Consider the following 57,671-nt stretch of genomic DNA (forward strand, 5'->3'; position numbering starts at 1 on the left):
TATTGTTCCTACATCATTACAACAGGGCTTTGATCTGGGCGTAAAGTTTTTAGAGATTCCAAAAATACCTCAAAAGGCAATACTTTCTGTTATTTGGAAAAAAGACAATAGAAACCCTGCATTACAACAAATCTTGAAGTTTTTATAATAAAAGGCCACATGTAATATACATCTGACCTTTCTATAGTTTATATATATTTATTCGTTTGGCATAGAATAAAAGAACCGTTCTTCGGTAATTTTACCATCATTTACTTGATAGACACAAACTTCTTCTATTTGCATACGGCCTTGCTCTTTAAAGGTGCAATCCATTTTCATAGCACAGCTAAAATGATTTTCTGCAACTACGGGTTCAGATATTTCTCCGCCATGATACTCTTCGACAGAAGCATGCCAATCTTCACTTTTTTTAATCACAGCATCAATGCCCGAAGTCACTTCATTAGGCATTCCTGGCATTTCCTTACTTACTATATTCTGAGCGTATAATTCTTTAAGAGCTTGCATATTTTCTCCCTGGCGACAGAGTTCTACTAGACGTTTGGCCACTTCTTGTGTGTTCATGTTTTTTGATGTATTGGTTTATAAATGAATTGTGATACGGTAAATTACAAAAAAACGAGATTAGTAATTTTAAAAAAATGTTATAATTTTTTACCTAACCAACGGCTTTTTTATATACTGTAAGACAACGTTCTCGTGCCATTTTATGTTCTATCATAGGTTGTGGATACGTAAGCTCATTAATATCATTTACCCAAGTACGGATATAGGAAAGTTGCTTGTCGAATTTGGTGATTTGTGTAGTTGGATTAAAGATTCTAAAATAAGGGGCTGCATCAACACCAGAACCTGCCGCCCATTGCCAGTTGCCTACATTAGCAGACATATCGTAGTCTAGTAGTTTTTCTGCAAAATAGGCCTCACCCCACCGCCAGTCGATTAATAAATGCTTGCATAGAAAACTAGCAACCACCATGCGTACACGATTATGCATATATCCTGTTTGATTAAGCTGGCGCATCCCCGCATCTACCAGTGGATATCCCGTTTGGCCATTCATCCACTTTTCGAATTCTTGTTCGTTATTTCTCCATTCGATGCTATCATATTTGGGTTTAAAAGAAGAGCCCTTTGTATATGGGTAATGCCATAGGATTTGCATAAAAAACTCTCTCCAGATAAGCTCTGACCAAAATACCTGATTATCTTCTGCAATAGCTTTTTTGATAACCGATCGAATTCCTACTGTCCCAAAACGTAGATGAGGGCCTATTTTTGAAGTGCCATTTTCTTTTGACGGGAAATTTCGGGTCGCCTCATAGTTTTGAATAAGATGAGGTGAGATATCATAATCCGGAACTTTGATAGATGAGGTTACAAACCCCATTTCTTGTAATGTTACATTAGTGAGATCAGTATCCTTAACCAAATTGTTAAGATATAACTTTGTAGAGTGAATTTTTAATAAGGTGGGGTCAAATATTTCTTTCCACTTGTTTTTATAGGGGGTGTATACCACATATGGATTGCCATCTTTTTTTACAATTTCATCTTTTTCAAATATCACCTGATCTTTAAAAGTATGTAATTGAATGCTATGCTTTTGTAAAAGGTTATTGATTAGAGTATCTCTCTCTTTTGCATAGGGTTCGTAATCATGATTGGTGTATACCTGTTGTATTTCGTATTGAGAAATTAGGGTTTCAAAAACTGTTTTAGGAGTGCTGTAATAGAGGGATAAAGAACTTTTATATTGATGTTGAAGTGTTAACCTCATTTTTTGCAGTGTTTCAAAAATAAAGGTTACCCGGGCATCATTTTTTGGTAGATGACCCAAAATATGTGTATCAAAAATAAAAATGGGTAGGACCGGATATTTTCCTTTTAGTGCTTTAAGAAACCCTGTATTGTCATCTAATCTAAGATCTCTTCTAAACCAGAATACAGTGACTTTCTCTTTCATAAACTAGTGTACATTAAGAGTAGACATACCACCATCTACGCCTATAACCTGACCTGTAATCCAGCTACTATCATCACTTAACAAAAAACGTGCAATATTTGCGACATCTTCTGCTTGTCCTATACGTTTCATAGGATGACGATTATCCATAAGTTCTTTCTTTTTTTCATTACTTAATAATCCTTTAGCAAGAGGAGTATTTGTTAATGATGGTGCGATAACATTAACTCTAAATTTTGGAGCATATTCTGCAGCTAATGCTTTTGCAAATCCTTCTATTGCGCCTTTTGCAGCTGCAATGCTGGTATGAAAAGGCATTCCGACCTTTACGGCTACAGTACTAAAAAACACTAAACTTGCTTGTTCAGAATTTTTTAATTTCGGAAGTAGGGCGTGTATGATTTTGACCAAAAACATAAAATTGATCTGCATGTCTTCTTCAAATACTTTTGGAGTTAACATTTTGAAAGGCTTGAGATTAATGCTACCCGGGCAATATACAAAACCATCGATTCTTTCGGGAAGAACAGAAGTGTCGATTTCATCCTTTGATGCATCATAAGGTATATGAGTTACTTCTAAATTCCCCAGATTTTCTGAAGTTCTTGAGGCAATAAAAACGTTATACTCATTATATAGTTTTAGAGCAATTTCAAAACCAATTCCATGACTTCCACCTATAAGTAGAATATTTTTTCTCATTATTTAAGTTTTACACAAATATAATCTCATTATTTGCTTTGGTTTCTAATGTTCCGAATAATTCGATTAATTTCTTTTTGCGATATTCAAACACTTCTTTTAACCTTGGTTTTACCACAATAGGGTGGATTAATTGACCTAGTATCCCAAAGGGTATTTTGTAATCGATAATATCTTCCATTTCAATACCACCAGGAATTTCTTTGATAAAGTGTTTATGGTGCCATAATGAGTAGGGGCCAAATCGTTGTTCGTCTACAAAATATTTCTTATTCTTTACGTGTGTTATTTCTGTAATCCATTTTTTTTTGATTCCTGCGATTGGAGTAACACTATATTGTATGATCTGACCAGGGTACATTTTACGATCAGCACCTGATAAAACCTGAAATTTCATATATTCTGGCGTTATGATTTTTAGGTTTTTCGGATCCGAAAGAAATTCCCAGGCTTTTTCTATAGATATAGGAAGGTGTTGTTTCGTTTTTAATGTATAGATTTTCATAGCTTACAAAAGTATACTAGCAAAAATATAATTTTTTGTTTAACGAATGGTGTTTTTTGTTAAACGAAATAGTGATTAATGCTGTCAGAAAAAACTTTTTGCCCAAGCTTTTGCTTCTTCGAGAGTACTAAAAAATGCAAAGGATTTGCCAAATAATGGCTGTTCTATAATAGCTTTATCTCTTTCTTTATCATTACTAGATACAATTGCTAACCCTTTCATATTGTCTAATAAACCTTGTTTATATATATCTGGAGAGACTTTGTGCTCGTACTTACGATGGCTAATCATTATAAAATTCTTTGTTTCATAATGCTTTTTAAGTGTACCTCTTAGTATTGAAGCTTTATTAAGTGAAAATTCTACATTTTCATTAATAGTAAGTATAGCATATTGATCGTATAGGTCTATTTTACAAAATTCATTAGAAAAATGCTCCATTGGGGGATATGGGTATTGTTTATTAATTGTAAATATATGTTAAAAAGAATAACTTTTATAAAGTATAACACCAAAAAAATGGTTTATGGGGATAAAGTAATTGGTGATAAAATTTAAACGTTCTTAGATCTAATTTTGGTATTGATCCAGAATAAATAAATTAATTGCACTAAACCTAGTATCCAATATAATTGATATCTTATTTTGTAGATATCAAAAAACTTAACTTCGGAATCAGAAAATTTGACTATCATAAAAGTGATTGCAGGTATCGTAATCCCAAAAAAGACTATTACAAAGAAGATTGTTGCAAACCCAGTATTTTGTTTAATATTAAATTCTGTCGAGAATTTATATTTTCTATAATTTATATAAAATAGTAAAAGAAGAATTATAATATCTATGTATATCCAAAGCATGTTGGTGAGCTAATATTTCGTGTTAAATATAACAATTTTAAACAAAATATATTCTAACAGTCTGTACAACAGTTGTCTGGCTTTACTAGTTTACAGGTTAACACAGCCAATAGGGCACCTAGAATAGGAGCAATAAAATAAAGCCACTGGTGTTCCCAATGACCAGATAATAAAGCGGGCCCCAATGACCTGGCGGGGTTCATTGACGCATTAGTCATCGGGCCAGCAAACATAGCTTCGAGTAGTACAACTCCTCCAACTGCTATTCCGGCCATAGTACCCGTTTCTTTAGAGCCTGTAGAAACATTAATGATAACAACCATAAGAAAATAAGTGAGTAATGTCTCTAGAATGAATGCTCTTAGATCATCGAAAGCTGGTAGAGTACCACCAAGAAATTCACTTTCAGGAAATAAAAAGAGTAGAATACTACTAGCCACTATGGCACCAATACATTGAGCGATAATATACTTAGGTACTTCTTCCCATTCAAATTTTTTGGCGTATGCAAATGCAATAGTAACTGCAGGATTAAAATGTGCTCCGGATATTTCTCCAAAAGCATAAATCATTGCCATTACAATAAGCCCCCAGGTAATGGCAACACCAACATGAGTGACATCTCCGCCAGTAACTTCATTAATAGTCATAGCACCAGTACCACAAAATACCATACTAAAGGTTCCTATACTTTCGGATATATATTTTCTCATTACTTTTTTATAATGACCGCAAATATACTATTAGTTATTTTAAGTTTTTGTTAACTTTTAATGTATGTTGTAATCCTTATTTTCGTCATTAAGTAATTTAAACCAAACTAAACTAACTACAATGAAAAAGATCATCTTATTTCTTTCTATGGCTTTATTCTCTTTAGGAATTGAAGCTCAGGTAAAAGCACCACAACCAAGTCCTTCTTCTAAAATAGAGCAGGTTATTGGGTTGACAGATGTTTCTGTTGAATATTCTCGCCCTAGTATGCGAGGAAGAGCTATTTTCGGAAATTTAGTGCCTTATGATAAGCTATGGAGAACAGGAGCAAATAAAAATACTCAAATTACATTTAGTGATGATGTAAAAGTTGCAGGTAAAGAGTTAAAAAAAGGAACGTATGCAATTTATACAAAACCAGGTAAAGAAAATTGGGAAATAATTTTTTATAGTGATGCAAACAATTGGGGGACTCCACAAAAATGGGATGACACTAAAGTAGCAGCTACTGCAACTGTAAAAGCAAATACGATCCCTATGAATGTAGAAACATTTACAATCATGTTTAGTGATTTTAAAATGGATTCTGCAGTTATGAATTTTATTTGGGCAAACACAGAAGCTGCAGTTACAATAACAACCGCTGCAAAAGCACAAACTATTGCTAGTATCGAAAAAACTATGGCGGGACCAACCGATAGAGATCACTATCTGGCAGCTACTTTTTATAAAGATTCTGGAGATTTTGCAAAAGCAAAAGAGCACATTGATAAAGCGATATCGCTACGTAAAGAGCCTGCTTTTTGGTACCATAGACAACAATCTTTGATTTATTCTCTGGCCGGAGATAAAGATGGGGCAATAAAAGCAGCAAAAACTTCGTTAGAGTTAGCAGAGAAGGCAGGAAATGCCGACTATGTTAAAATGAATAAAGATTCCCTTGCAGAGTGGGGAGCCAAATAAACACTCTTTTTCACACACAAATCATAAAAGCGTTCCATTAGGAACGCTTTTTTGTTTACAAATAAGAATGCACTTTATTGCATTTTTATATAGTGTTATTTGTATTCATCAATTTTAAATTTCTTTTGTTTTTGTAAAGTTTCACCGTTCACTTGCTCAATAGAAATTATCCTTTTACATAATTTTAATTTGTTCGTTAGCTTTTCTATTTCAAGTTCTAATCTGATTTTTTTCTTTTTGTCAATTAAATCTTGATATGTGTATTTGGTAATTAGTTTATAATCCTCTTTTGACATATAAATGATAAAAGTAGAATCATTATCTGCTTTAAGGTAGATAAATGGACTTTTCACCAATCCGTGTTTTTCTAATAGTTCAATATGAGCTGTACTAGTTGAGTCTTCCTTTCTTAATCGGTCTATCCCTAGGCTATCTCTTAATTTAATATAGTTTTGATATAAACTGTCTGGTTGCCCATAAAAACTTCCAAGCTTTAGCCAAGTGTAATATAAATCTCCTTCTAAATTCGATTTTTTATTCGTATTAGTTTTGCATCCCAATAGAATTAGGAAACAGCTTGAAATTACTATTAATTTTTTCATTCGTTAATGTATAATTATCAATTTCAATTCATTTCTACACCAGTTTTTGATTTTTCCGTTTTTGTCAATTAATAAATAATACGTAACATTTTTTCTTTTATAGTTTTCCGATATAATTACATAAAAATGCTCAAAGCCAACTTTCTTATGATTAGGATGAAAATTTTTTAAATTAGGTAGCTATTACTTTTCGTTACTTAAACCACTATTACTTATATATTATTGTGCTTTTGTATATTTTTATTCTTGTGGAATTGGTAATTTATGTTGTCTTAAAAAAGATAATTTGTCCCAATATCCTCTTTGAAATTTAATTTTCCCATTTTCAATTTGAAAAAATCCGCAACCACGTAATCCTAAGGGATCTTTCCATTCTAATATTCCCCAGTCATTGTCTTCGAAAATATTTTCAATTATGCAATTCATACTCGCTTGATTGAATTCAGTCTTAAACATTTCTCGAATTGCAATTTTCCCAATAACTGGTTGATTGGTCACTTGATGATTAACTGCGTCATCATGATAAAATTCTGAAATCTTTTCAGCATTTCCATCATTAAACGTTTCTACCCATTTTTCTACTAATTCTTTAGGACTCATTTTACCGATTAGTTTGTTAGTATGAAGCACAACGGTCTTGTATATGAAAAATACGTCTTTTACAGAGACGGATTTTTCAGTTATTAGGTTTTGTTATTAAATAGGGGAGAACTCAAATATAGCGAAACCTGGCGTATTTTTTATATACGTTGTTGGCATTTCGTTTTTCAGGTCACATCATCTATTAGAATTTTATCATACGGTCTATTAAAGATGTATTTAATAGTAAAATCTTAATTTTTAGGAAAAACTCCATTGCCAAATTGACCAATACCAAACCTAAGGTTTTGCGTGTCTTTTGTATCCTGTTTATCTAATACTAAACCTAAAATAACTTTGTCAATTGGGTTTTGTCTATAACCAATAAGGCGTACCATAAACTTCGAGGTGTTTGATTCTTTTTGAAGTACGGCGAAACTTGATTTATCTGTTGATACACCTAAAGATTCAATGAATGAGAATATATCATCTAGGTTATTTAAACTGTTGACGTCAATACTAAATTCATTCGCTTTATTAATAATCCATGAATCTTTTTTCAATGCCTTTAAAATGGATGTTTCAGTGAAAACATCTTGAATTTCAACTTTTTCTTTAGTGACAAGATTAATTGTATTTATTTCTGACTGCATAGAGTTCCCGCAAGCTATCGAGCCGTATTCACTTTTCTCATAACTATAATAGTGCCCTAGCAAAGATAGTGGGTGATATAAAAATGTATAAGAAACGGGACACTCAGGAGTTTCCTCATTTTCAATAAGTTCTAATAATTGTTTGGTTCCGTTGTAAAGTTCCTGTTTTTTGTAATATGCTTTGTTATCGAAAATAGTTAACTCTGAATCACTATAAAGCTCTTCTCCTGTCGCTGCTTTATTATTAAATAAAACTAGGATTTCTTCAACGATAAGTCCTGCTTCTTTCAATAAATAGTGAGAGGAGGGGATAGGCTTGTCTCCCATAATTTGTTCAAATTGTTCTATAGGTAGTTGGTTGGTGGGTTTAAACTTTAATTGAAACTGAGTGTATTCAGGGTTGTTATATTTAAATACAGTGCCTGCTAGATCTCTGTCTATTTCAAAACCTCTAATTTGAAATTGTGTCCACAACATCTTTTCAACTTCTTCAATGGTACTTCCAATTCGCACACCTTCTTTTGTTTTAAAAGTAGAATTTCCCCCAGCTATTCTTACGTAAGAAATTTGATAGGGTTTTTCGGTCCAGTGAATATAAATATCATTTCCATCACCCAACCTTATATGCGTTACTTCCTGATTAAAAGGCGGATTTGTATGCTCAATAATTTGATTCTCTCGAAATAAGTTGCTTATATCGGTTGGTACTGTGTTGTGTTTTAATATTCCTACGTTTTTACCAGGATTGATAAGGCGGTCTTCTGAAACATCAATCTTTTTTAAAAAATTAGGATTTTCTTCTGGGCAATATTTTTCGCATTCGTAACAAGGCTGTATTAATTTTTCGTATTTGTTGAGATGTAATTCATTGGTGTATAGTTCGTAACTATCCTCATAGAGAAACTCAATGTTGAATTTTGTCCTGTCCTTTAGATATTCTACAATGACTAAATCGGTTTCTGGGTTTTCTTTTTCTTCGGTTTTTAAGGTAATTACTAAGGCTCCTGCATTGTTTATTTTAGCACTAATTATGGGGTAGGTGGTAATATCGTGCGACCCCTCAGAATTGAACACCCATTGCTCAGCATTCTTTTTAATACTATAACCAAATATTTCTCTATCACAGGGTTCGAAAATAAAATATGCTCCGTTTTCAAATTCGGTAACATTCGTCCATTTTTTAGGAATATCTGAAATATCAATATCGGTGATTATCTCTGTCTCAGTGCTTTTGCCAGACTCTTTTTCTATTGATTTATTTTCTGAAGTCTCTTTGCAGGCAACTAGTAAACTTAGTATGATTAATGATAAACATATTCTACGTATCATATGCAGTGATTTAATTCCTTAGTGATATTAATATATCGTTTTAATAATAAATAATCTTTTTTTATAGTATCGAAGTCAAGCGAAGATTGAGAAAAACACGGTTTAAAATAACTCTCATAATTTGTATAGTCACCTATGGCTATGTAGGGTTTTGAATTTACAATAGACAGATATACACTAGCACGCGTCTCTTGATAAAGTGCTACCAATTTAGCTCTCGTTTCTGGGTTTAATATTCGATGGGCTTCAGCTTCATCATTTCCATAAACAACAAATATCTTGTTAAAAATAACGTCCTCTACCTTTACCAAATCAGGTCGAAAAAGGTTATTTTCTTTAATCCACTCTCCTAATTTGCCCATAAAATTAGATGCGGAAACCGGAAGAACGTAGAGATCATGTTTACAAGGAAGTTTAAAATCAGCTTCATAGAAAATTCCTTTGAATAGTGTTTTTGTTTTTGGCCCGCCACCAGCACTGTCACTGGATGAAGCATGAACATTTGCAAAGCGAAATGCAGTTTGATTTAAATTGCCTTGAATTAAACCTTTACTTTGATAAAAACCTGGTTTTGTAGAGAGGATTCTACTCGCATTAAAAATATCTCTAGAAACGCCTTTAGTAGGAATATATGTTAAACTATTGTCAACCTTATGCATTAAAGTCCGAACAATTTTTTCTACATATTGTTCTTTAAAATTAGTTGCGTCTATATCTATTCGAAAAAAATAATGTATTCCAAATGCTGTAATTAGACATACTAGACAAAGAATTATTTGACTGTACTGAAAGAAAATCAAGTATATGGCTCCGATAATTAGAAGTAGCAATAGGAGTCTTACATTACGATTAAACTTGAAAGATTTTTTTCTCACACTTTCAAGAGACTTGTACTTGGGCTTTAATTGGTAGTCAAAAAAATCATTGAAATCTTTTTCTGTCATTACATAGTTTTTTTTGCAATAAAGTTCTTCTTAAATGAATGCCAACGTTTAGCTATGAATAGTACGGTGCAGAAAATCCGCGGATTTTCGTATCGATACAAGCCATAAGCTTTTGTTTTGTTTTTTATTTTGTCGTTTTAAAAAAGTCAAATTAAAAGATTTGGCGATGAATGTAAATATACACAAGCTTTAGAATTAAACACCAAAACACGTATTATTTATAGGTGTTGTTAGAGTTAGTTTTAATTAGGCTCAAAAATTAATGATATCTAATGTCAATTGAACCAATGAAAAAAGGAGTAATAAACCACCAGTGATTAGTTGCGAATTTGGCCACCATTTTTTGAGCTTTAAATTGTCATATTTTTTCGTGAATATCCACAATACTGTCATAAAAGGTAAAATCAATCCAATTGAAAATGCTATTAAAATTGGAATAATGCTTATTAAGTCATTATTTTCTGCATTTGTAATCATTAGGGTTCCTAATATAGGACCTGTGCTAGATATTGCTGATAAAGCAAGTTGAGTACTAAATATCAGTAAACCTAAAAAGCGAAAGAATTGCATCCAAGTCCCAAAATTTAGAAGTTGATATTTTTTGGTAAAAGAGCTTAAAAACCAAATTAAAAACAATATTCGAGAAGAATGAATTAAAATCCCATAACTCGAATCAAAACTTATTTCATTTAATAATCTGGAGGATATCAACTGTGTTAAAATATAAACAAATACAAGTGACGTTATAATTGTGTATAAAAGGATATTTATTTTGTGCTGTCTATTAGAGTTTTTTAGTTTTTCAAATATTAATGGAGTGATTATTAAATAAGGAAAAACTGCAGGGGTTAGTACTGCAATAACACCACTGATGAAAGCTATAAAGTATATATTCATTATTAATTTGAATTGATCAATTTTTTAATTAACCCTAACGGTTGGTGTAAGGATAGTTGTGTGGTTAAGCAACTAACTTAACAAAAATGAAATGAACTAGAGGAAAATCCTGCGAATTTTCCAAGTAGGCTAGAACCAAGCAATTATTTTTACACGTTGTTGTGTTTTAGTGCTTTTCATTATTAATCAATTCTTTTAATTCAGTCCACTTTTTATCCATAAAATGAAAATTCGGTAGTTTTAATTTCGATTCGATTTCGTTTGACTCGTATAAAATCCGATTCTTTTTTATTCCGATAATTTTATTTAATTCAATCCGTTTATTTCCATTTTCCAGATAGATATAGTTTTCGTCAAATTCTATTTCTGTCGGTTTGTTAAAAATTCGTTTTATCAGAATTAGCGCATAAATAACGAATAAAGAACAGAAAATAATTGCTCCGATTTTTTGTGTCCAAATGCTGTAAATCAGAAATCCAATTCCGCCAATAAGAATAATTCGGGCGATTATATATTGAGCATAATGCAAATTAGTATCAATTCGTTTTTTTGTCATTTTTTGTTTTAGCGCATTGTTTTCAGCATTAAACACAACAACAGAATATAGGACATATGTCCTATATTCTACGTATTTTTATTTACAAATCTAGAGGATTTATAATTAACTTAAAATTACCTATATCAATCTTGATATGATAAAAAGTATACCTCTATGCTTTTGTTTTTGAACAATAGAACTAAGCAAGAAATTCAATTTAATCGTAATGCAAACCTATTTTTTCTCTAACTGTATCTAACAGGTTGATTAACTGAAGACTTTTTTCGAAACTCATAATTGTACTTTCTATACGGTTTTGTAGCAACATTTCCTGTACATGAATGGCTTCATAGTTATAACCGTTGGTAGTCACCTTAAATTCTATATGTTCTGATTTTCCTTCTTTTTGGATGGTGATAGAAGATGGTTCGTGAAAACGACTATTGATAATGATAGATCCTTTTTCGAACTCTAGGATAGCGGTTGTATCGGTTTCTTTAGTAACAGCACTAAATAGCGAGGCTGTAACTCCATTTTTATACTGAAGCTGGATACTACAATCTTCATCAACTCCTGTTTTTCCTATAGTAGCCTGGGCATTTACTTCTTCGGGATATCCCAAAATGCTTAATGCAGCAAATAATGGATATATTCCTACATCGAGGAGACTTCCTCCTCCAAGTTTTTTGTTAAACACTCTTCCGTCGGGATCAAAAGGGGTTGTGAAACCAAAATCTGCTTTCAGCGTTTTTACTTTACCAAGCGCATTAGATGCAACAATATCTAAAACATAGGTGTAATGCGGAAGAAAATACGTCCATAGTGCTTCCATCAAAAATACCTTGTTCTTTTTTGCTAGCGCGATCATTTCTTCGACCTGGGTAGTATCTATAGCAAACGGTTTTTCGCATAGAACTGCCTTCTTATGGGTAAGGCACATCAACGTATTTTCATAGTGAAATACATGTGGCGTTGCAATATATATCACATCAATATCGGGATCCAGACTTAAGGTTTCATAGTTATCATAACAGGTCGAGGCGTGATGCTCCTTCCCAAACTCCTGAGCCTTTTTTAGATTCCTGCTTGCAACGGCATGAAGCCTTGCATTAGGAACCGATTTTAGGTCATTAGCAAACAGATGCGCTATTTTACCACAACCAATGATCCCCCATTTTATGATTTTTTCAACACTCATTAGGTTGTTATTTTGGGTTTAGATCCGATTAACGGTTGTATAAATATCGCGATAGTCATTACCAAAGCACATCCAAATAAATTAAGCCATAGATATGGCATCCAGTCATAATACCAGCCAAGAATAACAATTACCTGAGTAATAAGTGCTGCTACAAAGGTAGCGTTGCTATGTACAAATTTTATAAAGAAAGCTAATAAGAATATGCCTAGCACATTTCCATAAAAAATTGAACCAATAATATTTACCAATTGAATAAGATTGTCGAATAAATTGGCAAAACAGGCTACTATGATGGCCAATACACCCCATCCCAGAGTGAAAAATTTGGAAGCAGATACATAATGTTGATCACTTTTTTCTTCGGCTACATTTCGTTTGTATAAATCAATTGCAGTAGTTGATGCCAAAGCATTTAATTCTGAAGCTGTAGACGACATGGCAGCAGATAAGATAACAGCAAGGAGCAGACCGATAAGCCCTCTGGGTAGATTGTTTAAAATAAAATGAATAAATACATAATCTTTATCATTTGTCTCTACTGTTGTATCTGCTTTTTTAATTAATACTTTAGCAGCTTCACGGGTTTCTTTTTCTTTTTTGTTTAGCTCCTCAATTAAACTTTTATTACCTGATTCTTGATCTACCAGATAGCCTTTAATTACAGCATCTTTTGAGCTATGAATTTCTGCAAGTTTGTTTTCTAATGCTGTGTATTGTTCTGCATATTCTGTGTTAAGTATAGCTTCTTTTCCTTTTGGATTGAAATTTAAGGGAGACGCATTAAATTGGTAAAAAACAAATACCATCACCCCAACTAAGAGAATAAAAAACTGCATAGGTACTTTGAGCAATCCATTAAACAAAAGTCCTAGCTGACTTTCTTTTATAGATTTACCGGTTAAATACCGTTGTACCTGGCTTTGATCAGTACCAAAGTAGGAGAGGGCCAAAAATGTTCCTCCAATGATTCCACTCCAGAACGTATAACGATTATCGAGATCAAAGGAGAAGTCAAGGATTTCCATTTTTCCGCTGGCACCTGCAATATCTAGTGCTTTAGAAAAAGTAATTCCCTCTGGGAGGTAACTTATGATAATAAAAAAGGCAACCAACATACCAATAAAAATAATACCCATCTGTTGTTTCTGAGTAATATTAACTGCTTTTGTTCCTCCAGAAACAGTGTATATAATTACTAGTATACCTATGATGATATTTAAAGTAATTAGATCCCAACCTAGTACAGATGATAATATTATAGCTGGCGCAAAAATAGTAATCCCGGCAGCTAATCCTCTTTGAACCAAAAATAGAATAGCTGTTAAGCTTCTGGTTTTGAGATCGAATCGGCTTTCGAGATATTCATATGCTGTGTAGACATTTAGCTTATGATACATTGGTATAAAAACCATACAAATGACAACCATGGCAATAGGAACCCCAAAGTAGAATTGTACAAACCCCATACCGTCATGAAAAGCCTGGCCTGGAGCAGAAAGAAAAGTAATAGCACTTGCTTGTGTTGCCATCACCGATAGACCAATGGTCCACCAATGTGCATCATTACCTCCTCGAATATAATCTTTTACATTTTTACTGCCTTTGGTTTTCCAGGCACCATATAGTACTATAAATAGTAAGGTTCCTAGTAGTACGATCCAATCTATGGTTTGCATAAGTTGATTGATTAAATTAGTTTATTGATTGATGGTTGAGGTTGTTTTCTGTACAGAAGAATTATGAATAAGAAGTAGTGATAAAATAAAACAGTAGTATATAAACTGCATTAGCGATTAATACTGCACTATATAATTTTTTCCACTCTCTTTTTTCGTCTTTCTTTTCCATAATAAAAAATTGCTAGATTAGATATATTTGGTATTTATTTTCCTAAGGAAAGCATATTCGCAAAAAGTCGATATGCACCTGATACTCCCGCCGGAAACTCTCTAAAAAAACTAAGTCCGGTATACACATAATGTCCTTTACCATATTTGGCAATTAATAAGGGGCCTTTTTTTTCAGATTCTCCTTTATCATTGGCCGCCAAAATAGGGGTGTACTCTTTTGACCATTCATTAGGGAAATATAACCCTCTTTCCTGCACCCATCCTTTAAAATCATTAGCAGTAATTTTATTGGGTGAATTTAATACCTGATGCTCTGGAGCCAAAAAGGTAATTTTTGCATTTTCATCGGTTACCCGATCTCTGGATAATTTAAGGGGATATGGGCCTAAGTTATCAGTCACTTTTAATCTATGACTGGTATTGTATTGAATAATAAGGTTTCCTCCGTTTTTTACATACTCTAATAAGTATTGTTGTTTAAATTTTAACTGTTCTACAGTGTTATAAGCTCTAATCCCTACTACAATAGCATCAAAAGGTCGTAAGCTTTCTGTAGAAATAGATTCTGGATCAATTGTGGTTACTTTATACCCAATTTGCTGTAAACTTTCTGGCACTACATCTCCGGCACCTTCTATATACCCTATGTTTTCTCCTTTCTTTTTAATATCCAAACGCACAACTTTGGTCTCAGACGGTAATACTACAGTTTGGTAAGGGATATGGTCATAGTCAATAGTAATAACTTCTTTTGAGTATAGATTTCCATCGATTTCTATTTTTGGTGAAATATAACCTTCACTTTGAGTCTGAGGTGATGTAAGGGTAAAAATGATTGTTTTTTCTTCTCCTTTTTGAGAGAGATTAAAATTAATAGCAGCGGGAGTTACCTGCCAACCTTCTGGATGTACTAGTGCAACTTTTCCATTTAAGTTTGCTTTTCCGGCTTTTATAGTAACAGGAATTTGTTTTGAAGCACCATTAGCGTAGATAATTACTTTATCCTTAATACTTGCAGAAATAGTAGGAATGATCTCGAATGGTTTATATACTTCTCCTTTAACCGGGTCGTTTGTCTTGTAGACAACATCTTTAGAAAAAGGGATAGCAACTCCATCGATTACTACGGTAAACAAAGCTTTGATTTTATGATCTGTTTCTGGTCTTCCGATTAGTTTTTGATCACTAACATTATACATCCCGAGTGTACCTTTATTGTTAAGCCAATAAGGATTGGTAAAATCAAAATTAGATGGGATACTACCTTTAAATTCGAAATTATTTCGAATATTATTTTTTAGAACTTTTTCAGAAACATCATTAATATTAACAGCAGCAATTTTGATAGATTGCAGAGTTATGGTATTTGTACTTCTATTGATTGCTTCTACTTTTAGTGTAATTTCACTGCCTTTAGTAGTATTTGCTTCGGTTGCAACAGCTTCCAGATAAAGACCAGAAGCAGCAGTAATAATTTCCTGAATCTCTTTAGTTTTAACAGCTTTCCAATGTTTGTTTTCTAATTGTTGAATTAGTTGGTATGCTTTTACTAATCGAGGAATACTAGCAGATGGGTTCTTGAAATCAAAATCTTTTTCTACCTGATATAGGATATCACCAATAGCTTTACCTCCTTTAACACGATTCCATGAAGTGTCAATTCCTTCAAAAACATTCATTTTATCTTTTGGTAGATCCCCTTTGATGAGTTCTATATATTCACTTTGTTGTCCACGACTACCTGTACTACCAAATCCCTGAGATTTGTGCTGACTACGACTTAATGATGCTATTTCTGTGTTAGAAAGCCCTAGAGAGGGGTAATATGTTCCTGTATCAAACGCTAATAAATTGGTTTTATCTGCTTTTGCGAAATTTTCCCGACTACCATAAAACCACCAAGAAGTATTAAAGAATAGTCTTTTGGGTTGCCAGATTTCTGTATAGTTAAGCTGATCTGGGTATACTGTTTTATCTCCGGTTATATCAAAAGCTTCTACGCTTAACATTGCCGAAGAAGTATGATGACCATGAGTACTACCGGGAGTTCTATGATTAAAACGATTGATGATTACATCTGGTTTAAAATTTCGTATTGCCCAAACCACATCGCCCAGTACTTCTTTTTTATCCCAGATAGAAAGTGTTTCGTCGGGATGTTTGGAATATCCAAAGTCATTAGCACGTGTAAACAGTTGTTCTCCTCCATCAGTCCTACGAGCGGCTAATAATTCTTGAGTTCTGATTACGCCTAATAATTCTCTAATCTCGGGACCTATCAAATTTTGCCCACCATCTCCTCGGGTAAGGGATAAATATGCTGTTCTAGCTTTTACCTGATTAGACATATAGGATATAAGTCGGGTATTTTCATCATCAGGATGAGCTGCAACATACAATACAGATCCTAAAAAATTAAGTTTTTTTATAGCTTGATGAATTTCTGCTGCATTGGGTTTATTAGGTTGTTGTCCTTGTATAACATATGGAAATAGTATACCAAAACAGGCTATAAAAAATAATTTTCGCATAATTTCTGGGTGCAATTTTTAATTGAGTTTCTCCAAATATAAAAAGATAAAATTCTCAGAATTGTGGTTTAAGGATACTTTAACAGGAAGTCCTTATCAATTATCTTTTGAGTAGACAACTTTATACAACTACACTTCTTTTGGTGCTTTGGATCTATAAATTAGCCCTAATAACGATCCCAAAAGCACAGTTATGGCAATGGTAGGGGTGGGGCCAAAGATTAGTATACCAACTATTAACCCTAAAAGACCTCCTAAGGCACTGCCCAGAAATCTTCCGCTATTTCTTTTTTGTTGTATAACATAGATCATCGCTATAGAAAGTGTCATTCGCAATGCAGCTCCTACAATAGTTATATCTACAATACTTCTCCAAAACAGAGCTACTATAAAAGCAGCAATAACTGTAATAACAGTAGCATATCGTAAAGATTTTACTTTTTGTTCTTTTTTAGTAGTAGAAACAATATGAGAAGCCACGGCAAAAACAGAGGTGTCTGCAGTACTCATTAAACCTGCAAAAAAAAGGACTAGTAAAAGAGGTAGCCATGATTGTGCTATAAAATTCTGCATAGCATAAACAAATACGGTATCGGGATCTAAATCAGGATTTTGAATATAGGTATACAATCCAATTAAAAGCAATAGAAAAACAATACATAAAACAGGGATAATGGCAAGACTCAATCCTCTCTTTAATGATTTTTCATCTTTAGCGGCATAACAAAGCTGGTATCGATCTGCTAATCCAAAAACAGATAACCCCCCATATAAAACTAAACCTATAACGCTACCAATAGTCACATTTTTGTCTGTACTACTACTAAGGATCATACCAAAATCCTTACTATCAAACATGCCATAAATTAATATGCAGAGAAATACTATTATTATTACTGCCTGAAAAATATCAGTAACAATTACAGCTTTAAAACCAGAAAATAAAACATATACCATAACTACAATTGCTGTAATCAATAGTGCAGTTTCATAAGGAAGAATTTCGAAGAATGCAATGATCTTTGCACCACCTGCCAGGGATAATAATATCCAGAAAAACTGAACCACTATAGTTATAAAATTGGTAACAGTAGCTGTGTTTTTATTACTTGTCACAAAAGCAGGTAGATCTCCCTGTGTATAGAACTTACCCTGTTTAGATAACCTTTTTATTTTTGGCGCGGCCCAAAATGCAAATAAAAAATAACCAATTACAGACCCTAAAGACATGGCAAAAAGTCCCCAACCAAATTTATAGGCATAACCTGTATATGTAATTAAAGTACTGACCCCAATTGCACCTGCGAATTTAGAGAATAGAATGGCGTAAGCACTTTTGTTCCTTCCTCCTATAAGAAAATCTTCACTTGATGATGATCTGGATATATAGATCGACAAACCAATGATTAAGATGATGTAAGCACTTAGGTAAAGATAGATTTCCATACGGAGTTTATTTTTTTCTTTCTACAAATTCTAATTGATCAATACTTACATTAGTGGTAAAAACTCCGTAATTAACAATAGCTTTACCTTTTTCTATGGTGTCTATAGTACCTATAGATTTTCCATCAATCATTCGTACTCGATCACCAATTTTTAACGTTACTTTTGGTTTTGCTGCCTCGATCTTTTCTTCTTTCTTTTTTTCTTCCTTTTTCTTTTTACGAATTACCTGTACTTTTTCTATAACTTCTTTTACGACTTTTTTCTCTTTGTCTTTTTCTACTTTTCGTTGCTTAGGGCTTTGTTTTTTTCGTTTGGAGTTTTCTACCTCAACGATTTTTATGAATTCGTTAATTAGCTCTCTTTTTTTCTTATTGTTAAAGTATTTTTCGCTAAGATCATCAATTTTTTGACCCAGATAGATCATTCTTTGATTACTGTCATATAACTCCTGATAGCTTTCGAGCTTACGCTGAATACGCTGATTTGTCTTTTCTAAGCGTTCTTTTTCTTCTTCTGCTTTTTGTTCTTTGGTTTTGAGTCCAGCAGTAGTTTTTTGTAGTTTTGATCTTTCTTTTTGAAGATTAGCAATACTTTTATCAAAACGAATTTTACCGCGTTCTACTTTTTTCTTTGCTTTATTGATAAGGCTATACGGGATCCCATTTTTTTGAGCGACTTCAAAAGTAAAAGAACTTCCTGCTTCACCTAAGTGTAATTTAAATAGAGGTTCTAGTGTTTTTGAATCGAATAGCATATTGGCATTACTCATATTTGGTAACTCATTAGCCAACATTTTTAAATTAGCATAATGTGTTGTGATAATCCCAAAAGATGCTCTTTCATAGAATACCTCTAGAAAGGCTTCAGCTAGAGCTCCACCAAGTTCGGGATCACTACCTGTTCCAAACTCATCAATTAGAAATAGTGTTTTGTTATTACATTTCCGTAAGAAATAATTCATGTTTTTCAAACGATAACTGTATGTACTTAGATGGTTTTCTATAGATTGATTATCACCTATATCGGTAAGAATAACATCGAATAGACACATTCTACTGTACTCGTGTACAGGAATAAGCATTCCGCTTTGCAACATTATCTGTAGTAGTCCAATAGTTTTTAAGGTAATACTTTTTCCACCGGCATTAGGGCCTGATATAACAATAATTTGATTCTTCTCGTTTAATGTTATGGTCTGTGGGAAGGTTTTCTCTCCTTTTATTTTATTGGTGTGATATAATAATGGGTGATATGCATCTTTAAGTGTTAACTCTCTGTCTGTAGTGATTTTTGGTAACACAGCATTAAGTTGACCTGCGTATTTTGATTTTGCAGAAACAACATCGACATCACTTAAGTATTCTTGATAGTGCTCAAATAATTCGGTAAACGGACGTAATTTGTTAGTGAGTTCTTTTAGTATTTTTACGACTTCTTCTCGTTCTTCGTATTGAAGGTTACTGAGTTCACGACTAAATTGTAAAGTAGCTTCGGGTTCTATATAAACAATACTTCCGGTTTTAGAATTGCCCATAATAGCACCTTTTACTTTACGTCGGTACATGGCTGTTACTGCCAGAACTCTTCGGTTATCTACAACACTTTCTTTAATTTCATCCAGATAACCCAAGCTGTTATATCGAGATAAATCTTTTCCGAAACTTCCATTTAGTTTTCCCTGTACACTATGAATATCTTTTCGAAGACGTTGTAGCACAGGAGAAGCATTATCTTTAACCTCTCCGAATTTATCAATTACCATTTCGATTAGATGAATAACCTCTTTGGTAAATGTTACTCTAGAAGATGTTTGATGTAATGTAGGGTATAGCTCTGCGTTTTTTCTAAAAAAGTATAGTAAATCATTAGTAGTTGTACTAATAGAAATCAATCGTTTTAGATTTGAAGCTTCTAAAAATGTGTTTTCAATATTCAATAATTGAATTTCTTTATTAATACTATCGAATCCATGATTGGGTATACGAGCATCATTGAATAGTGAAGATTTATATTCGAATACTTCTTGTAAGGCAATATGAAGTTGCTCTTCGGTATCGAAGGGAGCAACTTGTAATGCTTTCAACTTACCAAAATCTGTATTGCACTGTTCTGCAATATGTTTCTGCACAGTATCAAATTCTAGATCGTCTAGTGTTTTTTTAGAAATACGAATCATACTTTTTTTTACCCTATTTTTGGGTTATATTCGGTCAGTTTTAGAACAGGGCAAAAGTACACAATTGCTATAATTTTTTGACATCTATATGAATGTAAATATTGAACCTTCTTGGAATCAGCAACTTAAAGAGGAATTTGACAAGCCATATTTTGCTTCATTAGTAGATTTTGTGAAAACAGAATATAAAAATAACACATGTTATCCAAGCGGAAATGAGATATTTTCTGCTTTTGATCATTGTAGTTTTGATGATGTTAAAGTAGTTGTGATTGGTCAGGATCCCTATCATGGAGTAGGGCAAGCCAATGGTTTGTGTTTTTCTGTTACTAATGGTATTGATATGCCTCCATCATTGATAAATATTTTTAAGGAAATTGAAACAGACTTAAAGTTACCTTTTCCTTCAAATGGAAATTTAGAGCGTTGGGCAAAACAAGGTGTTTTATTATTGAATGCTACGCTTACTGTTAGAGCGCATCAAGCTGGATCTCATCAAAATAAAGGATGGGAACAATTTACAGATGCAGTTATCCAAACGATATCAGATACAAAAAAGAATGTTATTTTTTTGTTGTGGGGTGGTTATGCTAAGAAAAAAGGAGCTAAGATAGATAGATCAAAACATCATGTTTTAACTAGTGGGCATCCTTCTCCACTAAGTGCTAACAGAGGGTATTGGTTTGGGAATAAGCATTTTAGTAAAACCAATTCATACTTGCTTGAAACGAATCAAACCGAAATAAATTGGTAAATATGCTTATGCCGCGTTAGGTATCTCAGAAGATTTCGACTTATCTGAAGACTGATCGGATACCGAGTTAATCTGAACTTTTTGTGTTTTTGATTTCTTTTTGTCTGTATCAACAGATTGCATGCTTAATTTAAGCAGAACAAAATTGAAGACAATAAGACTTGCGAGAATTATTAGAAAAGTTACCATAATAGATTTGTTAGTTAATCATTAGATGCAATGCACTTAAAAAGGTTGCGTATGCGCTAATAATTAGTTCATTTTATTGGGGGTAGGCTCGGCAAATGTACAAATTTTTTTATTTGTATAGACGCTTGCTATAGAGATATTTAAGAATTAAGTATTTGCTAAGAGTTTCCTCTGTGCGTTTTATATATTATATTTTTAACCTTAATTTTTTTAATATCCTTTATTAAGTAACGCTTTAGATTAGGATATCCCTACCCTATATTTTTACTTTTTTTAATTTATTATAGGTATATGCAGATCTTAGATGTCATAAATTAGTTTTTTGGGAGCTATTTTTTTGTTAATGATTTGTAGGTTAAATAAATAATCTTGAACCTCTATAAGTGTTTCTTTTTTAATAAGAGACTGGCTCCATTCTGTGTGTTGTAACCATTTCTGTATATCTTCTAATTGTTGATCATACCTATAAGCAAGAGTTCTATCTATACTAGGGATATGTTTAAAATCTGTAGTGGTAGTGTTTATAATATCTAGAATAGCTTTTATTTCTTCTTTTTTGGTATTGAGTATATCTTCTCTTACGGCTATAACAAAACATGGCCAGGGGGTGGGACAGTCTACAACTCGTCTAAAAACCCCATTGTCGACCAATGGTTTTGTAGTAAAATGTTCCCACATAAAATAATCAGCTTTCCCATTAGTTAATGCTTCAACTGCTCCATCCAGGTTTTTTACAACTTCAAATTGTAGGTGGGAGGTGTCCCAATTTTGGTTTTGGGCATTTACATAAGCCATTAAATGTGAACCAGATCCATATCTACTAATAGCAGCTTTTGTATTTTGAAGCTCAGAAAGATTGGTATAGTTAGAATGAACACTTACATGAATCCCCCATATAAGAGGTGTTTGAATATATGTTTGTACAATTTTACTAGGATTACCTGCAATAATATCTTTTACGATTCCTTCTGTAAGGATTATTGCCATGTCGATATCCTGATTTCTTAACGCTTCGCACATTGCTCCTGTACCACCAGGATATTCTGTCCATTCTAATTGTATATTGTTTTTTAGATAGCTTCCGTCTTCAATAGTTAAATGCCAGGGTAGATTGAAGTGCTCAGGAACACCACCTATTTTTATAGTATGCATGCTATCTGAAATTAATAAATGTGTATTTCATCGATTATTTATGTTTTTTAACGATAAAAATAAATGATTTTTGTATATTTGAATCATTATTACTTTAAAGAATTTTATATTTAAAAAGTTTTAACCCCAAATAAAAACAATATTGCTATGAAAAAGAATTTTTTAAAAAATAAAAATACATATGTAAAGGTTGCGAAGTTAAAAAATAATTCTCTAGAGAATGGTATCGTAGTCTTTATTGCAGTATTGTTGCTTACTAATTTATTAATTAGTCTTAAAATATTATTTGGTTAATATGTTTAGAAATAACTAATTATTAACCAAATAATAAAAAAAGAATGAGGACCTACACTCATTCTTTTTTATTTTATACACACTATTATTTATGGGTGATAACTTGCTATTTTGTCTAAAGTATATTTGATAAGCTTCTCTACGGTTTCTTTTGGGTTTTGACTAAACTCCCCGGTAGCACGATTAGCCACAATGGCATTCATGGATACAGCTTTGTGTCCTAGTAATTTTGCCAATCCGTATATACCAGCAGTTTCCATTTCCAAATTGGTTATTTTTTTATCCCCATATACAAAAGAGGCTATTTTTGTATTAAGTTCTTGATCTTGTAATGGTAACCTTAATACTCTTCCCTGTGGGCCATAAAAACCTACATTGGTCACTGTATGTCCTTTTTGAACAGTATTACTTAACATATGTTCTCCTAATTTTTTATCATATGCTACTGTATATGGCTTTGATTTATTTTGATCCAGATCTATATGTTTTGCCAAAGCCTCCGAAATTTCGGGTAATTGTACATGGAGACTTTTATAGAAATGTAAAAGGCTATCAAAACCAGTAGCAATTTCTGAAACCACAAAACTATCTATAGGAATATCTGGTTGTATGGATCCAGAAGTTCCTATGCGAATAATATGTAATGTGGTATGCTCTATTTTGTTTTTACGAGTGATAAGATCAATATTAACTAAGGCATCTAGTTCATTACAGACAATGTCTATATTATCGGTACCGATACCTGTAGAAATTACTGTAATTCTATGGCCTTTATAAATTCCTGTTTGTGTATGAAATTCTCGTTTACGAATTTTGCACTCGATAGTGTCAAAATATTGTGTTACCTGGTCAACCCGATCAGGATCCCCAACAGTTATTATCGTCTGGGCAAGATGTTCTGGTTTAAGGTTTAGATGGTAAATACTTCCATCTTTGTTAAGAATAAGTTCAGATTCGGCTATAGCCATATTACAATTTTAACAGTGTGTGTGTTTCATTATTATACAAGTAATCGTATTTTTTGACACCTCCATAATACCAATCGAGTATTTGTGTATTATAAAAGTTTTTTTTGTGTTGTAACGCTAGCTTTCCTCTTTCTGATAATACAAGTCTATCTTTTGTTTGATCCAAAAACTGAAAAAGCCTTGCAAGCACACGTTTCATTTGCATATCGCCATATCCATAATACCCTTGATACTCCAAAGCGTATCCCATAAGTTGTTTAATATTCTTGATATGATAATTATCTATCATTTCAAGAATATTATGTTCTAGGATATTAAGTCCGGTTAGCATGTTAGGAAAACGCTGCAAATGTGCTCTTAGGCATATAGACATATATTCGAAAGAAGAATCTCTTTTAATCTGTCCTGCCATTTTCTGAGGTTTTGATTCGCAGTATAATGTCCAGATATGAGAAGCAAATTCAAGGTCATCTACGGTTAATAAAACTTTCTTTTTATAATGTTCTTTTAGTTGTTTTTCAGATAATTCGCAAAGTCCAAATAGCTTTTTCTCGTGCTCAATTCTACCACTACAAACCAAATAAACAGGAATGTCTTTAATTCCTTTACGAAGTAATAAACTAATTGCGGCAATCATATTAATATGGCAGAATAAGTCATATTCAAACCATAGTATGATTTCGGTATAGTTCGTAAGGTTATCTACTTTTTTGAGTTGCGAAACAAATTTTTCTTCATAATCAGAAGAACCTATTCTATAGTATTTTTTCAGAAAAGCTTCTCGTATTTTGATAGCATCTTCTGTTTCTACTTCAATTTTGGTAGGCCCCTCGCAAAGCATTTCACGCCAGGTCATAAATTCTCCGGTAGCAAGATCTAACTCTTTCATTCTACGAGTTAGACTATCTCCGTTAGTAATATGTAATGTGTTTTTCCCCAAAATAGTTATTGATTTATTATCCTCCGACACGTTTTACTTTAAACCCTTTTTCTTTAAGAATATCCATAATTTGATCTCTATAATCACCTTGTATAATTATAGCATCATTTTTAAAACTACCACCAACACTTAAACGAGTTTTTAATTCTTTAGCGAGTTTTTTAAAATCTTCATCAGCACCAGTATATCCCTCGAGTATAGTGATGGGTTTTCCTTTTCGCTTTTCATATTTGCAAAGTATTGGATCATCCTGCATCCATATTTGACCTTGATCATCTTGTACGTTTTTTTCTTCCTCTTTTGGTTGATGATCAGGAAATAATTTTTTTAATTGATCTTGTAAATCCATACGGAGTTTATTTTTTTATTAATCCAATTTCTACAAGTCTTTGATGTAAGAATTCTCCAGCGGTAGTATCCTCATAGTGCTTAGGATTATCCTCTGTAATACACTCTTCTAAGCAATTTAGCTTCATATCACTTCTTGGGTGCATAAAGAAAGGAATAGAATATCTTGGTTTTCCCCATTGATCTTTAGGAGGATTTATTACTCGATGTATTGTAGATCGAAGTTTATTATTAGTATGTCGTTCTAGCATATCTCCAACATTAATAACCAGTTCATCCTCTTCTGGGAGCGCATCAATCCATTGTCCGTCTCTATGTTGCACTTGTAGTCCTCCTGTAGAAGCTCCCATTAACAATGTAATAAGGTTAATGTCTCCATGTGCTCCTGCTCTAACTGCACCTTTAGGTTCTTCTTTAATAGGAGGGTAGTGAATAGGGCGTAGGATACTATTACCATTACTTGCCCAATGATCAAAATAATGTTCATCAAGACCAATATGTATAGCTAATGCTCTAAGAACATATATTCCTGTCTTTTCTAACATTTTATAAGCTTCCATTCCTGTAGTGTTAAAGCCTTTCAATTCTTCAACAACAACATTATCTGGATATTCTTCAATTAAGTTGGCATCTGCATCTGGTTCTTGCCCAAAATGCCAAAACTCTTTAAGGTCTCCTTCTTTTTTACCCTTGGCATGTTCTTTACCAAAAGAAGTGTAGCCTCTTTGCCCACCTAATCCTTCGATTTCATACTTTTCTTTAGTAGTTGTAGGTAATGCGAAAAAATCTTTAATTTCCTTATATAAATCTTCTACAAGTTTGTCACTCAAAAAATGATTTTTCAATGCTACAAAGCCTATTTCTTCATAGGCTTTTCCTATTTCGTTGACAAATTTTTGTTTTCGTGAAGGGTCATTTGATAAAAAATCTGCCAAATCTACGCTTGGTATATTATTCATTAGTCTATTCATTTGTGTATTGAAGAACTAAAATAGGTGTATTTGACCGAAAACTCCTAATAGGACTTCAAATTTATTTATAGCTGCAAAATATCGGTCAAATTTGTTAATTATGGACTTCTAATCCTTAATTCATGGTAAATTTAACTAATTCATAGAATTGTTTAGGGTAAATTAACAACTACTTAATAATATTGTAATTGGGATGCGAGTTGTGAAGTAAAAATAAGTATTTTTACCTAACAAATTTTCTGCTATGGAGCACATTTCAAAGGAAAAAATAGAACTACATTTTGACCGAAAAGAATACAAAGATGATCAGCTGATCTCATTATACCTCAAAATGCTTAAACCCAGGCTTATTGAAGAGAAAATGCTTGTGTTATTACGACAAGGAAAAATATCTAAATGGTTTAGTGGTATTGGGCAAGAAGCAATATCTGTAGGGATAACAGCTGCTTTAGAAAACGAAGAATACATATTGCCAATGCATCGCAATTTGGGAGTATTTACAGCGCGAGACATTCCTTTATACCGATTGTTTAGTCAATGGCAAGGAAAAGCAAATGGGTTTACCAAAGGGCGTGATCGTTCTTTTCATTTCGGAACACAAGATTATAATATTGTAGGTATGATTTCTCACCTGGGACCACAAATGGGTATAGCGTGTGGTATCGCTATGGGGAATCTTTTAAAAAAGAACAATAAAGTTACTGCGGTTTTTACGGGAGAAGGAGGAACTAGTGAAGGAGATTTTCATGAAGCGCTTAATGTAGCTTCGGTATGGAGCTTACCAGTACTATTCTGTATAGAAAATAATGGTTACGGGTTATCTACTCCAACCAGCGAACAATATAATTGTAAACACCTTGCAGATCGAGGCTTAGGATATGGTATGGAGTCTCATATTATTGATGGAAATAATATATTAGAAGTATATGATAAGGTAAGCAAATTAGCCAAAAGTATTAGGATCAATCCTCGACCGGTTTTATTAGAGTTTAAAACGTTTAGAATGCGAGGGCATGAAGAAGCAAGTGGAACAAAGTATGTGCCTAAGGAATTAATGGAGCAGTGGAGTGTTAAAGATCCCATAAAAAACTATAAGAATTATCTGATAGATCAGGGGATAATTTCTGATGAAGATGATCGTGAAAAAAAATCCACTATAAAAAAGGAAATAGAATCCAATTGGGAGCGAGCAAATACTGAAGAAGCGATTGATGTTAATTTGGATAAAGAGTTAAATGATGTGTATACATCTTTTGATTATAAAGAAATAAAACCCGGTACCGATACAAAAGAACAAAGGTTGATCGATGCTATTTCTGATGGTCTAAAAGAAAGTATGCATCGGTATGATAAGCTTGTGATTATGGGGCAGGATATCGCAGAATATGGAGGAGTTTTTAAAATTACAGAAGGCTTTTTAGATGCATTCGGAAAAGAACGAGTACGAAATACTCCAATTTGTGAATCAGGAATTGTTTCTGCAGGGTATGGTCTGTCTATTAATGACTATAAGGCTGTTGTCGAAATGCAATTTGCAGATTTTGTGTCTTCAGGGTTTAACCCGATCGTTAATCTATTAGCAAAATCAAATTATCGATGGAGCCAATCGGCAGATGTTGTGATTAGAATGCCTTGTGGTGCAGGTGTTGCGGCAGGGCCGTTTCATAGTCAGACTAATGAAGCTTGGTTTACCAAAACACCAGGACTTAAAGTTGTCTATCCTGCATTTCCGTATGATGCAAAAGGTTTGCTAGCTACAGCAATAGAGGACCCTAATCCAGTATTGTTTTTTGAACATAAAGCACTATATAGAAGTATCCGCCAAGAGGTTCCCGAAGGGTATTATAATTTACCATTAGGTAAAGCTTCTGTGTTAAAGGAAGGAAAAGATATTACTGTCATAAGTTATGGAGCGGGTGTGCATTGGGCATTGGATGTGTTAGAAAAACATGCACACATCAATGCAGATCTTATTGATCTAAGAACATTGCAACCTTTGGATACAGATGCTATATATCAATCAGTGAAAAAAACCGGTAAAGTAATTATTTTGCAAGAAGACTCACTTTTTGGAGGTATAGCCTCGGATATTTCGGCATTAATTATGGAAAATTGCTTTACATCTCTTGATGCACCAGTAAAACGAGTAGCAAGTTTACAAACTCCGATTCCATTTGATACTAATCTTGAAACCCAATATTTAAGTAAAAACAGATTTGAAGAAGAATTGTTATTGCTATTAGAATTCTAGTTTTAATACAAGTTGTATTTATCCATAAATACTATACATAACCTTACGTTTATTTTTTTTTAACACATTGTAAAATTTTAGTTGCTAAAATTTTACAATGTGTTTTGTTTTTAATCACCTGTTTTTTAGGTAGTTAAAAACGAATATTCTGTTAATTAAGGACTTTTTAGGTTAACAAAATATTATAAATTTTAAATAGGGGTAAAATCCCCTTTAACATATGTTGTATGTTCTATAAGTAAATCTTAATTTCGCGCTGACTAAGCAAAAGCATGGTCTTTTAGACTAAAAAACAGGGGGTTAAAATATAATTCATGAACGCGAAACAACTAGAACATCTTCGTTCTTCAACAATATTAGTGACTGGTGCAGCAGGATTTATAGGGTCTAATCTTTGCGAAGCACTTTTAGAAATAGGAAGTACTGTAATAGGATTAGACAATTTTGCAACGGGGCACCAAAAAAATATCGATCCACTTTTAAAGAATTCTAACTTTACTTTTATTGAAGCAGATATTAGAAATCTTGACGATTGCCATAAAGCATGTAATGGGGTTGATTTTGTATTGCACCAGGCCGCATTAGGTTCTGTGCCAAGATCAATCAATGATCCTATTACGACTAACGATGTTAATGTAGGAGGATTTCTTAATATGCTGGTAGCCTCAAGAGATGCAGGGGTAAAACGTTTTATCTATGCTGCAAGCTCTTCGACATATGGTGATTCTGAAGCTTTGCCAAAAGTAGAAGAAAAAATAGGGAAACCATTATCACCCTATGCTATAACTAAATATGTTAACGAACTGTATGCTGATAATTTTAAAAGAACATATGATTTAGATACTGTAGGGTTACGATACTTTAATGTATTTGGTCGTAAACAAGATCCTAATGGGGCATATGCTGCAGTTATTCCAAAATTTGTAATGCAGTTTATGAAATATGAATCCCCGATAATTAATGGAGATGGCTTATTCTCAAGAGATTTCACTTATATTGATAATGTAATCCAAATGAACTTACTGGCGATAGTTTCTGATAATGAAGAAGCTATAAATAATGTTTATAATACAGCTTACGGAGAAAGAACAACGCTAAACGAATTAACGGTTTTGTTAAAAGAATATTTATCTACATATGACGCCGCTATTGCAGATGTAGATATTGTGTATGGGCCAGAACGTAAAGGTGATATACCACATTCTTTAGCATCTGTAGATAAAGCAAAAACACTTTTGGGGTATGCTCCAAAATTTGATATCAAATCAGGATTAAAAGAAGCCGTAAAATGGTATTGGAAGCATTTAAAATAGACTCCAAATTTCTAGTAAATAAAGAATAACTATGCAAAATATTAAGATTGCCATCATTGGATTAGGATATGTAGGGTTACCTCTAGCCAGATTATTTGCAACCAAATATCCCGTAATAGGTTTTGATATTAATGAAAAAAGAATCAAAGAATTACGTTCAGGAACCGATTCTACCTTAGAAGTAGAAGATGAGTTATTAAAATCAGTATTGAAAGATACTAATGATTTGGATAAAAACGGACTCTATTGTTCTTTTGATATAGAAGATATAAAAGGTTGTAATTATTATGTGATTACAGTGCCTACTCCGGTAGATAAAAATAACAGGCCAGATCTTACACCTTTGTATAAGTCTAGTGAAGCTGTTGGAAAAGTATTAAAAAAAGGAGATATTGTTATTTATGAATCTACTGTATATCCAGGAGTTACCGAAGAAGAATGTGTTCCTGTACTGGAGCAAATAAGTGGATTGAAATTTAATGAAGACTTTTTTGCAGGATACTCACCAGAGCGAATTAATCCGGGGGATAAAAAACACACAGTAGAGAAAATCCTAAAAGTTACAGCAGGATCTACTCCAGAGATTGGAAAAAAAGTAGATGATTTATATGCCTCTATTATTACTGCAGGGACTCATCTTGCACCAACCATAAAAGTGGCAGAAGCAGCAAAAGTTATCGAAAATTCGCAAAGAGATATTAATATCGCTTTTGTTAATGAGTTGGCTAAGATCTTTAACCTAATGGATATAGATACCAATGATGTATTAGAAGCAGCGGGAACCAAATGGAATTTCCTTCCTTTTAAACCAGGACTTGTAGGTGGTCATTGTATTGGTGTCGATCCATATTATTTGGCTCAACGTGCGCAAGAATTTGGATATCATCCAGAAATTATCTTAGCAGGACGTAGATTAAATGATAGTATGGGACAGTATGTATCATCAGAAGTGATTAAGCTTATGGTGAAACACGATATTCATATAAAAGGCGCTAAAGTATTGGTGCTTGGTGTAACGTTTAAAGAAAATTGCCCTGATGTGCGTAATACAAGGGCAGTTGATGTTATTAGACAATTAGGTGATTTTGGAACCCATGTTACTGTATATGACCCATGGGCAAATCCTGATGAAGTAATGCATGAATATAATCTGGAAACAACAATTGATTTACCAAAAGAAAAATATGATGCAGTAGTATTAACAGTTGCGCATAAAGAATTTTTAGATATAGATTTAAAATCTATGCTTTCACCAAACGGTATTCTATATGATGTTAAAGGGATATTGAAAGAAAAGGTACACGGAAGATTATAATAGAATAGTCAACTGGTAGCATAACAAAATAACAATTTAAGACCAATTATTTTGAGCCAATTAAAAAAAGGGGCATTACTAACTTACCTAAAGATTTTCCTTACTAATGTTATAGGTATTGTGATTACACCTTTGATCGTTAGTTATTTGGGAAAAGATGAATATGGTATATTTAATGCAATTGGAGCATTAATAGGTACCATTGCTCTTTTGGATTTTGGTCTTACCAATACAGTTGTTCGGTTTATAGCTAAATATAGAGCAGAGAAAGATAGAAAAGGAGAAGAAAATTTTTTAGCTACAGTTGGAATATTATATTTTGTTATTTCTTTACTCGTTATTATTCTCGGGATTATTTTCTATTTCTTTATAGACTCATACTTTACTAAGTTTAGTGCCGAAGAACTCAGAATAGCCAAAGTAATGTTTGTTATTTTGATTTTTAATCTGGCAATTCAACTTCCCGGAATGATCTTTACAGGAATCTGTAAAGGATATGAAGCATTTGTATTTCCAGAATCTGTTAGTGTTATCCGATATCTTCTAAGGTCGGTGACAGTAGTAGCTGTACTTTTTTTAGGAGGTCGTGCCATATCGTTGGTAATAGTCGATTCGGTATTTAATATTCTTACCATTTCGGTATCTGCTTATTACGTGATTAAAAAACTTAATGTACGATTTAAATTGCATAAGCTCTCTAAAGCATTTATCAAACAAATATTAAAATATTCTAGTTGGATTTTTGTGTTTTCTATTGTAGGGATGCTACAGTGGAAATCTGGTAGTTGGGTGCTGGGGGCTATGAGTGTACCAAAAGTTTTAGGTATTTATGGTATTGGAATCGCCCTTGGAACGTATTACGGAGCTTTTTCTACTGCAATATCCAGTGTTTTTTTACCTAGAGCAACACAAATGACAGTAAGAAATGCAACAGGAGAAGAGTTAACCGATATGATGATCAAGTTAGGTAGGTTATCTTTTATTGTGCTAATGTATGTACTTAGTGCCTTTATACTGTATGGAGAACAATTTATTAATTTATGGGTAGGAGGAGGAGAGTTAGAAACCGATGGTAAGTATAATACACAAGAATGTAGAGAGATATACAGTATTGCATTGATCATCATGATAGGATATACTTTGCCATTACTGCAAGCATTTGGGAATTCTATTCTCGAAGCAAAAAACAAATTGTCTTTTAAAGCAATTCTATACCTTGTGTTTATGATTTTAGGTGCTGTACTGGGAGGATTTCTGGCAATCAAATATAGTGCATTAGGAATGATTTCTGGGTTGGTTGCAGGATGGTTAGTCGTACAAAATGTGATGAATTTTTATTATCATAAAAAAATAGGCTTAAATATCTTTCGATTTTTTAAAGAACTATTTCATAAAACATTATTGGTCGTATTTGTTGTAATTTTTATCGGTTATTTTATTAATTATGTTCCTGGGGATGGCTGGTTGAATTTTGTGATAAAAGGAAGTATATATACTGTGATTTTTGGGATACTTATGTATTTTGTAGGAATGCTTAACTATGAGAGAGAATTATTTTCAAAACCAATAGCCGCAGTACTAAAACGAAAATAAATTGTAATGGGAAAACTAACACTTCATACAATATCATATTCTGACGAAGGCAAAAAAATTGTTTATGATTATTCTGCCGAGGTTAATGTCCAGAAATATTTGGTGCAAGATAAACCGCTTTACTCTACATATGGTATTGATGTAAGTAGTGTGCCAGATAGTATAGCAGTAATCCCGTTTTTGTCTAATATCATGCCTATTGCATGGTATGCAGGATTTACAGTTGAGGTAGAAGAAGTTGACGAAGATTTTTATAAAGCCTTAGAATTAGTACACAAAGAGTTTCTAAAGAGAGATTCATTACATACGGTAAAAGGTAAACTAGAAGCTAAAAAACTGGTTAAAAACAAAATCATAGGAGATAAATCATCTATGTTGTTTAGTGGCGGAGTAGATGCTTATGCTACGTACATAAGGATTTTTGAAAAGAAACCTGATCTGATAACAATTCATGGGGCCGATATTGAGATAGATGACCATTCTCAATGGGAAGATTTTACCAATTTTATTGAAACAGAGAAGCTATTAGAAAAAAATAATCAAGAATATATAGAAACAAATCTTAGAGAATTTTATACCTATCAGGTAGAACTCCTGCTTAAAGATATAGGGTGGTGGGGCAAAGTGCAACACGGTCTTGCTCTAATTGGTTCATTGGCACCATTGTCTTTTATCTACAAATATTCTTCTATCTACATTGCATCATCATATACAGATCATATTGATATTGATTGGGGGTCTACTCCAGAAATAGATGAAAAGATTACATGGGCAGGAGGAGTAAAAGTATTTCATGACGGATATGAACTAAAAAGGCAAGATAAAGTAGATTTGATAGCACAGTTTGCTTCGAATACTGATAATAAGTTTAAACTTAGAGTATGCTATTCTGAACTAAGAACAGAGTTTAATTGTAGTAATTGCGAAAAATGTTTTAGAACAATCTTAGGACTTATTTTAAATGGAAAGAATCCTAATGATTATGGTTTTAATGTTGATGAGACTGTATATGATAAGTTTTATCAAGTATTAGAAATTGGTTCGGGGAGCAAAGGAGTAAAATACTTTTGGTGGGAACTCATGGAGAAAGCAAAAAATACAGATCAGTTTTATGTTTTTAAGGATAAAGAAAAAGAAACTTCTCAAATCAATAAAATTAGAGATGGTAAGATCGATCAACTTTTAGAGCAAAAAATAAATACCTCTAACAAAGGAAAACAAAGGATTAGATTTATTATAAGAAATAAATTTCCCTGGTTACAAAAGTTATATAGAAAAATAAGATACTAAACAAAACAAAATTTAAACGTATGAAATACGGACTACTGACATATGTTGAGAATAAGCGGTTTTTTAATGTTGGAGACAATATTCAAAGTTTGGCCGCAAAACAATTTTTACCAAACATCGATATTTTTCTAAATAGAGAGAAATTAGGTGATTATAAAGGAGAGCCGGTAAAGCTTATCATGAATGGTTGGTTTACTCATAATACTCATAATTGGGTTCCATCAAAAGATATTGATCCAGTATTTGTTTCTTTTCATATGAACAATACAGCTGCACCTGCAATGCTTAGTGAAAAAGGAATTGCTTACCTAAAAAAACACGAACCCATTGGATGTAGAGATCAGTTTACTGCAGATACATTAAAAGCTAAAGGAATTGATGCCTATTTTACAGGTTGCTTAACCCTAACCTTAGATTCTTATAAGGTCGATGATAGTGAGCGTGGAGAGGATATCTATATTGTAGATCCTTTATATAGCTACCCCAGGCCTGAAAAAGTTTTTTATAGTGCTAAGCATACTATAAAAAATATCCTTAATGGTACTGCTTTTCAGTTAAACAAAAAGAATAAACATCTTAAGAATTTTATCAGTAAGGATGTTTTAGATAAAGCCGAATTCATAAATCAAGAACCACCTTCTAATCAATATTCTGATGAAGAAAAATTCGAAATGGCAGAAGCACTTTTACGTAAATATGCAAAAGCTAAATTGGTTATTACGTCTAGAATTCACTGTGCATTACCATGCTTAGCCTTAGGTACTCCCGTGATTTTTGTAAATGGCTTTGATAGCTTTGTAGATTCTTGCCGATTTGATGGGATTTTAGAACTCTTTAATCGAATTGATATCAATAGTAAAACAGGAGAGTTTACAACCAATTTTAATTTAGAAGGAAAAATAGATAAAAATACTTCAGTGCAGAACCTTGAAAAACATCATGAGTTAGCTAATGCATTAAAAGAAAAGGTAAGAAACCAATTAAATAAATAAATTTTCCAAAGGGGCTATGGACAAAAGTGTTAGTAATAAGATACGTATTCTTTCTTTCTATTCTATTTTTATGGTAGTGGTTTGCCATGCTTATAATTTAACGAATTTGAGCATCGAAACCAATAGAGAGGTAGTTTATTATATTGAATACTTATTTGCTTTAGAGTTATCGAACATCTTTATACCGATGTTCTTTTTTATCTCGGGTTTTCTTTTTTTTAGAAATCATGACCTATCGGTATTTACATTTAAAAGAAAGATTAAAAATAGATTTAAAACACTGGTGATTCCTTATTTTTTGTGGTGTGGATTGTGGTTTTTAATTGTATATGCTATCCAATTTATCCCCATACTGTCTCATTTTTTTGAAGAACCATTGCATCAAATGCCTTTATGGAAACAAGCGTGGCTGGCATTTGTTGATCCTATAAATTATACATTTTGGTTTATTAGAGAACTCATATTTTATATTTGGGTAACACCACTTATTTATCTGGCAATAAAATATTTAAAGTTTTATTTTTTAATTTTTTTATGCGCCTTACTCTTTTTAGAACAACCTAGCTTATTTTATGCTAATAATGTTTATTTATTTCAATACCTGGGATTATTTTCTTTTACCTGCGGAGCATATACTTCTATTACAAAACTTAACATAATATCAAATTTTAAGACATCAACACATATACTGTCGGTAGTTATCTGGGGTATATGTATTTTTCTTAATTTTTATGTTCGCGATGCTTATGAAGAAACAGATATGATTGCTATACTCTGTAAACGAATAACCATGTTTGTTGGGTTTTTTACAGTTTGGACAATGTATGATTTTATTAATAAAAGGTATGAACTTACAAATAAGCCACTTTATGGATATCGTTTTTTTATATATGCAGCTCATGGTGTAGCATTAACCTATTTTACTAAGATATATGTAAAATATATTGGAGAAAATGATATTATTTTATTGGGATTATTTTTTATAAGTTCTGTATTGGCAACCTTGGCTTGCGTATGGTGTGCAAAGTTGCTTCAAAAAACAACACCAAAAGTATATGCACTTTTAACAGGAAGTAGATAAATGATTAAACTACTCTACATAACTAATAAAACATTCGGCCCGGGAGGTTTAGAACGCGTATTATCTATTAAAGCCAGCTATCTGGCTGATCATTTAGATTATGAAGTGCATATCGTAACATTAGATCAGGAAGATGAAGAAATGTTTTATGACTTTAGTCCAAATATCATTCATCATGATATTGTTACTAGTAGCAATCCGATTCGATTTTTGCGAAGCTATGTAAAAGGACTTAGAAAAGTTGTAAAAGAGATTGATCCCGATGTAATCTCTGTATGTGACGATGGTTTAAAAGGGTTTTTAGTACCATTATTGATCGGGAAACCATGTTCGATGATTTATGAAAGACATGTGTCTAAAAATATCGAAATTAAAAGTGTTACCCCATCCTTGAAAAGTAGGATATTTACAAACCTGAAATTCAGACTTATGAATTTTGGAGGGAAAAAATATGATCATTTTGTAGTATTAACTAATGGAAATTTAAAAGAATGGAATTTTAAAAACCTTAAAGTAATTCCTAACCCATTGTCGTTCTATCCCGAAGGACAAAGTACATTAAATAATAAAAAAGTATTAGCTGTAGGCAAACAGAGTTACCAAAAAGGATACGATAGATTATTGCAAAGCTGGAAATTGGTTACAGATACATATCCCGATTGGACATTAGATATTTATGGAACCATCAATGCAAATGAAAGGTTAGATAAAATAGCCAGTGATCTAAAAATAACAGAAAAAATAAATTTTTACGAACCCGTAAGAAATATAGCCGACAAATATCAGGAAGCTTCAATTTATGTAATGTCTTCCAGATATGAAGGTTTTGGAATGGTTTTAACCGAAGCAATGGCGTATGGTGTTCCTTGTGTCTCCTTTGATTGTCCTCATGGGCCATCGGATATTATTTCAGATAAAGAAAATGGTATTTTGATTGAAAAAGATAATATCGAGGATTTTGCAGAAGGTATTATGTTTTTGATACATAATGTAGAAGATAGAAAAAGAATGGGTGATAAAGCCCGAAATTCAGTAAAACGATATCTCCCAGAATCTGTTGTAAACGAATGGGATCAGTTGTTTGTTAATCTAATACGTAAGAATTAATGAAAAATATTTTACTAATCATACCGTATGGCGGTGTTGGAGGGATGGAAAGATTAGCATTTTCTTTTTATAACTTTTATAAAAAAGAAGGACATTTTGTAAAAGCGGTAAAATTTATAAAACTCCAAAATGATATCATTAATTTTGATGAAGACGAGTTGTATTTTTCAGATCGTGATTTTAGCGAAATGTCAAAAGCCGAACGATTAAAATTCTATGTTTCGATTCCTTATAAACTTAGAAAAGTAATCAAAAAACATAAAATCACACATTCGATTGCATTTGGTGCTATGCCCAATGTCTATAGTTCATTAACTTTTACCAAAGATTATAAGGTAGCCAGTATTCACGCATTAAAAAGTGTAGAACTTAGTAACAATTCTTTGCTAAGTAAAATGACCAGATTTGGTTATAAGTATACCTATAAGAATTTAGATAAAGTAGTTTGTATTAGTAATGCGATTAAAGAGGATTTAATCGAAAAATGTGATTTTAAATTTGCTGATAAATTAACGGTTATATATAATCCTCATGACGTCGATGAAATACAAAAACGATCGTTAGAAGATATTACAGAAGAAAATGAAGTAGCATTATTAGCATCAAATTCTGTGCTTTTTATAGGAAGATTATCTACGCAAAAGTCCCCGTGGCACTTGATAAAAGCATTTTCTTTGGTGATAAAAAATATACCAGATGCAAAACTCATTTTTATTGGTGATGGAGATGCAGGAGTGTTAAAACACCTTGAGAACTTAATCGATAGCTTTGATATAAATGAGCATATAAGTTTCTTAGGAAGAAAAAAGAATCCCTATAAATATTTAGCTAACGCAAAAATGTTAGCGTTGGCTTCTCATTATGAAGGTACTCCTAATGTAATTGTAGAAGCAATGTGTTTAGCTACTCCGGTTGTTTCTTCTTGTTGCACGTATGGTATTGTAGAGTTGATGAGTCTTCATGCTCAAAAAATTGAAGATAAAATGGTAGAAGTAGAAGCCGGAATAATTACTCCAAACCTATACAAAGGTAAGCTTGGGATTCCTTTAACCGATGATGAATTTATCGATGAGGAATATGTACTTGCAGAAGCTATAGAATTAGTGCTAAAATCTCCTAAGTACAAACAAAATTTAGAAGCTAAAAAAAATGAATTATTAATAAAATTTAATTTAGAAAGAGTAGCTAACGAGTATTTGAGTTAAGACAACAACAGTATAACAGAACCACTGTAATGTTATTATTAACCTAATAATAAATTGAAATGAATTTAGTTTTTGACATACAAAAATCTATAGAAAATAATTATAATAATAATGCTTTTTACTTCGGTGATACTTATTATAATTATAAAGATTTTGCTCAGGTAATATCAGATATAAGAAAAGAGATTCAATCCTCAATAAAAGAAAACGAAATTAATATAGGGTTAATTACTAATGATGATATTCAAACCTATGCTTCAATAATTGCTTTGTGGATGGAAGGAAAAGCCTATGTACCTCTAAATCCAGAATTTCCTATTAGCAGAAATAATGCGGTTATCGATCAAGCAGATATTAAAACTATTCTTGATTCTTCAGAGACCAAAGTCTTTACCGATTTTAATGTTATTCTTACCCAAAAATGTAATACTTCTGAAATTGACTTAACACCTGTAGAAGTGACTAAGGATGATCTTGGGTATATATTCTTTACTTCTGGTACAACAGGAACCCCAAAAGGAGTTCCCATTACTTTTGAGAATCTATCTGGTTTTATGGATGCATTCTGGGAATTAAATTATACCATAACAGATACAGATAGGTGCTTACAAATGTTTGAGTTAACATTTGATTTATCGGTAGTATCATACTTGGCCCCAATACTTAAAGGAGCCTGTATATACACAATACCAAAAGACGAAATTAAGTACAGCTATATATTTGAATTAATGGAAGATCATGAGCTAACTTTTGCATTAATGGTTCCTTCTATACTTCATTACTTAAGACCTTATTTTGATGAAATCGATTGTCCGGCTATGAAATACAGCCTTTTTTGCGGAGAAGCTTTACCCTTAGATGTCACCGAAGAATGGAGTAAATGTGTCCCAAATGCTACAATTGCTAATGTATATGGCCCTACAGAATGTACTATATTTTGTACCGATTATACTTATATAAGAAATGGGGATAACAAAACGCATAATGGCGTTTTGACGATTGGTAAGGATATGAAGAATACCAAAACTATTATTGTCGATGACGATAATAACGAAGTGAGAGAAGGAGAAAATGGAGAGTTATGCTTAAGTGGTATACAGCTAACTCCTGGATATTGGAAAAATGAAAAAAAGAATAAAGAAGTTTTTTTTACCAAAGAATATCGCGGAGAAAAAACAAGGTTTTATAGAACAGGAGATTTGTGTACTGTAGATAGTGATGGAGATATACTATATTTGGGAAGAGTTGATTTTCAAGCTAAGATTCAGGGGTTTAGAGTAGAATTGTCAGAAATTGAATTTCACGCTAAAGCAGCTTTAGATAAATTAAATGTCGTAGCCATTGCTTTTACAAATAGTATTCAGAATACAGAAATTGGATTGGTAATAGAGACTACAGAATTTGAAACAAAACAACTGTTGGATGATTTAAAAACTAAACTTCCACAGTATATGGTTCCTACGCAGATCAAATTTATTGATAGCTTTCCTTTAAATACAAATGGAAAGACAGATAGAAAAAAATTAAATAAACTATTCAGCTAACATTAGAGAGCTAATTATATTATTATGGAAGTAGATGTAATAAAGAGTAAAATAAGTGATGCATTGGTGTCTATATTAGAACATGATAACTTTGAGTTGCATGATGAGTTAACAGCAAAAGATGTAGATGGTTGGGATTCTCTATCGCATATGATGATTATCACCAAAATCGAAGAAGAATTTAGTATTCGGTTTAAGCTAAGAGATCTTAATAAACTAAAAAATTTGGGTTCACTAGTTTCGGTAATTCAAAATAAAATTTAAGTTATAAAAAGTGGTTTTTAATTCATTAGATTTTGTTGTCTTTATAATTCCGGTATTTTTATTATACTGGTTGGTTTTTAATAGATCCAAAGTATATCAGAACATTTTTTTGTTAGGAGCAAGTTTGTTTTTTTATACCTGGGCAGATTGGAGGTTTTTGGTACTATTAATAGGTAGCACACTTATTAATTATTATTTGGGATTAAAAATCTTTCGCACTCCTGAAGATCGTAAAAAAAGCATTTTCTTATATATCGGTTTAGTATTTAATGTTGGGCTTTTGCTATATTTTAAATATTTTAATTTTTTCTATGAAGGGTTTTATGAAATTCTAAATGTTTTTGGAAGTGAATCGACATATAATTCCCTGGTAATATTACTGCCATTAGGGATTAGTTTTTTTACATTTCAGACTCTTGGATATCTAATAGATGTTTATAATGAAGAAATAGAACCAAGTGAAAATCTTTTAGAGTTTTCTGTATTTGTAACATTTTTTCCTAAAATTCTTTCTGGTCCTATAGAAAGAGCGTCGAGTTTAATTCCGCAAATTCAAGAAAAAAGAGTTATATCATATCAAGTTTCAGTAGATGGATTACGCCAAATATTATGGGGTTTATTTGCTAAAATTGTCGTTGCAGAAAATTGTGCATTAATAGTCAATCCGATTTTTAATAATTACGAAAATGAGTCTGGGAGTACATTACTGTTAGGAACTTTTTTCTATGCGATACAGTTATATGCCGATTTTTCTGGGTACTCTAATATGGCGATAGGTGTTTCTAAGCTATTCGGAATACAATTAATGCGTAATTTTTCTACTCCGTTTTTTTCGACGAATATTAGCGATTTTTGGAGAAAATGGCATATGTCATTAACAACATGGATGATGGATTATGTGTTTACTCCATTATCATTTACCTTAAGAAGACATCAAAAAAAGGGATTGATCATATCTATAATTACCACGTTTGTTTTAGTTGGTTTTTGGCATGGTGCTAATTGGACATTTGTTGTTTACGGATTATTACACGGTATTTATTTTGTGCCATTAGTGTTTTCGGGTAAAATGAATACATCAGAAATTGTTGCAAAAGGAAAAATGCTTCCCTCTATAAAAGAAATTATTAAAATGATCCTTTTGTTTGTTTTAATTATGCTTACCGATGTTTTTTTCAGAGTAGAAAGTGTTTCTGTAGGATTTGAGTATCTGCAAGGGATTTTTTCTTTAAGTATTATCGATGTACCATCTGTGTTATTTACGTCTACTACATTAATCACCACCGCATTAGTTGGTTTTTTTATGTTGATAGAATGGGTAAACAGAGAAAAGAAACATGATTTTGAGATAGGTAATTATAATATTTATCTTAGATGGATTTCTTATGTATCCATTTTTGTTTTGATATTAATTTTTGGAAAAAGTGCTGAAACATTTATATACTTTCAATTTTAAATGATTATGAAACGATTACTTTTAAAGTTGTGTCTTTTCTTTATTTGCTGTCTGGCAATAACCACTTTTGTGTTAGTACAATATGGGGGGAATGTAGATTATTTTTATCAAAAATTTACTACTCCAAAAGCTGTATCTATGGTGATAGGAGATTCTAGAAGTATGCAGGGTATACAACCAAGAGTGATAAACAAAAGGCTGAAAGAATTAAAATATGAATTACCCATTTTTAATTATAGTTTGACAATTGCAGAAACTCCGATTGGCCCTTTATATAATAAAAGTATAGAAAAGAAATTAGATGAAACTTCAGAAAATGGAGTTTTTATTATTTCGGTTACACCGTGGATGTTTGGATCTGATAAGGATAATGATAATAATAATGGAGAATTTAGAGAAGCAGATAGACCACCTCATAATATGAGATTTGTTAACATGAATCCTAATTATGAATACCTTTTTAAAAATTTAACTTATTTTCATTTTAAAGCGCTTTTTAGAAAAACATCAACAATGCATAAAGACGGGTGGCTTGAAGAAAATAACTTACCCACAAATCCAAAAGTTTTTGATGAATGGAAGAAAAGACAAGGAAGATTATTTGATAAAATGATAAGAAATTATGAAGTTTCTTCTTTGCGATTAAACAGTTTGGATGTTTTAATTAAAAAGTTAAAGAAACATGGTAATGTTTATATGGTACGTATGCCTATTGATCTTGATTTTGTAGCTGTAGAGAATTCGTTTTATAAAAACTTTGATAAGGATATGAGTACCGTAGCAATATCTAATCAAATAGAGTACTTTAATTTTAATGTATCGAGTACACATACAAATTTTAAAACCTATGACGGTCACCATCTGGATAAGCATGGAGGTTTAGAGTTTACTAATATACTTTGTGATTCTATAATAAGAAGTGCAAACACTGTAAAATAAGATAGTATATGAAATCAATACTTATAGCCATTTATAAAATATTTCTTATTCCACACATATTTGTATACAAATTGAGTAAAAATAGAAATAAGATTGATATGGATATAGAGCGGTGGGCCTCTGTAAAAGGAATGAATATGAGTAAAAATGCCCTACTTCTTGATTTTTTGGCAAATTCACCCGATTTTAGAACTATATTTTATTTTAGGACAAGAAGTCTGGTATCACATATTCTTAACCTATATTGTAGAAAACAGAAAAATTTTATTATAGATATTACTACCAAACTGGGAGGAGGAGTTATTACAGGACATCCATATTGTACAATCCTAAACGCCGATGCGATAGGGGATAATTTCTATGTAAATCATTTGGTAACCATCGGAGAGGAAAAAGGGAAAAGGCCTACAATAGGTAATAATGTATCTATTTACACAGGAGCAATTGTAATAGGAGATATTACTATAGGAGATAACTGTGTTATTGGAGCTGGTAGCGTTGTTACCAAGAGTATACCTGATAACTGTACGGCAGTGGGTAATCCTGCTAGAATACTGGATAAGAAGTAAGAAGTTATGAAACAAACAATAAAATAAGAGAGTATGTTTGATTTTATTCCAGTAGAGCAATATTTTCCGGTATATATAAATTTATTTCTTTTTCTGGTTCTATTTACTCTTTTACATACTCGTCTATTAAAAATGGATGATCCCAAAAATCTTGGATTTATTAATATAGCTGGTTTCGTGTTAATGGCATATATAATTTTATATATGGGGCAAAGACCATTAAGCGGTAAGTTTTTTGGTGATATGAGAACGTATACCAGGTATTTTAATTACTATAGATTAGGAGGAGTAGTAACATCGGATACCGATGTGCTTTTTCACCTATATATGAAAAGTCTGTCTTATGTGGCTTCTTCTCGTACATTTTTTACTGTCACAGCAGCAATATATGTATTACCCTTATATAGAATTTCTAAGCAACTTTTTAAGGAATATTGGTATTACGCGTTTTTAATGTTTGCGGTTTCTTTCTCTTTTTATACGTATGGAGTAAATGGTATTAGAAATGGAGCTGCTACATCTTTATTTTTATTAGGAATAAGTTTTAGAAAAAATACGATAGTTATGATACTTTGCTTTTTGTTATCGGTTTCTTTTCATAAAACGATGTCACTACCTATAATAGCTTTTACCATAACAAGATTCTATAATGATCCCAAAGTGTTTCTAAAAGGATGGTTAGCCTGTATTCCACTTTCATTGGCAATGGGAGGTTTTTGGGTGTCTATTTTTAGTAGTCTGGGATTTGATGATAGACTATCTGATTATTTAACAGCTCAAGCAGAAGAAGGTACTTTTGCCAGTACCGGTTTTCGCTGGGATTTTTTATTTCATAGCGCATTTGCAGTTTTTGCAGGATGGTATGTTATTTATAAGAAAAATTTTGAAGACCCCTTTTATTTTAGACTTCTAAATACTTATCTAATTTGTAATGGATTTTGGATTCTGGTAATCAAAGCAAATTACTCTAATAGATTTGCTTATTTATCATGGTTTATGATGGGATTAGTAGTCATTTACCCATTTCTTAAACAACGATTTTTTAAAGATCATCATTTTATGATAGGAAAAATAACACTTGTTTATTTTATGTTTACCTATGCTATGTATTACGTATATTCTGGATAACAAATTAACCAATAAAAAGTATGAAATGAGCCATGACAATCAATGTTGATACCAACCAAAATGTTCAATGGCGAATTCCATCTGACAACTAATAAACAATAAAAAAGAACAGATGAAAACGATTACAGTATTTACTCCTACATATAACAGAGCATATTGCTTACATAAGTGCTATGAAAGCCTTATAAAACAATCAAATCAAGATTTTGTATGGCTAATTATTGATGACGGCTCTTCTGATGATACCAAAGAATTGGTAGCGTCCTGGATTAATGAAAACAAGATAGATATACAGTATCATTATCAAAAAAATCTGGGAATGCATGGGGGGCATAATGCTGCCTATAGACTTATTGAAACCACACTTAATGTTTGTATTGATAGTGATGACTTTGTGGGAGAGGAAGCAATTCAAAAAATACTTGATTCCTGGGAAGTCATTAAAGATAAACCAGAATATGCGGGTTTGGTTGGATTAGATGCAGATGAAAGTGGAACTATTATCGGAACCAAAATCCCTGAAGGAGTCAAAGAGACAACATTGTACGAATTGTATAATACTCATAAAGTATTGGGGGATAAAAAGCTGGTATATAGAACCGAAGTAGTCAAAAAATACCCTCCATATCCAATTTTTGAAGGAGAACGTTTTGTCCCGCTGGGATATTTATATCAATTGATCGATCAGGATTATAAGCTATTACCAGTTAACGAAGTTTTTTGTGTTGTAGAATATATGGTTGATGGTTCTAGTATGAACATGTTAAAACAATATCGACGACACCCCAGAGGTTTTGCATTTTCAAGAAAGAGCAGAATGCAATTGGCAACAAACTTTAAGGATAAATTTAAAAATGCAATTCATTATGTATCAAGCTCATTGTTTATTAAGAATGGCTCATTTTTAAAAGAATCTCCAAAAAAAATAACCACGATTCTCGCAATTCCTTTCGGAATAGTACTAAATCTATATATAAGATATAAAACTAAAGAAGGAATTTAATGGGGCCAATTAGAGTATTACAGATTTTTACTATTATGAATCGGGGAGGAGCAGAATCCATGATCATGAACTATTATCGTAATATAGATAGAGATAAAGTTCAGTTTGACTTTTTGGTGCATAGAAAAGGAAAAGCGGCTTTTGATGATGAAATCAAAAGCTTAGGAGGAAATATCTATATCATGGATCCAATTAATCCTTTTTTTCCAAAAGAATATTATGATAAACTCAGAACATTTTTTAATGAACATAAAGGATATACGATAGTACATTCTCATCTAAACACATTTAGTAGTTTTCCTCTAAAAATAGCAAAAGAGTTTAATATCCCTTGTAGAATTGCCCACGCACATACTGCGTTTGAAAATATTAAACTTAGAAATTTTGTACCTAACAAAGAAAACGTAACAGAAACGGTAAAAAAACTCATAAAATTTAGGTTAAGAAAAAAGGTGAGTACCTATGCTACCCATCGTTTTTCTTGCGGAGACAAAGCAGGGCAATGGCTTTTTGGTAAAAACAATGATTTTTACACCATGAATAATGCTATAGACACCAAAAAATTTGTCTATAAGCCAGAAACAGATCAGAAATATAGAAAAGAATTGAATCTGGAAGGTAAAGTATTAATAGGACATGTAGGACGTCTTAATAATGCAAAAAACCATTCCTATTTACTCCGAATATTTGCCAATATTCTGGAAGAAAGACCAGACTGTATCTTAGTACTTGTAGGGAATGGAGAATTACAACAGGCTATAGAACAAGAAATTGATGATTTGGGAATCCAGGATCAGGTTAGAATGTTAGGGGTTAGATCTGATATTTCAGAATTACTTCAGATGATGGATATTTTTGTCTTTCCTTCATTTTATGAAGGCCTTCCTGTTACTTTAATTGAAGCTCAGGCTGCAGGGCTTAGGATTTTGGCATCCGATACAATTACTCGAGAAGTAAAGCTAACCGATGATATCGAATTTGTTTCGATTCAAAAACCGACTAGTTTTTGGGTACATAAAATATTCGATATTTTACCATATAAAAAACAAGATAACAGCGATAAAATTGCAAAAGCAGGTTATGATATCGGATCTAATACAGAAAAAATACAAAACTTTTATCTAAATAATAAATAGTTATGGGAAATATGCAGGACAAGATTTATGAACAATCTCCGCATTTTATACAAAATTGGATTGTTTCTATCTATAATCTTTTAGCATATAAAAAAAGGTATTCTGGGAAATATAAATATTTCCTGAAAGCGTATTTACAAAAAAGAAATTTGTCATTAGACGAACTGAAAGAACTGCAAATTGAAAAATACAAAGAGCTTATATTGCATACAAAAAATCATTCTGAGTATTATAGAAATATTTTCTCTAAGATAGAGTCTCCAGAAGATCTGGCCAATATAAAACAACTGCCAATAATTGATAAAGAGACCTTAAGAAATAATCTGTCAGATATTTATACAGTTGAAAAAAGCGAAGGTATACTTTCTAAAACAGGGGGTACAACCGGGAAATCTTTAGAAGTAGTATATACTCATGATGATATACAGGAACGATTTGCATTGCTTGATGATTTTAGAAATGAATTTGGATACAAACTCGGTAAGAAAACGGCATGGTTTAGTGGTAAAAACCTTTTAAGCAAAAGAGATCTGAAAAAAAACAGATTCTGGAAGACGGATCATATTCATAAAGTGAGATATTACTCTACGTTTCATATTCATGGAAAATACCTAAAACATTATATTAACGATCTAATTTCGTATAAGCCTCAATATATGGTTGGTTTTCCTTCAACAATGTATGAAATTGCAAAATACGGAATGGCTCACAATATAGACTTTCCTGCAAATATTATAACAGCAATATTTCCAACAGCAGAAACCATCACAGACGATATTAGAGATGTTCTTGAAGGGTATTTTAAAACAAATCTATACAACCAATACGCATCTTCTGAAGGAGCTCCGTTTATTTTTGAATGCAAAAATAAAAAGCTACACATGGATTTAAAAAGTGGAGTTTTTGAAGTTTTAAATGAAAATAATGAGCCCAGTAAAAAAGGAAGACTTGTAGTAACTTCTTTTACAACTCATGGTACTCCGTTAATACGATACGATATAGGAGATCAAATTGAATTAGGAGATAGTAATGATACATGTGATTGTGGAAATAATAATCCATTAGTTAAAGAAGTTTTGGGACGTATCTCAGATTATATATACTCTGAAGAAATTGGTAAGATTAATCTTGGTAATATCTCTAATTGTTTAAAAGGAGTTAAAGGAATTATTAAATTCCAAATTCAGCAAAATGTAATCGATAGCCTTTTGGTTTTAATAGAAAAAGATGATCAGATATACTCATCGGAGTATGAAAAAGTGTTTTTAAAAAACTTAAGAGATCGCGTTGGGGCTAGTATTGCTATTGAACTAAAACATGTTGCCGAAATACCAGTAGAGAAAAGTGGGAAATATAGATTGATAAAAAATAACATCAAAGAAGAAATTAGTATCTAATTTGATAGTTAGCAAAAATGTAGTGTTGTTGCGGTAACAAATAATTATTATAAAATGATCAAAGTTTTACAGGTTTTTACGATGATGGATAGGGGAGGTTCAGAATCTATGATTATGAACTATTATAGGAAGATAGATAGAGAAAAAATTCAGTTTGATTTTCTGGTACATAGAAAAGAGAAATGTGATTTTGATGATGAAATTGAAAGCCTGGGAGGAAAAATTTATAGATTGTCACCAATAAATCCAATATTTCCGGGAAAATACTATGAAGAATTAAGAGCGTTTTTTAAAACCCATACAGAGTACACTATTATTCACTCTCACCTCAATACATTTAGTTGTTTTCCGATTAAAATAGCTAAAGAGTTTAGTATTCCAATTAGGATTGTTCATGCACATATTGCAATCGAAAAAATTAAATTTTCGGATCTAATCCCTAGTAAAGAAAATCTTATAGATACGGTTAAAAAGCTGATAAAATTTCGATTAAAAAACAAAAATCGTAAGGATGCTACACATTATTTTTCGTGTGGAGATAAAGCGGGGCAATGGCTTTTTGGTAAAAACACAGAATTTTTAACCATGAACAATGCTATTGATACCGAAAAATTTGTTTTCGATCCAATAACAAGAAAAGAGTACAGAAAAGAAATGGGAGTTGAAGATCAATTTGTGATCGGCCATGTCGGAAGATTGGATACTCAAAAAAATCATATATTCTTAATACAGATATTTGCTCGTATTATTGAAAACCATCCCAATGCTAAGCTGATGCTAGTGGGAGAGGGGCCTTTGAGAGAGAAAATTGCTACTGAAGCCAAACGTCTTGGTGTAGAGGATGATGTTATGATTTTAGGAGTTCGATCAGATATTCCAGAATTGTTACAAGCATTTGATTCTTTTGTATTTCCTTCGTTTTATGAAGGGCTACCAGTAACACTTATCGAAGCACAGGCAGCCGGACTTAAGATTTTTGCTTCAGATACTATTACAACCGAAGTAAGTTTAACCAACGATATCGAATTTTTGTCAATTAAAGACACTGCAGAGTTTTGGGCAAATAAAGTGGTAAAAGCAATGTCATATACCAGAATAAATAATAAAACTCAAATCGTTAATGGAGGATATGATATTATTTCGAATACAAAACGAATTGAAGAATTTTACCTTCAACAAATAAACCATTAATTTTTATGCTAAAATCCATATAGATATATGCTTTTTAATTCGATAGATTTTTTCGTATTTCTTTCTTTAGTTTTTATAGGCTATTGGTTTATTACGTACAAAAATCTAAAGGTGCAAAATGTGTTATTACTTATTGCCAGCTACGTGTTTTATGGTTGGTGGGATTGGCGTTTTTTGTCTTTGATAGCATTAAGTACGATTATTGATTATACAGCAGGGTCTCGAATACATCAGTCTAAAGAAGTTTTGGTAAAAAAGAGGTGGCTTTGGGTAAGTATTGTTTTCAATTTAGGAATGTTAGGTTTTTTTAAATACTATAACTTTTTTATAGATTCCTGGATTGATCTTTTTGCTTCTGTAGGTTATGAACTTCAAAGTACATGGACTTTAAAGATTATTCTGCCTGTTGGTATTTCGTTTTACACTTTTCAGACCTTATCATACTCGATAGATATTTATAGAGAAAAATTACAACCCACTAAGGATTTCATCGCTTTTGCTGCATTTGTAGCTTTCTTTCCGCAGTTAGTCGCAGGACCTATAGAAAGGGCAACCAATCTGGTACCACAGTTTTTAAAGAAAAGAACATTTACATATCAAACTTTTTCTTATGGAATAAAGTTAATGATCTGGGGATTCTTTCTGAAATTGGTTGTAGCAGATAGAGCTGCTATTTATGTAAATGCGGTATATAACAATACAGAAAATCATGATGGATTAAGTTTTATTGCAGCAACAGTATTATTCGCTTTTCAGATCTATGGGGATTTTGCTGGGTATTCATTAATTGCTATAGGAACATCCAAACTTTTTGGTTTTGATTTGATGACCAACTTTAGGCGACCATATTTTTCGGCATCGGTAAGTGAGTTTTGGACCAGATGGCATATTTCGTTATCAACATGGTTTAGAGATTATTTATACATACCATTAGGAGGAAATCGAGTAGCAAAACCAAGATGGTTATTTAACCTTTTTATCACGTTTTTAATTAGTGGGCTATGGCACGGAGCAAACTGGACTTTTGTGGTTTGGGGAGCTTTAAACGGATTCTATCTCATTTTAGAAGTTCTTGTATTCAAAAAAAGAAGAAAAGGAGTGTTTAATGTGTTATTGACATTTGTATTGATCAATTTTGCATGGGTATTCTTTAGAGCAAATAGTATTGAAGATGCTTTTTTTATTATAAAAAGAATCTGTACGGTGCCAGGAAGATTATATATAGGGAGCGGAGATGATATTACAGCCTCATTATATGCAACCTTGGCAATTGCTATTCTGGTCCTAGTAGAATTGAAAAAAGAATATTTTAATACTTTGTTTTCGATTTCTAATCATAAGTATGAATTTGTACGATTAACAGGATATGCTGTTCTGATTTATATAATTATGTATTTTGGAGTATTTGGTAAAAGTCAGTTTATTTATTTTCAGTTTTAAAATATGATTAGAAAAGAATATAAGACATCATTAATCAAGCTTGGAAAATTTCTTGTGATTTTTCTCCTAGTTGATTTTGCTTTAGGAATGATCTCTAAACAATTGTTTTTTAGTCAGGAAACCGGAAAATATGCCAGATCTACTTATGCCATACAAGAAACAAATGCAAAAGTGTTAATTTTCGGAAGTTCTCATGCTCACCGACATTATGTACCCGAGGTTATAGAAACAGAATTAAAAAAGTCTTGTTATAATGCAGGGGCAGAGGGGCAGCAATTATTATATCATGTGGCACTTCAAAAAATGATTATTAAACGAATGCAACCCGAGTTAATGATCTTAAATATCGATGAAGATTTTTTATATCATACTAAAGAAGCATATGATAGGCTTAGTGATCTGCATCCCTATTATTCGGATTATAGAGATGATTTAAGACCTATATTAGGATTACAATCTAAGCTGGTAGACTTTAAATTATTTTTCAAAGGATACCAAACCAATTCAACAATTATGCATGTTATTCGGTATTATGCATCACCCCAGCTGGATTATAAAGGATACAGACCATTATTTGGAAAAGTTAAACCTTCTAAGCATATAAACGAAGAAGCTCAATCAAAAATTGAAAAAGGAGTAGAGGATATAGATCAAAATTTTGTAGCTGCGCTCCAGATGTTTATTGCAACCGCTAAGGATCATAATATAGATTTGGTTTTTGTTACTTCCCCGACTTATTTTACTGTAGATCATTCTATGAATACTTCTTTTAATAGGATTAAGGCAATAGCCGAAAAAGAAAATATTCCTTTTGTAGATTTTTTTAATGATCAACAATTTATGGGTAAACCAACATTGTTTCATGATCCATCACATTTAAATAATGATGGTGCAAAGTTATTTACCGAAAAATTAGCAGACCAGATCAGAAAGTTTAAATAACGTGAGTTCGACGTTATTATATTAGTGAGGCGCCTTTTTAAAACTAAAACCTTATATCGATTTCACGTTTAATACTATTATGATAGTATTAAAATTGATCATACAATAAAAAAAACCAGAGTATAACAACTCTGGTTTTTTTATAGAATATTTTAAACTAATTAGTTACATGTATTACCTGTATCGGTTATCGCACCTGGATTAGTAGAATTGTTATTTATACATACAAATCTCGCTGCACCAGTTGGTTCAAAGATGGTATTATTAAGCAACGTTACTGATGAGTTATCTCCGAATAATCGAATTCCATCACTCTCTGTAGGGCTAATTTTAGTATTTCCAGAAACTTCTATATTAGAAGCATCTCCAATTTGTAAACCACCATCTACCTTATTATTTTTAAATATAACACCATGGGTTTTTGTAAAGTTTACAGCTTTAGAAGTTGTAAATGTATTATCTTCTAGGGTTATACGATAATCACTATATTCTGGCTTATTATTAAGCTGTGCAAAATATACGTGAAAACGACCTCCATTAACTGTATTACGTTTTAAGGAGATATTTTTTGCAAAAGAATTTGTAGCACTTATAGCATTACCAGTTGTGGTAATGTTATTATCATTAAATTCTGAATTCTTAGATTTTCCAAACTGTAATCCTATAGCACAATTGGTTATTGTATTATTAGTGATATCGGTATCATCGGCATTGGTAGCAATTGCCAAATCATATCCAGAGATGTTATTACCAGAAATTAGATTGTTGAAAGCAGTTTCACCACCATCTGCTGCAAATATGGCAAATCGCTCTTTAGCTTTTTCAGATAATGCTTTAAACGTATTATTAATGATTTTTGTACCGTTGGTATGTGTATATACTAATTGGGTTTCAAAATTATTTTCCTCAACAGTTACGGTCTGACCAATAGTTATAGATACAGATCCACCACCACTACCAGTTTCAGTATTTCCTTTGATAAGAACGTCAAACACTCTTTCGAACTCTTTAAGCTCTCCTGTATCAGGATCTCTTCTTCTTGTAGCTTCAATATTAATTGCATATTTTACTTCACCACCATCAGAATTTGTAGAAGAGTTACCAGTATTGGTAAACGTATTATTTAATATTTTGATATCTCTACCTTCTGTCAAAGCGATACTCATTCTTCTACTATTCTCGAATTTACAGTTTTGTACAGTTACATTGGTTGTAGGGTTATAGGTGTCTGGATTAAAAGAAAAACCAATAGAGTTAATATTAAGAGAACCACTAGATCCGTCAACAAATCGAACACCATCTATGGTAACATTTCTTCCAGAACGGATTAACAAAGTATGTGAACCATACTGTCCTGCTAATTCACCAGGAGGATAAGCTCTTAGATCTCTATCACCATATAAAACTCCTCCAGATATAGTAATGTTTTCTGCATCTCGCACAGCTAACAGGGCTCCTCTTTCATGTTCTGCAGTACCAGGAAAAACACGTAGGTTAGTATTATCAGACATGACCAGGTTAAAATCAGAAGGCACATTTATGGCTTCAATACCTTTATGATGAACTGTAGAATATGGAGGTGTCGGATTGTGTATCTGGAAAAAAGCATCAAACTTACCAATCTGAAAAGTTTTAGCTCCATAACTTTTTGTGTACTCAAATAATCGTTCTAACTCAAAAGTGTTTTCTTGGGCAATGTCAGAAGTAGTAGTTCCTTCGACAATACCTTTCCATCTCGAAGCAAAAAATTTAAAGGTAGGTTCTTTAAGTTGTACATCTCCTTCGATTTCTAAGTCAGAGCTTAGGAGTTCACCAGCGATAGTACCACCAGCAAAAATTAATTTTCCATTTTTAACATCACCACCGTCAAATTCAAATTTAACATTAGCAGGTAGTGTAATCGTTTCTCCTTTAAGATCTAAAACACAATTAAATATAATTGTAGAATTGGGATCGACAGTAGATAAATCAAAATCACAAGGAGTAGTCACTACATTTGGTGGTGTATCTGCTATTGGATCAATAACAGGAACTTCTCCTTCAGTATCTGGCGGAGCAACTTGATCAACATTTTCTTTGCTACAGGAAATAGCAATACAGCTCATAAAAATAAGTAGGTAATAAGGTAACTTTTTCATTTGGGGGGATATTTATTTGGGTTAATTATTTATTCTGATTTGAGTTATTTACCATGTTTTTTGAGTTTGTTGTTACTTTTTTGAGTTAGTTATTATGTGCACTAACGTAAGATTGGGAAATTAATTGTGTAAATTTTATTTGGAAATGTTAAATTTTCTTCAAAAAACGAAAATACTTGATTTTACTAGGGCAAACCTTACTTTTTTTGTTGATTTTCCGCAGAAAACAACAAGATTCTTACTAGTTATTTTGTTTAGCGATTAAAAAATAAAAGAAACCATAATTTAAAGTTTTCAAACACTCGCATATAACTATATTTGTATCCGAAAATATTTTAGAATCAACTCATTGTTATTGTTAATCAAAAATAGATAATGAGTTTACTAGTTATACTTTTTTAAGCCTGGGGAAAAATGCAAAAAATAATTAGGGTTACTACCGTACCTATATCATTGGGGAAATTATTACAGGGACAATTAAAATTTATGTCTCAATATTATGATATCATTGGGGTATCGGGAGAAGGAGAAGGACAGTTAGATGTAGTGTCGCAAAACGAAGAAGTGCGTGTGATCCCGGTAGAGATGACTCGTAAGATTACTCCGTTCAAAGATCTAAAAGCGGTATATGCCCTGTACAAGTTGTTTAAAAAAGAAAAACCACAGATAGTACACAGTCATACCCCTAAGGCAGGAACATTATCTATGTTAGCTGCAAAACTGGCAGGAGTTCCACATCGTTTACATACTATTGCCGGATTACCACTACTCGAAGCTACTGGAGCAAAGAGAATACTGTTGGATACGGTAGAAAAAGCCACTTATGCCTGTGCTACCAAAATTTACCCAAATTCATCTGGGCTTAACGATATTATTATTACTAATAAATATACGTCACCAAAAAAGTTAAAAGTTATTGCCAATGGGAGTTCTAACGGAATAGATACCTCTTTCTTTGATCCTGGACTTTATACTGAAGAAGAAAACCTGAAATTATCTGAGAGTCTTGGTATTCGACCCACAGACACTGTAATTATATATGTTGGTAGACTGGTAAAAGATAAAGGTATACATGAGCTTATTGATGCGTTTAAGAAATTGAATACAACATCTGCTACTGCAAAATTACTATTGGTAGGTACTTATGAAAAGGATTTGGATCCATTATCCCCAGATGCCGAAGAAGAAATTAATACCAATCCAAATATTATTACGGTAGGCTGGCAGAATGATGTACGGCCTTATTTTGCCATTTCTGATATATTGGCATTTCCCAGTTATCGCGAAGGGTTTCCTAATGTAGTGATGCAAGCAGCATCTATGGGATTAGCTAGTGTTGTTACCGATATTAATGGTTGTAATGAGATTATTACAGAGGGTATAAATGGCAAAATCATCCCAGTAAAAAATGCAGAACAGTTGTTTAAGAATTTAAAAACGCTGGTAGAGGACAAGACCCAACGAGATACCTTGGCCGGTAATGCACGAGAATCGATCACCAGTCGGTATGAACGAAAAGTCGTGTGGGAAGCGCTTTTAGAAGAGTATCGCGCGTTGTAATTATGGCAACAGATATACTTTTTTAATATGTGTTTGTATCTGTTTTTATACATAATTTTTTAATAACAATTTCTTGTTAAAAAAAGTTAATTTAATAAAGCAAAAACCAAAATATTGATTGTATATTTACTCTCGATTTTAGATATAGAATCATAGACAAATTATTAGCTTCATTCCCTGGTAGTATAAATAATATTTGTCTGTTTATTCCCCCAATTTTTAGTGTTATATGATAATCCTGGATAAATCTTAGGATCATATCATTTGGTTGTTAATATTAATGATTGTAAAGGAGATAGTAATTCTTTTATTTCACTTTTTAACAAATGGTTTATACATTTGTTGGATTAAATAATAGAGTCCCTTTTATGGCCATTTAAACTTAAAAAAAAGGTGTATAAATTTTTTATAAAAAGAAGTCTTGATTTTAGTATTTCGCTACTATTACTGATCTTTATTTCACCTGTATTTATACTATTGATTCTTTTTCTGGCTATTGCAAATCAGGGTAAACCTTTTTTTGTTCAAAGAAGACCGGGTAAAAATGAAAAGATTTTTAGCATCGTAAAGTTTAAGACGATGAATGATAGAAAAGATGCACAGGGAAATTTACTACCGGATAAGGATAGAATAACCAAAGTAGGAGCATTTGTTAGAAAAACTTCTTTAGACGAAATTCCACAATTGATTAATGTATTACTAGGAGAAATGTCCCTGATAGGGCCACGTCCTTTGATCATAGAATATTTACCTGTGTATAATGATGTTCAAAAAAAGAGACATGATGTAAGACCAGGTATTACCGGATGGGCTCAGGTTAATGGAAGAAATTCTATTACCTGGAAAAAAAAGTTCGAATATGATGTCTGGTATGTAGAAAACTATGGTTTTTTATTGGATCTGAAAATCATCGGATTAACATTAAAAAAAGTAATACAAAAAGAAGATGTGAATCTATCAAATGACTTGACATCAGAATATTTTGACGGTACAAACTAGTTATATTTCTTAGGAAGAATAGATGAGTAAAAATTTAAACATAGTAGCCTTAACCAAAAAAATGCTTAGAGAAGGTATAGAAAAAAATACCTATTGGAAAGGAAATCTTACCCCATTACCCAAAAGTAAAGCATTATGGCTAGTTTCGAATTCGAGAATAGAAGAGGAAGACTATTGTGGAGTTATTGGCTATGAAGACGAAAAAATGATCTCTTTTGTTTTTATGTTTCCCGATCTGCTTAATAATGGAAACAGAGAACCATCAAAAGTATATTGGATGATCTCCTGGTGGGTGCATAAAGATTATAAAGATACAGTTCTGGGAACCTATATTTATAATGAAGCTGTGAATCTAACAGGGAAACAAATTCTCATAAAATCGTATGCAGAAAATGTAACTACATTTTACGAAAAACAACCTTTTACTGTAATCGCATCAAGATTAAGACATACCATCTTCTTTAGTCTCGATGCATCGATGCTTATAGGAAGGTTCCGATTTTTAAAATCAATTAAATTTGTTCTGGATAGAATCGATAATACGGTAGCATCATGTATTAGGATGCTAAATAGACCTAAAGCTAGAAAAAGAACAAAAACACTTTCTTATGATTATATCAACCAGATGGATGATGAAACCTGGGAGTTTATAGATCCGCTTTGCAAAAATGACCTGATCTATAAAACAAAAGAATATATAAACTGGCAGATTAACGGGATGCAGTATATGCAAACCCCAATTGCAACAAAACATCCATATACATCATTACAAACAGGAACCAGTAATAATATTTACATTCATAATCTTAAAATTATAAAAGAAAATGAAATTATTGGTTTTTTATCTTATGTAATAAATTATAATGAGTTTAATGTTAAATACTTTTTGGTAAAAGAAGAAGAAAATTATAATTTGTGTGTAGATGCTCTTATTGAGAATTTTATCCAAAAGAGAACTAAGTTTATTTTTACAGATGATACTCAGTTATCAGATTGTATAACAAAACGATATAGTACTGTTTTTACACATAAAGTGACAAAAAAGGGACTGGCTCATAATGAAACCAAACTCGATTTTGAAAACTCAAATATGTTGAATAGAGATGGACATTTTTATTAAATCCAAAATTTAAACGTGTGAAATTTGTAAAAAAACTACAAGATTCGATAGAAAGCCATTCTGATTGTAATGCTTTATGTATAAACAATACATTTTATACATATCATGATTTTGCTATTGAAATATCTAAGATTAGAGATGCTATAGCAACTACTGTAGAAGATTCTGAAAAACTAATTGGTTTAGTAACCAATGATGATCTTCAGACCTATGCAAGTATCCTTGCACTTTGGCTTGAGGGGAAAGCATACGTTCCTGTAAATCCATCAACACCAATTGAGCGTAATCATAAAGTTTTTGAATTAACAGAAACACGATATGTTATTGATTCTTCTGAAACTTCAATTTATGAGGAGTATAAAGTTATTGCTTCGGGAGCATTAGATACTACAGATATTAACCTGAAGCCTAAACATGTTTCTGGTGATCAATTAGCATATATATTATTTACCTCGGGTACTACAGGGCTTCCTAAAGGAGTTCCTATTACTTTTGATAACGTTAATGCGCTGGTAAATGCAGTAGATGTAGAACCAGAATTTAATCTGGTTCCTTCGGATCGATGCTTACAAATGTTCGAACTTACTTTTGATTTTTCTGTAGTAACCTATTTATTTCCT

51 protein-coding genes (2 of these 51 running past the window's edge) are annotated in these 57,671 nt (G+C 32.2%); 28 read left to right on the forward strand and 23 right to left on the reverse strand.

The genetic code is table 11. From position 1 onward, the window contains the following. Nucleotides 1-148, forward strand: the final stretch of a protein-coding gene (locus tag NNH57_RS22135; protein WP_074406558.1) for a LysR family transcriptional regulator. Its footprint begins 731 nt before the window's first position; the window shows 148 of its 879 coding nt (coding positions 732-879); the start codon falls outside the window, past its left edge; it ends in the stop codon at nt 146-148. A 50-nt stretch (nt 149-198) separates the two neighbouring features. Here NNH57_RS22135 and NNH57_RS22140 read toward each other — a convergent pair whose 3' ends face one another. From NNH57_RS22140 to NNH57_RS22165, 6 genes are all read right to left on the reverse strand, one after another. Then, nucleotides 199-567 (reverse strand): nuclear transport factor 2 family protein, encoded by a 369-nt coding sequence (locus tag NNH57_RS22140; protein WP_074406557.1) that lies wholly within the window; start codon nt 565-567, stop codon nt 199-201. A 94-nt stretch (nt 568-661) separates the two neighbouring features. After that, on the reverse strand, nt 662-1,969 hold the full coding sequence (locus NNH57_RS22145) for a cryptochrome/photolyase family protein (RefSeq protein ID WP_108808819.1): 1,308 nt from the start codon (nt 1,967-1,969) through the stop codon (nt 662-664). 3 nt (nt 1,970-1,972) lie between these two features. Next, nucleotides 1,973-2,671 (reverse strand): SDR family NAD(P)-dependent oxidoreductase, encoded by a 699-nt coding sequence (locus NNH57_RS22150; RefSeq protein WP_074406555.1) that lies wholly within the window; start codon nt 2,669-2,671, stop codon nt 1,973-1,975. 10 nt (nt 2,672-2,681) lie between these two features. Then, nucleotides 2,682-3,176 carry an SRPBCC family protein gene (locus NNH57_RS22155; RefSeq protein WP_108808820.1) on the reverse strand — a complete coding sequence of 165 codons (495 nt, stop codon included), beginning with the start codon at nt 3,174-3,176 and terminating at the stop codon, nt 2,682-2,684. An 84-nt stretch (nt 3,177-3,260) separates the two neighbouring features. After that, nucleotides 3,261-3,617: a hypothetical protein gene (locus tag NNH57_RS22160; RefSeq protein ID WP_074406553.1), complete on the reverse strand. Its 357-nt coding sequence runs from the start codon at nt 3,615-3,617 to the stop codon at nt 3,261-3,263. Nucleotides 3,618-4,089: 472 nt separating this feature from the next. Continuing rightward, complete coding sequence (locus NNH57_RS22165; RefSeq protein WP_108808822.1) at nt 4,090-4,749, reverse strand: MIP/aquaporin family protein; 660 nt, start codon at nt 4,747-4,749, stop codon at nt 4,090-4,092. 121 nt (nt 4,750-4,870) lie between these two features. Here NNH57_RS22165 and NNH57_RS22170 point away from each other — a divergent pair, with 121 nt between their 5' ends. Then, the gene (locus NNH57_RS22170) at nt 4,871-5,713 is read left to right on the forward strand and encodes a DUF2911 domain-containing protein (protein WP_108808823.1); all 843 of its coding nucleotides are present in this window, start codon (nt 4,871-4,873) and stop codon (nt 5,711-5,713) included. 95 nt (nt 5,714-5,808) lie between these two features. Here NNH57_RS22170 and NNH57_RS22175 read toward each other — a convergent pair whose 3' ends face one another. The 11 genes from NNH57_RS22175 to NNH57_RS22225 all read right to left on the reverse strand — a co-directional run bounded on the left by NNH57_RS22175 (nt 5,809) and on the right by NNH57_RS22225 (nt 20,462). Next, on the reverse strand, nt 5,809-6,315 hold the full coding sequence (locus NNH57_RS22175) for a hypothetical protein (protein ID WP_108808824.1): 507 nt from the start codon (nt 6,313-6,315) through the stop codon (nt 5,809-5,811). Between the two features lie 240 nt (nt 6,316-6,555). Next, a complete protein-coding gene (locus tag NNH57_RS22180; RefSeq protein WP_108808825.1) occupies nt 6,556-6,915 on the reverse strand; it encodes a nuclear transport factor 2 family protein in 360 nt (119 codons plus the stop codon). A 233-nt stretch (nt 6,916-7,148) separates the two neighbouring features. Then, nucleotides 7,149-8,876 (reverse strand): hypothetical protein, encoded by a 1,728-nt coding sequence (locus NNH57_RS22185; protein ID WP_108808826.1) that lies wholly within the window; start codon nt 8,874-8,876, stop codon nt 7,149-7,151. Continuing rightward, on the reverse strand, nt 8,873-9,820 hold the full coding sequence (locus NNH57_RS22190) for a DUF3137 domain-containing protein (RefSeq protein ID WP_108808827.1): 948 nt from the start codon (nt 9,818-9,820) through the stop codon (nt 8,873-8,875). Before NNH57_RS22190 ends, NNH57_RS22185 begins: the two co-directional genes overlap by 4 nt. Nucleotides 9,821-10,072: 252 nt before the next feature. Further along, complete coding sequence (locus NNH57_RS22195; RefSeq protein ID WP_108808828.1) at nt 10,073-10,717, reverse strand: cytochrome c biogenesis protein CcdA; 645 nt, start codon at nt 10,715-10,717, stop codon at nt 10,073-10,075. Nucleotides 10,718-10,883: 166 nt separating this feature from the next. Beyond that, nucleotides 10,884-11,273: a hypothetical protein gene (locus NNH57_RS22200; RefSeq protein ID WP_132065862.1), complete on the reverse strand. Its 390-nt coding sequence runs from the start codon at nt 11,271-11,273 to the stop codon at nt 10,884-10,886. Between the two features lie 199 nt (nt 11,274-11,472). Then, complete coding sequence (locus tag NNH57_RS22205) at nt 11,473-12,453, reverse strand: Gfo/Idh/MocA family protein (protein ID WP_108808830.1); 981 nt, start codon at nt 12,451-12,453, stop codon at nt 11,473-11,475. Next, entirely contained in the window at nt 12,453-14,132 is a 1,680-nt protein-coding gene (locus NNH57_RS22210; RefSeq protein ID WP_074406548.1) for a sodium:solute symporter family protein, read from the reverse strand. Before NNH57_RS22210 ends, NNH57_RS22205 begins: the two co-directional genes overlap by 1 nt. A 206-nt stretch (nt 14,133-14,338) precedes the next feature. Further along, the gene (locus tag NNH57_RS22215; RefSeq protein WP_074406547.1) at nt 14,339-16,837 is read right to left on the reverse strand and encodes a PIG-L family deacetylase; all 2,499 of its coding nucleotides are present in this window, start codon (nt 16,835-16,837) and stop codon (nt 14,339-14,341) included. A gap of 129 nt (nt 16,838-16,966) precedes the next feature. Next, nucleotides 16,967-18,283, reverse strand: coding sequence for a sodium:solute symporter family protein (locus NNH57_RS22220; RefSeq protein ID WP_108808831.1), 1,317 nt, complete (start codon nt 18,281-18,283; stop codon nt 16,967-16,969). Nucleotides 18,284-18,290: 7 nt separating this feature from the next. Beyond that, nucleotides 18,291-20,462, reverse strand: a complete 2,172-nt coding sequence (locus NNH57_RS22225) for an endonuclease MutS2 (RefSeq protein ID WP_074406545.1) — start codon at nt 20,460-20,462, stop codon at nt 18,291-18,293. Nucleotides 20,463-20,550: 88 nt separating this feature from the next. On the opposite strand from NNH57_RS22225, the gene NNH57_RS22230 reads away from it, so the two are divergent. Then, nucleotides 20,551-21,216 (forward strand): uracil-DNA glycosylase, encoded by a 666-nt coding sequence (locus tag NNH57_RS22230; RefSeq protein WP_108808832.1) that lies wholly within the window; start codon nt 20,551-20,553, stop codon nt 21,214-21,216. A gap of 489 nt (nt 21,217-21,705) precedes the next feature. Here NNH57_RS22230 and NNH57_RS22235 read toward each other — a convergent pair whose 3' ends face one another. The 5 genes from NNH57_RS22235 to NNH57_RS22255 all read right to left on the reverse strand — a co-directional run bounded on the left by NNH57_RS22235 (nt 21,706) and on the right by NNH57_RS22255 (nt 26,066). After that, nucleotides 21,706-22,557, reverse strand: a complete 852-nt coding sequence (locus tag NNH57_RS22235; RefSeq protein WP_074406542.1) for a substrate-binding domain-containing protein — start codon at nt 22,555-22,557, stop codon at nt 21,706-21,708. A gap of 383 nt (nt 22,558-22,940) precedes the next feature. Next, nucleotides 22,941-23,819, reverse strand: a complete 879-nt coding sequence (locus tag NNH57_RS22240; protein WP_074406541.1) for a nucleoside phosphorylase — start codon at nt 23,817-23,819, stop codon at nt 22,941-22,943. A 1-nt stretch (nt 23,820) separates the two neighbouring features. Next, complete coding sequence (locus NNH57_RS22245) at nt 23,821-24,789, reverse strand: DUF1835 domain-containing protein (RefSeq protein ID WP_234423420.1); 969 nt, start codon at nt 24,787-24,789, stop codon at nt 23,821-23,823. Next, nucleotides 24,776-25,108 carry a translation initiation factor gene (locus NNH57_RS22250; RefSeq protein WP_074406540.1) on the reverse strand — a complete coding sequence of 111 codons (333 nt, stop codon included), beginning with the start codon at nt 25,106-25,108 and terminating at the stop codon, nt 24,776-24,778. The genes NNH57_RS22245 and NNH57_RS22250 overlap by 14 nt, the downstream gene beginning before the upstream one ends. Before the next feature lie 7 nt (nt 25,109-25,115). After that, on the reverse strand, nt 25,116-26,066 hold the full coding sequence (locus tag NNH57_RS22255) for an isopenicillin N synthase family dioxygenase (RefSeq protein ID WP_074406539.1): 951 nt from the start codon (nt 26,064-26,066) through the stop codon (nt 25,116-25,118). Nucleotides 26,067-26,322: 256 nt separating this feature from the next. Here NNH57_RS22255 and NNH57_RS22260 point away from each other — a divergent pair, with 256 nt between their 5' ends. The 21 genes from NNH57_RS22260 (at nt 26,323) to NNH57_RS22360 (ending at nt 51,234) form a co-directional block, all read left to right on the forward strand. After that, nucleotides 26,323-28,329: an alpha-ketoacid dehydrogenase subunit alpha/beta gene (locus tag NNH57_RS22260; RefSeq protein ID WP_108808833.1), complete on the forward strand. Its 2,007-nt coding sequence runs from the start codon at nt 26,323-26,325 to the stop codon at nt 28,327-28,329. Between the two features lie 314 nt (nt 28,330-28,643). Next, nucleotides 28,644-29,642: an SDR family oxidoreductase gene (locus tag NNH57_RS22265; protein WP_108808834.1), complete on the forward strand. Its 999-nt coding sequence runs from the start codon at nt 28,644-28,646 to the stop codon at nt 29,640-29,642. 31 nt (nt 29,643-29,673) lie between these two features. Then, nucleotides 29,674-30,957: a nucleotide sugar dehydrogenase gene (locus tag NNH57_RS22270; RefSeq protein WP_074406536.1), complete on the forward strand. Its 1,284-nt coding sequence runs from the start codon at nt 29,674-29,676 to the stop codon at nt 30,955-30,957. Nucleotides 30,958-31,008: 51 nt separating this feature from the next. Further along, entirely contained in the window at nt 31,009-32,550 is a 1,542-nt protein-coding gene (locus NNH57_RS22275; RefSeq protein WP_074406535.1) for an oligosaccharide flippase family protein, read from the forward strand. Nucleotides 32,551-32,556: 6 nt separating this feature from the next. Continuing rightward, nucleotides 32,557-33,840: a hypothetical protein gene (locus tag NNH57_RS22280; protein WP_108808835.1), complete on the forward strand. Its 1,284-nt coding sequence runs from the start codon at nt 32,557-32,559 to the stop codon at nt 33,838-33,840. Nucleotides 33,841-33,860: 20 nt separating this feature from the next. Continuing rightward, the gene (locus tag NNH57_RS22285) at nt 33,861-34,832 is read left to right on the forward strand and encodes a polysaccharide pyruvyl transferase family protein (protein WP_108808836.1); all 972 of its coding nucleotides are present in this window, start codon (nt 33,861-33,863) and stop codon (nt 34,830-34,832) included. A gap of 16 nt (nt 34,833-34,848) precedes the next feature. Beyond that, nucleotides 34,849-35,913 carry an acyltransferase family protein gene (locus NNH57_RS22290; protein ID WP_108808837.1) on the forward strand — a complete coding sequence of 355 codons (1,065 nt, stop codon included), beginning with the start codon at nt 34,849-34,851 and terminating at the stop codon, nt 35,911-35,913. Beyond that, the gene (locus tag NNH57_RS22295; protein ID WP_108808838.1) at nt 35,914-37,020 is read left to right on the forward strand and encodes a glycosyltransferase family 4 protein; all 1,107 of its coding nucleotides are present in this window, start codon (nt 35,914-35,916) and stop codon (nt 37,018-37,020) included. After that, nucleotides 37,020-38,225, forward strand: a complete 1,206-nt coding sequence (locus NNH57_RS22300; RefSeq protein ID WP_074406530.1) for a glycosyltransferase — start codon at nt 37,020-37,022, stop codon at nt 38,223-38,225. The genes NNH57_RS22295 and NNH57_RS22300 overlap by 1 nt, the downstream gene beginning before the upstream one ends. A gap of 59 nt (nt 38,226-38,284) precedes the next feature. Next, nucleotides 38,285-39,769, forward strand: a complete 1,485-nt coding sequence (locus NNH57_RS22305; RefSeq protein WP_108808839.1) for an AMP-binding protein — start codon at nt 38,285-38,287, stop codon at nt 39,767-39,769. Between the two features lie 24 nt (nt 39,770-39,793). Next, on the forward strand, nt 39,794-40,033 hold the full coding sequence (locus NNH57_RS22310; protein WP_025663544.1) for an acyl carrier protein: 240 nt from the start codon (nt 39,794-39,796) through the stop codon (nt 40,031-40,033). A 10-nt stretch (nt 40,034-40,043) separates the two neighbouring features. Next, on the forward strand, nt 40,044-41,489 hold the full coding sequence (locus NNH57_RS22315) for an MBOAT family O-acyltransferase (RefSeq protein WP_108808840.1): 1,446 nt from the start codon (nt 40,044-40,046) through the stop codon (nt 41,487-41,489). 6 nt (nt 41,490-41,495) lie between these two features. Beyond that, complete coding sequence (locus tag NNH57_RS22320) at nt 41,496-42,428, forward strand: hypothetical protein (RefSeq protein ID WP_132066185.1); 933 nt, start codon at nt 41,496-41,498, stop codon at nt 42,426-42,428. Between the two features lie 8 nt (nt 42,429-42,436). Continuing rightward, on the forward strand, nt 42,437-42,997 hold the full coding sequence (locus NNH57_RS22325; RefSeq protein ID WP_051475981.1) for a serine O-acetyltransferase: 561 nt from the start codon (nt 42,437-42,439) through the stop codon (nt 42,995-42,997). 33 nt (nt 42,998-43,030) lie between these two features. Further along, the gene (locus NNH57_RS22330; protein WP_074406526.1) at nt 43,031-44,125 is read left to right on the forward strand and encodes an EpsG family protein; all 1,095 of its coding nucleotides are present in this window, start codon (nt 43,031-43,033) and stop codon (nt 44,123-44,125) included. A 112-nt stretch (nt 44,126-44,237) separates the two neighbouring features. After that, nucleotides 44,238-45,128, forward strand: a complete 891-nt coding sequence (locus NNH57_RS22335; RefSeq protein ID WP_108808842.1) for a glycosyltransferase family 2 protein — start codon at nt 44,238-44,240, stop codon at nt 45,126-45,128. Continuing rightward, nucleotides 45,128-46,264: a glycosyltransferase family 1 protein gene (locus tag NNH57_RS22340; RefSeq protein ID WP_074406524.1), complete on the forward strand. Its 1,137-nt coding sequence runs from the start codon at nt 45,128-45,130 to the stop codon at nt 46,262-46,264. Before NNH57_RS22335 ends, NNH57_RS22340 begins: the two co-directional genes overlap by 1 nt. 2 nt (nt 46,265-46,266) lie before the next feature. After that, a complete protein-coding gene (locus NNH57_RS22345) occupies nt 46,267-47,661 on the forward strand; it encodes a phenylacetate--CoA ligase family protein (protein ID WP_234423421.1) in 1,395 nt (464 codons plus the stop codon). 54 nt (nt 47,662-47,715) lie between these two features. Beyond that, nucleotides 47,716-48,852 carry a glycosyltransferase family 1 protein gene (locus NNH57_RS26500; RefSeq protein WP_074406522.1) on the forward strand — a complete coding sequence of 379 codons (1,137 nt, stop codon included), beginning with the start codon at nt 47,716-47,718 and terminating at the stop codon, nt 48,850-48,852. A gap of 111 nt (nt 48,853-48,963) precedes the next feature. Then, nucleotides 48,964-50,292: an MBOAT family O-acyltransferase gene (locus NNH57_RS22355; RefSeq protein WP_328515250.1), complete on the forward strand. Its 1,329-nt coding sequence runs from the start codon at nt 48,964-48,966 to the stop codon at nt 50,290-50,292. A gap of 3 nt (nt 50,293-50,295) precedes the next feature. Continuing rightward, entirely contained in the window at nt 50,296-51,234 is a 939-nt protein-coding gene (locus NNH57_RS22360; RefSeq protein WP_108808844.1) for a hypothetical protein, read from the forward strand. A gap of 161 nt (nt 51,235-51,395) precedes the next feature. Here the strand turns inward: NNH57_RS22360 and NNH57_RS22365 are convergent, their stop codons facing one another. Continuing rightward, a complete protein-coding gene (locus tag NNH57_RS22365) occupies nt 51,396-53,372 on the reverse strand; it encodes a right-handed parallel beta-helix repeat-containing protein (protein WP_108808845.1) in 1,977 nt (658 codons plus the stop codon). A gap of 414 nt (nt 53,373-53,786) precedes the next feature. Here NNH57_RS22365 and NNH57_RS22370 point away from each other — a divergent pair, with 414 nt between their 5' ends. From NNH57_RS22370 to NNH57_RS22385, 4 genes are all read left to right on the forward strand, one after another. Continuing rightward, nucleotides 53,787-54,932: a glycosyltransferase family 4 protein gene (locus tag NNH57_RS22370; protein ID WP_108808846.1), complete on the forward strand. Its 1,146-nt coding sequence runs from the start codon at nt 53,787-53,789 to the stop codon at nt 54,930-54,932. 393 nt (nt 54,933-55,325) lie between these two features. Then, entirely contained in the window at nt 55,326-55,931 is a 606-nt protein-coding gene (locus NNH57_RS22375) for a sugar transferase (RefSeq protein WP_074406517.1), read from the forward strand. 22 nt (nt 55,932-55,953) lie between these two features. Further along, nucleotides 55,954-57,051 (forward strand): hypothetical protein, encoded by a 1,098-nt coding sequence (locus tag NNH57_RS22380; protein ID WP_074406516.1) that lies wholly within the window; start codon nt 55,954-55,956, stop codon nt 57,049-57,051. A 17-nt stretch (nt 57,052-57,068) separates the two neighbouring features. Further along, nucleotides 57,069-57,671 carry the beginning of an AMP-binding protein gene (locus tag NNH57_RS22385; RefSeq protein WP_074406515.1) on the forward strand. Its footprint extends 894 nt past the window's final position, so 603 of the gene's 1,497 nt are visible here — the first part of the coding sequence; its start codon is at nt 57,069-57,071; its stop codon lies beyond the right edge, outside the window.

Origin of the sequence: Aquimarina spinulae (assembly GCF_943373825.1) — a bacterium.
Lineage (GTDB): Bacteria > Bacteroidota > Bacteroidia > Flavobacteriales > Flavobacteriaceae > Aquimarina > Aquimarina spinulae.

What these genes read in the sequence shown, in the direction of transcription:
- NNH57_RS22280 (WP_108808835.1), top strand. Translation starts at nt 32,557, where the DNA reads ATGGGAAAACTAACACTTCATACAATATCATATTCTGACGAAGGCAAA.
- NNH57_RS22240 (WP_074406541.1), bottom strand. Translation starts at nt 23,819, where the DNA reads ATGGCTATAGCCGAATCTGAACTTATTCTTAACAAAGATGGAAGTATT.
- NNH57_RS22365 (WP_108808845.1), bottom strand. Translation starts at nt 53,372, where the DNA reads ATGAAAAAGTTACCTTATTACCTACTTATTTTTATGAGCTGTATTGCT.
- NNH57_RS22265 (WP_108808834.1), top strand. Translation starts at nt 28,644, where the DNA reads ATGAACGCGAAACAACTAGAACATCTTCGTTCTTCAACAATATTAGTG.
- NNH57_RS22325 (WP_051475981.1), top strand. Translation starts at nt 42,437, where the DNA reads ATGAAATCAATACTTATAGCCATTTATAAAATATTTCTTATTCCACAC.
- NNH57_RS26500 (WP_074406522.1), top strand. Translation starts at nt 47,716, where the DNA reads ATGATCAAAGTTTTACAGGTTTTTACGATGATGGATAGGGGAGGTTCA.
- NNH57_RS22320 (WP_132066185.1), top strand. Translation starts at nt 41,496, where the DNA reads ATGAAACGATTACTTTTAAAGTTGTGTCTTTTCTTTATTTGCTGTCTG.
- NNH57_RS22335 (WP_108808842.1), top strand. Translation starts at nt 44,238, where the DNA reads ATGAAAACGATTACAGTATTTACTCCTACATATAACAGAGCATATTGC.
- NNH57_RS22195 (WP_108808828.1), bottom strand. Translation starts at nt 10,717, where the DNA reads ATGAATATATACTTTATAGCTTTCATCAGTGGTGTTATTGCAGTACTA.
- NNH57_RS22150 (WP_074406555.1), bottom strand. Translation starts at nt 2,671, where the DNA reads ATGAGAAAAAATATTCTACTTATAGGTGGAAGTCATGGAATTGGTTTT.
- NNH57_RS22145 (WP_108808819.1), bottom strand. Translation starts at nt 1,969, where the DNA reads ATGAAAGAGAAAGTCACTGTATTCTGGTTTAGAAGAGATCTTAGATTA.
- NNH57_RS22230 (WP_108808832.1), top strand. Translation starts at nt 20,551, where the DNA reads ATGAATGTAAATATTGAACCTTCTTGGAATCAGCAACTTAAAGAGGAA.
- NNH57_RS22295 (WP_108808838.1), top strand. Translation starts at nt 35,914, where the DNA reads ATGATTAAACTACTCTACATAACTAATAAAACATTCGGCCCGGGAGGT.
- NNH57_RS22175 (WP_108808824.1), bottom strand. Translation starts at nt 6,315, where the DNA reads ATGAAAAAATTAATAGTAATTTCAAGCTGTTTCCTAATTCTATTGGGA.
- NNH57_RS22185 (WP_108808826.1), bottom strand. Translation starts at nt 8,876, where the DNA reads ATGATACGTAGAATATGTTTATCATTAATCATACTAAGTTTACTAGTT.
- NNH57_RS22170 (WP_108808823.1), top strand. Translation starts at nt 4,871, where the DNA reads ATGAAAAAGATCATCTTATTTCTTTCTATGGCTTTATTCTCTTTAGGA.
- NNH57_RS22235 (WP_074406542.1), bottom strand. Translation starts at nt 22,557, where the DNA reads ATGCATACTATAAAAATAGGTGGTGTTCCTGAGCACTTCAATCTACCC.
- NNH57_RS22305 (WP_108808839.1), top strand. Translation starts at nt 38,285, where the DNA reads ATGAATTTAGTTTTTGACATACAAAAATCTATAGAAAATAATTATAAT.
- NNH57_RS22370 (WP_108808846.1), top strand. Translation starts at nt 53,787, where the DNA reads ATGCAAAAAATAATTAGGGTTACTACCGTACCTATATCATTGGGGAAA.
- NNH57_RS22310 (WP_025663544.1), top strand. Translation starts at nt 39,794, where the DNA reads ATGGAAGTAGATGTAATAAAGAGTAAAATAAGTGATGCATTGGTGTCT.
- NNH57_RS22330 (WP_074406526.1), top strand. Translation starts at nt 43,031, where the DNA reads ATGTTTGATTTTATTCCAGTAGAGCAATATTTTCCGGTATATATAAAT.
- NNH57_RS22270 (WP_074406536.1), top strand. Translation starts at nt 29,674, where the DNA reads ATGCAAAATATTAAGATTGCCATCATTGGATTAGGATATGTAGGGTTA.
- NNH57_RS22220 (WP_108808831.1), bottom strand. Translation starts at nt 18,283, where the DNA reads ATGGAAATCTATCTTTACCTAAGTGCTTACATCATCTTAATCATTGGT.
- NNH57_RS22380 (WP_074406516.1), top strand. Translation starts at nt 55,954, where the DNA reads ATGAGTAAAAATTTAAACATAGTAGCCTTAACCAAAAAAATGCTTAGA.
- NNH57_RS22290 (WP_108808837.1), top strand. Translation starts at nt 34,849, where the DNA reads ATGGACAAAAGTGTTAGTAATAAGATACGTATTCTTTCTTTCTATTCT.
- NNH57_RS22190 (WP_108808827.1), bottom strand. Translation starts at nt 9,820, where the DNA reads ATGACAGAAAAAGATTTCAATGATTTTTTTGACTACCAATTAAAGCCC.
- NNH57_RS22360 (WP_108808844.1), top strand. Translation starts at nt 50,296, where the DNA reads ATGATTAGAAAAGAATATAAGACATCATTAATCAAGCTTGGAAAATTT.
- NNH57_RS22260 (WP_108808833.1), top strand. Translation starts at nt 26,323, where the DNA reads ATGGAGCACATTTCAAAGGAAAAAATAGAACTACATTTTGACCGAAAA.
- NNH57_RS22300 (WP_074406530.1), top strand. Translation starts at nt 37,020, where the DNA reads ATGAAAAATATTTTACTAATCATACCGTATGGCGGTGTTGGAGGGATG.
- NNH57_RS22215 (WP_074406547.1), bottom strand. Translation starts at nt 16,837, where the DNA reads ATGCGAAAATTATTTTTTATAGCCTGTTTTGGTATACTATTTCCATAT.
- NNH57_RS22225 (WP_074406545.1), bottom strand. Translation starts at nt 20,462, where the DNA reads ATGATTCGTATTTCTAAAAAAACACTAGACGATCTAGAATTTGATACT.
- NNH57_RS22255 (WP_074406539.1), bottom strand. Translation starts at nt 26,066, where the DNA reads ATGAATAATATACCAAGCGTAGATTTGGCAGATTTTTTATCAAATGAC.
- NNH57_RS22160 (WP_074406553.1), bottom strand. Translation starts at nt 3,617, where the DNA reads ATGGAGCATTTTTCTAATGAATTTTGTAAAATAGACCTATACGATCAA.
- NNH57_RS22180 (WP_108808825.1), bottom strand. Translation starts at nt 6,915, where the DNA reads ATGAGTCCTAAAGAATTAGTAGAAAAATGGGTAGAAACGTTTAATGAT.
- NNH57_RS22340 (WP_074406524.1), top strand. Translation starts at nt 45,128, where the DNA reads ATGGGGCCAATTAGAGTATTACAGATTTTTACTATTATGAATCGGGGA.
- NNH57_RS22140 (WP_074406557.1), bottom strand. Translation starts at nt 567, where the DNA reads ATGAACACACAAGAAGTGGCCAAACGTCTAGTAGAACTCTGTCGCCAG.
- NNH57_RS22285 (WP_108808836.1), top strand. Translation starts at nt 33,861, where the DNA reads ATGAAATACGGACTACTGACATATGTTGAGAATAAGCGGTTTTTTAAT.
- NNH57_RS22155 (WP_108808820.1), bottom strand. Translation starts at nt 3,176, where the DNA reads ATGAAAATCTATACATTAAAAACGAAACAACACCTTCCTATATCTATA.
- NNH57_RS22345 (WP_234423421.1), top strand. Translation starts at nt 46,267, where the DNA reads ATGGGAAATATGCAGGACAAGATTTATGAACAATCTCCGCATTTTATA.
- NNH57_RS22205 (WP_108808830.1), bottom strand. Translation starts at nt 12,453, where the DNA reads ATGAGTGTTGAAAAAATCATAAAATGGGGGATCATTGGTTGTGGTAAA.
- NNH57_RS22210 (WP_074406548.1), bottom strand. Translation starts at nt 14,132, where the DNA reads ATGCAAACCATAGATTGGATCGTACTACTAGGAACCTTACTATTTATA.
- NNH57_RS22165 (WP_108808822.1), bottom strand. Translation starts at nt 4,749, where the DNA reads ATGAGAAAATATATATCCGAAAGTATAGGAACCTTTAGTATGGTATTT.
- NNH57_RS22200 (WP_132065862.1), bottom strand. Translation starts at nt 11,273, where the DNA reads ATGACAAAAAAACGAATTGATACTAATTTGCATTATGCTCAATATATA.
- NNH57_RS22250 (WP_074406540.1), bottom strand. Translation starts at nt 25,108, where the DNA reads ATGGATTTACAAGATCAATTAAAAAAATTATTTCCTGATCATCAACCA.